This window comes from Opitutales bacterium, assembly GCA_013215165.1.
GTDB lineage: Bacteria > Verrucomicrobiota > Verrucomicrobiia > Opitutales > JABSRG01 > JABSRG01.
The window spans coordinates 1-50097 of the sequence record JABSRG010000020.1; the positions used below are offsets into that span (position 1 = coordinate 1).

Below are 50097 nucleotides of genomic sequence, written 5' to 3' on the forward strand. Positions count from 1 at the left end.
GGAAGGAAGCGCGATTTTCATTCTTTCCGAGGCACATTTGCCACGGCGCTCGTTGCAAACGGAACTTATCAGCGGGTTACGCAGGAGCTAATGCGACACAGCGAACCAAAGCTCACTGCCAATATCTACACGGATTTCTGCGAGCTACCCGTCATCCAAGCTGTGAAGAGTCTACCGTGGGTCGAGGATGATACATGCTCACTAATAGACCCACACAAAACAGTCTCAAACGGGCAAATTCTGTCTCGAGCTGTCGGAAACGAAAATTCGGTGCCTAACCGGGAAGCCGCATTAACAGGGGGTTCAGAACCCGATTTGTCTCAAAACGACAGAAAAAATAATGGTGGGGGCGACAGGATTGCTTCGCCATCTTCGCTGCGCTACGTCGAACTGCGACAGGTCCTCATCCGTAGACCCCCAACATTTTCTCTCGATTCCCTCGAGAAAAAGTGGTCGGGGCGACAGGATTGCTTCGCCATCTCCGCTGCGCTACGTCGAACTGCGGCAGGTCCTCATCCGTAGACCCTCAACATTTTACTCTCGATTCCCTCGTGAAAATGGTCGGGGCGACAGGATTCGAACCTGCGACTTCTTGGTCCCAAACCAAGCGCACTACCAGGCTGTGCTACGCCCCGGAAAAGGGGAAAAGAACATCGGTCCAAAATCACTTTGTCAAACCGGAATGCTTGATGCCGCGAGAAAAAGCGTTTTGCTCGGCCAACATGGAGAATGACGCCCTGCCGCCCAAACCATCTATAGATCCAACACTCACATACACTTCGAGCACATCAAATGCGGGAAGTAGTGCTACCTGGATCGCGATCATCATTGGCCTAGTCGCTGTGGCTTTCGGAGTTATCGGGATATTTTTCGGGCTGTCCGCGCAGTCCAAGGTCTCCGAGGTGCAATCCTCGGTGAATGACATGAAAAATGACCTGCCCAATCAAATCGAATCAGGGATGGCGGGACTCGATAATGTATCTCAAGATATCGTTTCGATTAAGCAGGCGGTTGAAGCCCTGAAAAGCCGTTCGCGCATGGACCGAGATTCCCAAAATCGCAAACTCGATACTCTAGCCAAGGAACTCGAAGCTAACCGCCAACAAATTAATCAAAACATCGGAGCTATTGAGGAGCTGCCGAAACGGTTGATCAGTGCCCCCCGGCAGAACGCAACGGCCTCCCAATCATCAGGGGATTCAGCCGAAGTCATAGAGCCGACAGTGACGGCATCCGGAGAGACACTCCATACTATTGCTTCGGGGGATTTATTGGGACGGCTTGCCACGCGCTACGGCGTCAGTGTTCAGGCTATTCTCGATGCAAATCCAGGCCTTGACCCGCGTCGTCTAAGAGTAGGTCAACAAATTGTCATCCCCTCACAGTAGGTATTCCGCAAACTCCGGGCATGTCTTTGAAACCATGGAAATACTTAAGCGAGACTTCGATCGCCAAAACTCGAATATTCGATCTGGTCAGCCGCCGTTTTCGCCATCCAGTCTTAGGTAGAGAGGATGACTTCTATGCGTTGAAGACAGGATCTTGGGCAAACATTGCTGCACTTACGCCCAATGATGAACTTGTTTTGGTGAAGCAATTTCGTTTCGGCATTCAGGACTTTACCCTAGAGTTTCCTGGAGGAATCGTTGATCCAGGCGAAGACGCTGGTAAGGCGGCATCGAGAGAGTTGACAGAAGAAACTGGATTCACAGGAACCAATCTCCAATCGCTGGGTGAGGTCTATCCCAACCCGGCGATCATGAACAACCGCTGTTTTTTCTTTCGCGTCGACGAGGCTCAACTCACCGATGAGATCAATCTGGACCCGAACGAAGATATCGAAGTGGTCGTCGCCACCATCGATCAAGTTATTGAATGGGGAAAAGAAGGAAAATTTTCCCATGCCTTGGCGAATGTGTGCCTCTTGCGTTTACTGCTTTCGTTAGGACGAGCGGGATAAAGTATAGGAACTCTATCTTCCCCAAATTTCTGAAAAGGCTTACCGAATTTTCCATGTAATGGAAATTCACCCTACAGAAGGGCGCGGTTTGCTCCGTCAATTTATTCGCGCATGGCTGCCGCTGCTCCAAACAACGTAAAGATCCTGATCGTCGACGATGACGAGATCATCCTTTATGCCCTAAAAGAGACGCTGAGTGCTTCAGGATACACACTCTTTCTACACACGAATCCACTCGATGCATTAGAGCATCTGGAAACAAAGGATGACCAGTTCTCAGTGATTATTTCAGATCAGCGGATGACACATATGACGGGCCTGGAATTCCTTACTAAGGCCAAAAAGGTTCAGCCCGACGCATCGCGCATTCTGATTACGGGGGTCGTAACGATGAAAATTGTGATCGACGCCGTTAATCGTGGCGAGATCTTTCGTTTTCTCGCCAAACCTTGGATGCGTGAAGAACTGCTCGCAACGATTCAGAATGCTGTTCAGCGCTATCAACTCCTCGCGCTCAATCAATCGCTTCAGGACGACACTCTTCAGCTCAATGAGCAGTTATCTTCTGCCAATAGCGAACTGACTGACAAAATCCGCGAACTAACGGAACAAAAGCGCGCCCTGGATGCGGCGAACTCCGCTCTAGCCCGCAACTTCGACCGCTCAATAAATTTAGCCTACAAGATTCTCAGCACCTATCATCAGACATTAGGACAGGAGACGAAGGCAGTCGTAGACATCTGCGACCTCATAATCCAAACCGGATTTCTCGACATGCAGACCGCAGAAATCCTCCGCATCAGCGCCTGGCTCAACAACATCGGACTCATCGGCGTTTCTCGTGATACCGTGGATAAATACCGCAACATGCCCGAGACACTCACCCCTCGGGAGCGAGAAGAAATCAAACAACACCCTGTATATGGCCAGTCACTCGCATCGTTCGCGGGCGACCTGGATGGTGTCGGCGAAACCATCCGCTCGTCTCATGAGCGCTGGGATGGATCGGGATACCCAGATGCCTTAAGGGGCAATCGCATACCGGTCGCCGCGCGCTATCTCGCCGTAGCAATCTACTATGTGGAGTGCAAACTTCCTAAAGAACAGGCACTTGAGCAAATACTGAGGATGTCCGGCAAAGCCTTCGAGCCAGAAGCTGTCCGGCTCTTCATGAAAGCGACCCGCCTAGATAATCTCCCCAAAAAAGTCCGCGAAGTCCTGTTTTCTGAACTCAAACCGGGAATGCGTTTGGCGCGCGGCATTTATTCTGCAAATGGCCTCATGCTCGTCCCCGAGGGCGAGGCGCTCACCGAACGACAGCTCGAGAAGCTGAAAGACTACAACTTGATCGATACAATCAATCATAGACTTTTGGTTTTTCAGTAACATCGATTTCGAATCTGTCCAATGTTTCAAGACCGGCTCATATTCCCATCGCACACTTACTAATGGTGGGCTCCGAGCAGAAAATATAGAGTATCAAGCTCAGCAACCAACCTACATCACCGGCAGACCGTATCCAGCCCTTGGTCCCCGAAGTCGGCTGATGCCGCCATCCAAGCGCCCTAAAGAAATGAATGCAGCGAGGGACATGCAGCGGGATAAGTGTTATGCGTGCTAAACTTGGCTCGGTGACGAGCGACTTTCGGTCATGCGATACACACGGACTCCTATGCCTAATCCCCTCGACAGTATACCTCCGATTCCACTCAAAGCGACCGAGCTTTCTGACGGAGATTACAACGCGTTTCGCGAACTCATTTATAGGCATTCCCGCATCAACCTTGGGGAAAATAAAAAGGGACTCGTAAACTCAAGACTGGGAAAACGCCTCCGAGCGACAGGTTTATCGACATTCAAAGAATACCTCAACCACCTCAACTCTCGAGATGGTGAAGTCGAACTGACTCATTTTATTGATGCTATTTCTACGAACCACACCTTCTTCTTTCGAGAAACAGGTCATTATGAGTTTCTTACTCAGACGGTGCTTCCCAGGTTTCTCGAATCCTCGGGTGAGCCGGTTTGGAGCGACCGCAATTTACGTATTTGGAGTGCCGCCTGTTCCACGGGTGAGGAACCCTACTCTATCGCAATGACTGTTCATGAGCCCGTGTTCAAATTGAAGCATCGTGATTACACAATCCAGGCTACAGACATTTCAAACAGCGTTCTCAAATCCGCGAACAAGGGCGTCTTTAAGTACGATCGCTCTCAGGCGATAGACGAGCATTTATTGCGAAAATATTTTCAGAAGGGCGCTGGAAAAAACGAAGGAATGGTCCGCGCGAAAGATGAGATTCGTCGCAAAATCAATTTCCAGCAACTGAATCTGCTCTCAGGAAGCTACCCATTTCGTGAATCGTTCCATGTGATTTTCAACCGCAATGTCATGATCTATTTCGACCTACCCACCCAGCAAGAGCTCATTAATCAGATGCTCCCACTCATGGCACCCGGAGGCTACTTGTTTATCGGTCATTCAGAGTCACTCAATGGACTCGATCATCCCTTGAAACAGCTTCAGCCCTCCATCTATCAGAAGGTTTAGAGTCTATTATGTCTGAGAAGCCGATACGCGTCATGATTGTAGATGACTCTCCGACTGTCCGGAGAGCTCTCACAAATGTCTTTGGAAAAGATCGCGAAATCCAGGTTGTTGATACGGCTGTAGATCCCTATGACGCTGAGGAGAAGATAATGACTAGGGATCCAGAAGTGCTGACACTGGACCTGGAAATGCCTCGGATGGATGGACTCACCTTTCTTAAGATCATCATGAGAAAACGGCCCATGCCGGTAATCATCTTAAGCACGCTCACAAATTCTGGCTCAGCTATGGCTATGGAAGCGTTGAGGTCGGGAGCATTCGACGTGTTCGGAAAGCCTGAAACCGCGGCCGAATTGAAAGAAGCAGCCATCCAACTCTGCATGAAGGTAAAGGAGGCCGGCTGGGCTCGGCGCCATAAAACTTGGCAGCACCGAATCGAAACTAACAAAACTGCAACTCCTTTTCGCGTACAATCGAGCAATAAAACACGCAGCCGTTTGAGCTGGTCTAGGGAACCCCATTTGACGGAAAAACATCTCATACTCCTCGGAGCATCAACCGGTGGAACAGAAGCATTGAGCCGAATTTTACGTAAACTCCCCCCACACATGCCGCCGGTGCTGGTAAGCCAACACATTCCGGCACGATTTTCGTTAACGTTTGCTCAACGTTTGGATGGCGAATGTGCGCTGACAGCCAAAGAAGCAGAAGATGGCGAGTATGCGCGCCAAGGCTGCATTTACATCGCTCCGGGTGGCTACCATCTCACTGCAAAATTTGCCGGTGGTCGCTATCGACTGTCTCTTAATGAGGAGGATCCGGTGTGGCATCAACGGCCAGCTGTCGATGTGATGTTTGAATCACTGATCCACGCATCGGGCCCCCATATTGTCGCCGGATTGCTTACGGGCATGGGCAAGGATGGCGCCCATGGCTTGCTAAAGCTCAAAGAGGCCGGCTGTCGCACTTTTGCCGAAGATGAAAAAACCTGTGTCGTCTATGGCATGCCCCGCGTTGCTAAAGAAATCGGTGCTCCCGAAAAAATGATCCCAATTCAGGATATGGCTCAGGCTGTTTTGTCCGCTTTAGAAGAGTCATGGGGTCGTTGTGGAAGACGTATTACACAAGCGCCCATGGCACGACGCACTGATGAGCAAGCAATCCAGCCTACCCCTTCCTGATCCTTTTTTTCTGATTCTAGATCGTAAGGGTTTTTTACGAGCTCATTCTTTTCAAGAGAGTCATCCTTTCTATTCCCTCGCACAGAGCTGCATTGAACAAACAATCGAGCCTCTCTGCTCTACCATTTTCGGAGGCTTTAATAAACAAGCGCTGAAGCACATATTTGAATCTGGCGAAGGGGCAGGTCATAGCGACATCGAACTGCCCACTCCTGGATACAGCCTTTCGCTGACTTGGAGCCGTTTTGGCGCTGATGATGACTGTCATCTACAGCTCGCCCCGAGAGTTGATCCACAGTCTTGGCTCGAATCAGCTCCGCATGATGAACTTGAGAAGAGCCCTGCCGCCCTCGCTGCCTTGAGCCTAAGACTTCAACAGACAGAAAGCCGTCTAAGCACCTTCCTCAATTCATTCCCAGGTGTCATATTCACACAGCGAACCGACAAGACTTTCGCTTTTGCCTCGTCGCGCATCAGCTCATTTTCCGGCCTTAGCTTAAGTCGAATCCAGCGATCTACCCAGGCTTTCGCCGAGTTCCTGCATCCCGAGGATCGCAGTCGTGTATTAAAAAGCATTACTCAACAAAGTCCTGAGGGCCATCCCTACAGCTTAGAATATCGCATCATCAATCAAGAGGACCACAGCATTCGCTACGTTTACGATATTCGACTCCCCCTCCTAACAGCGTATGGGAATCACTTACAAGATGAAGGCATCTGGATCGACATCACTCGCCAAGCAATCGCCGAGGACCGCATCGCCCACTCTCTTTGGAAAGAGAATTTAGCGACGATTACAAGCGGACTGGTGCACGATTTTTCCAACATGATGGCCGGAATCTATTCGCTGTCAGAGCTCTATCATAGTGAGATGCAGCTCGATCATCCTCGATATGAAGGAATGAGTAAGGTGAAGTCCAATGCTATGAAGGCTCAACATCTGGTGCGTCGCATTGTTGATTTGAATCGCGAGGTCTCAGGTGAAATGGCCTACAACAACCTCGAGGTTCTCATCCGGGAGCACCTCGACATTATAAAAATCATCCTGCCAAAATCGGCCAAGGTCGCCCTAGAGTTTCCTGATGATGAATTGCTAGTTAGTATCGATGAAGTCGCTTTCCGACGAGCACTCACGCACCTCGTGACCAATGCGCGTGATGCCATGCAAACTGGAGGCACATTTGGGCTATATGTCGAAGCTGTCGATGATGGCTACGCGTTGCACGTCTGGGATGATGGGCCCGGTATCCCTGAAGATATCCGTGATCGCGTTTTCGACCCCTTTGTATCAACCAAAACTGAGCAGACGGCCTCAGGCTTTGGACTCTACACAGTAAGACAATTCGTCGAAACCAGTGGAGGTTCACTTAGACTTGGAAAGGGCCGCTTTCGTGGCGCTCATATCATCATTTCCCTACCTTCTGCTGATGCCAGCAGGGACGCTTCGACCTCCTTCGAACGAGAACACGATCATCAGGCGGATGGCGCAGCACCCGGCTCAGTCGCAAACGTGGCTCAGGAATCAAAAGCCAGGATACTTGCAATCTGCTCCGACCCCACACGGTTCGATCAGGCCAAAAGCTTTTTAGAATCGCCTCGTTGGGACTTGCTCCTAAGCGAGAATGCAACGGAAGCCGCTGGACGTCTTGCTGCTGCAGACGGACCTATAGGAGTCACTGTATGGGTTCTTGAGTCACAGGCTGAAATTGCAGCGCTTGATGCGATACCATTGAGTCCCTACGCAGATGAAACTCTCCTTGCCGGACTCATCCTAGACGAAACAGCAAGCATTCCTGGGAGCACTCCTGAGCCCTTCGATATACTTATGCCCACAAGAGTCGGGAAAGCAGTGATCCAACAAAGGATCGAACCGTGGTTGACAGGATAAAAACCAGCCTCAGTCCTCAACCAAGGTCTGGATTTGAGAACCAGTATACCAACCCGCCGTGGGGTTGCCCAAACCATCTGTATCGAAGAAATAAAAATAACGCTGCCCCTCTTCATTTGAAAGGTTGGAAGCACTTCGATCGATATAGAACCACTCGAATAGTTCGAGTGAGAACATGTAGGGATAAGATGCTTCACTCGTCCAAAACCAGCCGAGTCTAGGACTGAAGATCTGCATGTCTGCCTCATCGGTAGATGCGGTATAGAGCCAACCGAGCTCGTATGAATAGACCCAACGGTCATCATCGGGATCTAGGAAATAGAGCCCGAGCCAATTGCTAAAGTCCCACCCCTCTGGAGTCGATTCACTCGATCCAAACCAGCGCACCCCACTGGAAGTCACGGTGTAGTCAAAAGTCTGTGTGACTGGAAAATAACCTGAAACTGAAGGCGTGAAGGTGATTTCAATACTATAATTTCCCGTCGGCAAACGCGTCCCCTCTTCTGGATCGTAGGTAAATGTGCCTGGGAGGTTTGCTTTGGCGCGCAGAGGCCCCTGCCCGACTGTGCTGTTTTCCGGGACTTCAGCGCGCAAGGAAGCACCCTGTGGCTCCGGTGCAGGTGCATAAATCGTGGGTGTTTCATCACGGTTAGACGCCCACCCGCTGACTGGACCCACGGGCTCACTTAATTCCCTAGAACTCCCGCTAATCTCTGTTACCGCCCAGAAATAAAACTGAGGCGCACGGGTTTTGGTATCTAAAAGAAAGTTTGCGAAGCCCCAAAAAGGAAATCCGTCTTCGACAAAGGTAGCTTCGCGTCCCCCTAAAACGGATCCCGTATACCCAACGACTTCTGCGTCGGCGAATTCAGGAGTATAGCTCATGTATAAAATGGTCGCTGCCGAACGATCAGCAGTTCCGTTAGTCCGCGTAATGGACTGGGTGTCTGGGGTGTCGACGCGTACGATCACCTCGTTGGCCTCTGTACCCTGAGAGGCGTTGATTGCCGTTGGAGGTGGGATTTCGGATGACGACACCTTGGTCATACGAAAATCAAGAGGCTGTGAGGCGCCCTCGTAAGAGACCGTCCCATTTATTTCGCCGTTTGAAATCGTGCCTGAGACATCAACGGGTTTTCGAATGAATCTTGGTCAATTTGGAAGGCGCCGGTGGAAGTAACGATCGTAGTTATATTGCCTAGATCAGTCTCACTATCCTCGTAGAAAAAGTATACACGTTCGTCCGGCGTGACGATCGCTTCGGCCCGAGCCGCGGTATAAATACCTGCCCCACTGTAGCTGCCACTCACCAGCGAAAGTTCAGCAGTAAAGCCTTCTCCAAAGTCGAGGCTCAATGTTTCATTAGAAACTTGGCCCGTAGTAGACGTAAGCGATATCGAGCCATCAGACTGAACCGCTCCAGAGACCTCCGCCAGGCCCACACTATCGATAAGATAGAGTGTGCCGTCACTGGTTATCTGCCCAACCATAGGCTCTTGGAACTCCGATGTTCCCGTCGTGCCGACATAATAACCTGCGAATGAGCTCTGTGCCTACGCAGGAGAACCCAGGATAATTAAACTTATGAGAAGAAGGAGTTTGGAGTGGGAGGTCAAAAAAGGCTTAGCCATGAAATCGACCTGAGCAGAAATCTTACAAGATGTGCATAAAAATACTTGTACCTCTATTTTTTCTATTCGATCGAGAATCCCATGCTCGAAAATAAAACAAAGGAATTGCTCCTCGCAGGTCCACGTTTTCGTTATCGGGTATCGATTCAAGACTATTTAATCGAAGATAAATGATGAGGAAAATTCCGCTTTTTTCTGTTGATGAAATTCAAGAGCTGATCCCCAAGTTTGCGGACTCCGGCATCTCAATTGAAATAGAAGCCGTCTCGATGGGACCCACTTCGCAGATTGCAACTTCGCTCTATTACATCCTAGTGCCAGAGGAGGATTTTGTGGACTGCCTCATCTCGATCATGACTCATTTCGCTATCGAGCCAGTATCAAATGAAGGGCACCATGGGGAATGCCCTGCTTGTTTTGCCGAAGTCAATGGTGCATTGGAATGCCCAGACTGCGGACTTTCATTTGCCGGAGGGCCATCTGAAAGCACACGAGCACACCCGTTCTACCAATTCCTCGAAACGAATAATCTACTCCCATTTTAATCGTGTAGAATACCCTGAATTTCCTAACTCGATAGAGTTCCTTTGGCAATACCTTGCCAGATCTCATTCAATTTATAGCTGGTAGGTATGAATCCCCAGGAAGCTTCTGACATCATTTGTGATAACATCCAGCCGACGTCGATCGAACGTATCCCGTTCACTGCTGCGAGTGGACGCATACTGCGAGAGGAAATCCTGGCCGACCGCCCCTTACCTCCTTTTGACAGAGCCATGATGGATGGGATTGCGGTCGATAGTACTACGATCAAGAAGAATGCAGCCTGGGAAATTAAAGCAGAGGCATTGGCCGGACAGCCGCAAATCGAGCTCGCTGGTCGAGAGATGGCGATACGCATTAATACCGGTGCTGTTTTGCCGGTCGGCTGCGACCAGATTATTCCGATAGAGGAGCTCTCTGTTGAGGGCGACATCGCTAAATTAACTGGCCAGGCAGAACAAGAACCTGAGGCCTTTATTCACAGATCTGCTTCTGATTTTTCGCAAGGGTCTATACTCCTAGAAGCTGGTTGCCAGATTGGGGGCAAAGAAATGGGGGTCATTACGTCTTGTGGGAAGAGCTTTGTGGAGGTCGCTGCATCGCCTAGCATTGCCCTGATCTCTACGGGCAACGAGTTGGTTGAGGTCGATACCACCCCCAAACCTCACCAGATACGGCGATCCAACACACATGCACTGGAAGCAATTTGCTCCCGCTTGGGCATCCACGCAGTTTCCTATCATTTACCTGATGATGTCGATGCGATCGATGCAGCTCTTCCAAGCATTCTCGAACAGTATGACTGGATTATCATCAGCGGAGGCATTTCAAAAGGAACAGCAGACTATATCCCGGACTATCTCCACTCGGTGGGTGCCGAGCGACATTTCCAGTGGGTCAAACAACGCCCGGGAAAACCGCTAGCCTTCTTTACCTTGCCCAATAAGAAGCCAATTTTCGCCCTGCCGGGCAATCCGATGTCTACACTTGTGTGTTTCCATCGTTACATTGTTCGAGCGCTCTATGGGGCTCTCGGACATAAAGAGAGGCCAGCTTGCTACGTTCGGTTGGCCGAAAATTTCACCTTTAAAAAGCCTCTTGCGCTCTTTCTTCCAGTCTCGATTCAATGTGACTCTAATGGGGTTCAGCTAGCCTATCCCAGGCCCACGGCAAACTCTGGAGACTTCGCCTCGATTATGGACACCGATGGTTTCATCGAACTCCCTGCCGATAAAAATGTCTTTGCCGAAGGCGAAGGATTCTTATTCACTCCCTGGCTCTAATGCGCATCAGCGGTGGAACAGCACGCGGTATTCCGCTCAAAGCCCCCAAGGGTGATGACACTAGACCGGCTACCGATCAAATGCGAGAACGAGTGTTTTCAAGTCTGGGCGCATCCATCGAAAATGCAGTTTGTCTTGATGTGTTCGCCGGAACGGGCGCCTATGGAATCGAGGCGCTGAGCCGGGGTGCAGTCCATGTCGATTTCGTCGAAAACAACCGAACATGCGCACGCATCCTAAAGGATAACCTCAATTCGCTGAACAAAGCCATGGGGTCTCTAACGAGTTCATCCCAAACTCATATATTAGACGTTCGCAGGTTTACGCCCCAAGCTAGGCGATATTACGATTTTATCTTTTGTGATCCGCCTTATCCACTCATTGAAAAGTTCGCTCCGGAGCTCTTAGAACGATTTGCGCAGTGGTCGAACTCAGGACTACTCCTTTTCGAAATGCCTGCAGATCTTTCTATAAGCTCAGATCACTGGACTCCATTAAAAAGGCTGGGGAAAACCAGAGGCCAGGCACCAAGCGTTACTATTTTTCAACAGATTAGAGGCCTAATGTCCTAGATTCATATGAACCTTTAAAAATATTCTAATAGAGCTTGCTATGTTCAAGGATGAATGCAGAGTGTGTGCATGGAGTTTGACGAAGAAGAGCAGAGGATAGAAGAGCCCATGGCGCTATACCGGCCTGATCGAAGAAAAAAAGCAGGCATAAGACAGACTATTCGGCACATCGATGCTGGGCTTCCTATGGGAGAGTTTGATGTTCTACAACAGCAGCTATGCCTAACAGCAGAGCAGCTCGCAAAGCATCTTTGCATTACTAAGAGCACGCTCCTTCGTCGCAAAAAAGCAGGCGTGCTCGACCGGTTGGAGTCAGATCGGTTGCTACGCTTCGCTCGACTTTTCGGTCTGGCTGTAGACGTATTGGACAGCGCTGAAGCAGCCCAGAAATGGTTGAAGACACCCGCACGCGCCCTAGAGTTTGCGAGCCCCTTGGAATTTGCTGAGACCGAAGTGGGCGCGAGAGAGGTAGAAAACCTTCTCGGCCGAATCGAATACGGTGTCTATAGCTGATGATCGAGGCGTTTCGGATCGTCCCTGAGCGCAGAAAACAGACTGCATTCAATGGCGAGGGCGCACGCCTCTTTGGTGGCCGTTGGAATACGCCTGGGCACTCTGTGGTCTATGCTTCTTGTAGTCGGGCACTCGCTGCACTTGAAGTTTTGGTTCATTTGGATGCTCAAACTGTGCCGTTCACCTACCTACTTTTCTCAGTCAAAATTCCAGATGTATCATACATTGAAAATCGTTACATGGGTATCAAATCTCCTTCTCTTCCCTTGTCGATTCAGCCTGCCACACAGCAATTCGGGGATGAGTGGCTAGAGTCCAAGAAGTCAGCGGTATTGGCAGTGCCGAGTTCTATCATTTCGGCTGAACCCAATTTTTTATTCAACCCGCAACATCCTGATTTTCAACGCTTAGAAATCGGCGAGCCCGAGAGATTCACCTTCGATCCCAGATTACTGAAGGTGGGGTAGAAGACACGCTCTCGCCAAGGTGCCAAAAGGTGGCAGTCTGCTCTTTAACGCTATCATCGATAGTCTTAAAATTTCGACACACCCCCTCTTGTTAGCCTTTTTGAGATTGTAACCGCCTGACGCCAATCTAGCTTTCTACAGCTTTCAACGCCCAACCAATTCGTAACCTCTTGTCCGCAGCATTTCAGAAAGCCCTACAGCACGTCGCCATCGTCATGGACGGCAATGGGCGCTGGGCTCAACAACGAGAGATGGATCGTACAGAGGGGCACCGGCATGGCGCGCGGAGCGTCGAGGCTAGCTTACGAGCTGCAAGACGACACGGGATAAAATATCTGACACTTTTCGCCTTTAGTTCGGAAAACTGGAACCGCCCACGTGAGGAGGTGAATTTCCTCATGAACATGCTACTGGCCTACCTGCGCGAACAGGTAGAACTTTTGCTCGAAAACGAAATCCGCTTCGAAACCATCGGGGACCTTTCAGTATTGCCAGACGAACTCCAAGCTGAAATCAGCCGTGCGAAGTTGCTCACTGCGCACTACGAAGATCACCAGATTAACTTGGCAATCAACTATGGTTCTCGCAACGAGTTGCTGGAAGCAGCTAAACGGTTCGCCCGTGACGTCGCATCGGGTCGCGCAGATCCGGATGCATTGGATTGGCCTCAATTCACCTCGTATTTCTATACTGCCGGAATCCCCGACCCAGACCTAATCATTCGAACTTCCGGCGAATGGCGTCTAAGTAATTTCCTGTTAGCGCAGAGTGCCTATTCCGAGTTTTACTTCAGCAATGTGTTATGGCCTGACTTTGACGAGGCCGATTTTGACGCAGCTATTGCTCACTTTGCACAGAGAGAACGAAGGTTTGGGAAGACCAGCGAGCAGGTCAGCCCGCAACAACCTCTGACAGCCCCCCCAGTATGACTCATCGGATTTTTTCGACAGTCGTCATTTGGCTCTCTATCGTATTGGTTGTAGCCCTATTTGGTGCGCAGGGCGCTGTTTGGATCGCTGCGCTCACAACAGCACTCACTCAGTGGGAGCTCTATAAAATATTCGACCGCATGGGTTGGCATTCCTACCCGCGCGCTGGTGTCGTCACCGGCTTGTTTATTGTATTGGGAGCCTATTACCTACCCGGGGTAGAATCGGGCACCGAAGTGTTTGGCGTGGCATTTGTCGTTTTGTGTTTGGCCATTCAAGCGCGTAGTATGGTGAAGGGGCAGCTGGGCTCCTTCATGCCTACCTTATTCGGCCTCGTTTACGTGCCCTATATGATGCAATATTTCGTAGGTACGATTCAATTGGCAGTGAGTGAAGGCTATGGAGAAGGGACTGGCATTTTTTTATGCGTATGGATCGTAGCTGCCGCTAAATTCACTGACGTCGGCGGGCTTTTGATCGGGAAGCAATTCGGCAAGCACAAGTTGGCTCCCCATATCAGCCCAGGAAAAACCTGGGAGGGGGTAATCGGCGGTGTGTTCGTCTCGGCAATCGTGGTTATTTTGCTCGTCGCCCTAAATGGCTTACTCGATTCTGCGGGGCGTGTTCATGTAAATCTTCCCGAAGGATTTAGTTGGTGGATCGCTGCGCTGATGACTGCCCCTGTGGCTATTGTTTCTGTGGCATCAGATTTGATTGAATCTGGTTTCAAACGAGCGGCGCGTATCAAAGATTCTGGGAGTATCGTGCCAGGCATAGGAGGCGTATTCGATCTCACCGATTCGGTGATTCTTTGCGCTCCTCTTGGATTTATACTGCTCAAGTATGTGGCCTTCGCTTGATAGACGTCGCGAGTCTTTTCTAAATTTCAATGCTTCACTTTGACGTCAGCGAACTTCCAGATTTTCCGAGAAAGATAGTCATTCTCGGCGCTACGGGATCGATCGGCTCACAGGCCCTCGAGATCGTCCGCAAATATCCAGATCTTCTTCAAGTAGTCGGAATCTCAGGTTACCACCAAGTCGACGAACTCGCGGTTATTCAAAACGAGTTTTCCGTTCCCCATGTTGGCTTAGCGGCTTCAGAGGAATCGACATCTTTTACCGGCCATTTTGGCGGAGCGAAGATGCACACAGGCAAGGAAGGATTGGTCGAACTCGCTTCTCTTGAACAAGCGGATCTTGTGCTCGTCGCACTCGTCGGTACCGCTGGATTGGAGCCGACCTTAGCGGCAATCGAGGCGAAAAAAACGATAGCGCTGGCCAATAAAGAAGTGCTTGTGATGGCTGGAAAGTTCGTCACTCAAGCTGCACGTGAAAACGGTTGCCTCATTCTCCCCGTGGACAGCGAACATAATGCGCTCTTTCAATGCGCCCAAGCGGCTCATGATGCGACAAGCGAAATCGAAAAGCTCATCCTGACCGGCTCTGGCGGAAGCTTCCGCGAAAGGCCTCTTGATCAGTTTGCAAGTATCACCGTCGAGGAGGCACTGAACCATCCCAATTGGGATATGGGGCAAAAAGTGACCATCGATTCTGCGACCATGGCCAACAAGGGCCTGGAGTTGATCGAGGCAAAATGGCTATTCAATCTGAGACCCGATCAACTAGAGGTAACTATCCACCGCCAAAGTATCGTCCACTCCATGGTTCAATTTTGTGATGGGTCGATATTGGGCCAGTTATCTCCGCCTTCAATGACTTTTCCTATCCAACATTGCCTACTCTATCCTGAACGCCGCGCCCCGGTTCAGCCAACGCTTTCCTTCCAAGAGTCATTGAATTTGGACTTTTCCCCAGTCGACTTCGAACGATACCCCTGCCTAAAATTGGCCTACGCTGCCATGGACCACGGCGGTGTTGCTGAGACAGTATTTAATGCCGCCAATGAGGTCGCTGTAGCAGCATTTGTCGCTGGGGAGTTGCCATTCCTCCGAATCAATCAAGTTATTGAGCAAACCCTCGCGGCCATACCGATCACGGATCCAAGCAGTCTAGACGCTGTCCTTGATGCTGACCAACAAGCCAGACGGCGTGCCCAAGAATTACTTACACCGACACTATGCTAGATTCTCTCCTCTCTCTTGTATCCAATGTTTGGTTTATTTTCATCGGGCTCATTGCCTTGGGATCTTGCATATTTGTCCATGAACTTGGGCACTTTTTAGCGGCCAGGAAGCGCGGACTAAAGGTCGAGCGCTTTTCAATTGGGTTCGGGCCTCGCATTCGGGGATGGACCAAGGATGGCGTGGATTACCGACTTTCTGCGATTCCTTTTGGAGGTTATGTCGCTCTTCCTCAACTGGCGGATATGGGTTCCTTGGAGGGAGGTGGGGAAGATGGTGGCGAACAACAGCTTCCTCCGATTAGCTATGCTGACAAGATGATCGTTTCGGTCATGGGCGCGGTGTTCAACGTGATCTTTGCAGCAGCCTTATCGCTCATCTTGTGGACAGCTGGGCAAGAGGTCCCCGTATCTTCTCAGAGCACACTGGTAGGTTATGTTTCCGAGACTCTAATTACCGATGAGGGTGATGAAGTCGCAGCTCCCGCTTTTGTCGCAGGAGTTCAACCGGGTGATATCATTACTCATGTGGATGGTGCGCCCATAGACAATTGGGGCGACCTTTCCTCGCGAATAGTTACGGGCGTTCTGAGAACTGAGTATGGCAACCCCCTGACAAAATTTACTATCGATCGCGACGGCGAAACTATAAACATTGATGTTATCCCGATCCTCGCATCGCGAGAGAGCGTCCGGCAAGTGGGCGTGTCTTCTGCCTCAGCCTTGCAGGTGGGGACTGTGGCTCCAGAGAAAGAATCTATACTGTCTACTGGGGATCCCATTTTGGAGTTTAATGGGGAAAAGGTATTCACCTGGATGAGCATCCTAGAGTTCCTCAAATCCAATCCTGAAGGCGGATTACCGTTCACGATAGCTACCCAATCCGGCATTCAAGAGGTCATAGTCGAAGCGAACCTCATCGAGTTGGAAAACGACCTGTTCACTTTCGAATTACCAAAGACTACTCTCTTCTCTCAAACCGTAAGAGTCTATCCAGATCCCATCACTCAGTTCGCAAATAAGATGGAGATGATGTATCTCACACTCCGCGGACTGCTCAGCAAAAATTCAGATGTCAAAGTACGAAATTTGTCGGGTCCAGTGGGAATCGTAGATAATTTTCAAATGTTCGCACGAATCGGTGTCATTGAGCTGCTCTGGCTGTTAGTGTTCGTAAATATAAACCTAGCGATCATGAACCTTCTCCCCATTCCTGTCTTAGACGGTGGCCACATGATGTTTGCCACCATCGCCAAGATTACTGGCCGTCCCATACCAAGGCAGTTTTTGGAAGGCACTCAGGCGGCCTTTGCCATCTTATTATTCTCATTTATGATCTACGTTACGTTTTTTGACGTAGGCAGAATTTTTGATCGAGTCGGAAACTGATTTTCGTGATGGAGCCCTACTGTCACTCTCGCTTTCAAACAAAACGCTGGAAAACACGTGCCGTCAATGTCGGCGGCGTGTGCATTGGCGGCGATAATCCAATACGGGTCCAGTCGATGACCACCACCGACACCTGTGACGTGGATGCGACTATACGCCAGACGATAGAACTCGCTGAGGCTGGCTGTGAAATCGTCCGCATCACCGCTCCGACCTTAGCGGCGGGAAGAGCACTGGGGGAAATTAGAAAGGGACTCATCCAGGCCAAGGTGGCGATTCCCCTCGTGGCAGATATCCACTTCTTACCGAAAGTGGCTATGGAGGCCGTCAATCACGTTGATAAGGTCCGCATCAACCCGGGCAATTATGCCGACCGGAAGACGTTTAAAATACGTGAGTATTCAGACGATCAATACGACGAAGAAATGGAGCGCCTTCATGAGGCTTTTTCACCCATCGTCTTGCGGACTAAGGAGCTGGGTAAGGCCATGCGCATCGGAACCAACCACGGGTCGCTTTCCGATCGTATCATGAATCGTTATGGCGATTCACCCTTGGGCATGGTCGAGTCGGCGCTGGAGTTTATTCGCATCGCGAAATCGCACGGCTTTCACGATATCATTTTATCCATGAAGGCCTCAAATCCCAAGGTAATGATTGAGGCCTATCGGCTGGCCGTTTCGAAAATGAAGTCGGAGGGCATGGCTTATCCTCTTCATCTTGGTGTAACCGAAGCCGGTGACGGTGAAGACGCGCGCATCAAAAGCACCATCGGTATCGGTACCTTACTCTACGATGGACTGGGCGATACCATACGCGTGTCATTGACGGAGGATCCCGTCTACGAAGTCCCAGTAGCTCGGGCTCTGGCTGAGCACGCCACTATACTGCGCAATCGGCAATTTGAGGAAGATCTCTCCACGCACGATTCGATCAATCCTTTCGAATTCAATCGACGGATCTCTAGAGCTACCAAACTTGGCACAAGCCTCAGGCCTTTAGCCGCAGGTGCCAACGCAACCGTTCCAGTCTGGGTCCGCCCAGATCCAAATCTCGCCGGGCAGGAACTGATCAACGCAGTTTGCCACTATCAGATTCGATATAAGGACAACCCGGTCGAGGGCCTGATCCTGAAGACCCCCGATCCAGAGACCTTGATTCAGAATTTGAAAATAGCAGAAGCTCTCCAGAGCACTGTTGCCTGTTTTGTTTTGGAAGTCAGCGAGAATCTAGATCCTCAGGTAATATTAGAACATGCTCAAACGGCGAGAGGCCTGATCTTCTCTAGAACATTTACCCATGCAGACGAGATTGCCCCGTGGCATGAGCTAACTTCCCTGCTAAATGCTACCCTCGCAATCAATTCTACTGCAGAAAACTGGCAGAGTCTTTTGGCGAAACTCCCCACCTCTCACGTCATCGCTGGAGCCCTGATCGAGCCAAACGCTATGCACGCGCTGGGACAATATCGCCAAATTGTAGAAACTTTGAGAGGGCGAGAGATTCCTCTTTGGATCAGGCTGAATGCGGACAGCCATATTTATACGCCAGAAGGATTCAGCGACCGCCTCATGGAGTCGGCTTTGTTGGCGGGCCCCCTACTGTGTGACGGCTTGGGTGATATATTAAGCGTGGAAACCGTAACGAATTTACCGCAAGCGGTTATGCTGGGATACAACATATTGCAGGGCGCGCGTGTGCGGATATCAAAGACAGAATATGTTGCTTGCCCAAGCTGCGGCAGGACTTTGTTTGACCTGCAAACGACCACGGCCCGTGTGAAGGAAAAAACCTCTCACCTCAAAGGCGTTACAATCGCTGTCATGGGCTGTATTGTAAATGGTCCCGGAGAGATGGCAGATGCGGATTTCGGCTATGTCGGCGGTGCTCCAGGTAAAATCAATTTATATGTAGGAAAGAAGTGCGTAAAAAATGGGATTCCTTCGGAATTTGCGGTCGATGAGCTCGTGTCGCTCATTAAAGAACATGGCAAATGGGTGGAGCAGGAACCCGTTTTGGCGTAGTTCAGGAATTTTCTGTTAATTCCGAATCGCCCAGCGAAACTTCGTGAGTCGACTGTTCATTAATCAGCTAAAGCTAAACCCCCACCCCAAGTCTAAATGCGCATTCTGTTAACTACCTCAGTTTTCGTTTCTATCCTCCTCTCGTCTGCTCATTCTGAAGAGCCAGGCGTAACACAGATCATTCACATGCCTAGCTTCGATAAATTCTAAAGCTACATATATTCGCGCATGGCAAATGCAGTGAATCCGAAAAGCCTTGCACGTAGGTGGTTAGCATTCAATTTGTTATGACGTGCACGACCCAACTGGATCAGGCGCACCTAAGACTATGCTTGAAGATATCGAAACCGTTCTTGTCAGCGAAAACTCGCTTCAACGACGGGTTGTGGAAATCGGCAAGCAGATAGACCAGATCTATCAAGGCGATGAGATTGTAGTCATTTCGATCGTTAATGGTGCAGTGATCTTTACGGCGGATTTGATGCGAGCAATCAAGTTGCCTGTGATGCTAGATTGCTTGCACGTGTCATCATACAAGGCTGGACCACAGTCATTTACCGAACAGGACATCGCTGAGCAAATACACCTCAATTTAAGAGGTCGCTCCGTCCTTCTGATAGACGACATCCTCGATACAGGCCTCACACTCCAAAAGGTTCACCGTGCTCTGCGGAGTCTTGGCCCGCGTGACATTCGGACTTGTGTTCTGCTACGTAAACAGGGTCGCCAAGCTACACCATTCTTGGCTGATATAGTAGGCTTTGATGTTCCTGATGAGGCGGTTGTCGGGTATGGTATCGATTATTCAGAGAAATACCGCAACATGCCTTTCATAGGCATTCTACGCCCCGAGTGCATGAACACGCCTATCTGGGTTTGAATTAGGAACGATTGGAAAGGCGCTCGTTAAGAGCTGCTAGCTCAGCGTCACTCATTCGGGAACAGATCAGTTCCAGCCTAGGATGATCGACATCGAGTATGTCGGATATTACGATGAGGTTATTCTCCTTCTGTATCTGAGACCGTAGTCCAGAGCCTTCATACCCACGGATATATTCCCCTCCTCGTCCATCCTCACCAATTTCCGTGACGGCAAGGATCTTAATCATGCTATCGTGCTTTCCTCGCCTCGTGGAGATAGCGAGCACATCACCTGGCACGACTTCCTTTCCCAGTACGTCTTTCATTGTATTTGGACATAAAAATGCGTGGGCCTGGAGGGCCCACGCGCACAGAAACTAAACAGGCTATACGTTAAGCCGGAACTCCAGCTGGCTCTCCACCGAAGTCGCCGTCTTTGAGTTTTTTGGGCTCTTTGGCTGCCTTTGAAGACTCGTCTTCCTCTTCGTCGCTTTTCACTTCAGGTTTCTTAACAGGAACGACTGGGCTCTGAATGGAGCCAGTATCCAAGATCTCCTTAACATGGATGCCCTCCAGGGTCTCAAACTCGAGTAGTGCCTCAGCCAACGCATCGAGAGCAGCACGATGTTCCGTAAGGATTTCAAGCGCACGTTGATGCTGCCCTTCCACAAGATCAAAGATCTTAGAATCAATTTTCTGGGCGGTATCTTCGGAGTAGTTCTGATCACGAGATATCTCCTTACCTAAAAAGACATGATCTTGGTTATCTCCATAAGCGACTGGGCCGAGATCAGTCATGCCCCAATCACATACCATGCTACGGGCGATCTTGGTAACCATTTTAATATCTCCAGAGGCACCCGTGGTGATATCGCCCATGACGAGCTCTTCTGCGGCGCGCCCGCCCATGCCCGTGCACATCTGATTCATCAGGCGGCGTTTGGCTTGATTGAGGATATCTTTTTTCGGGATAAACATGGTACTCCCTAGAGACTGTCCACGCGGGATGATGGTTACCTTGTGAACGGGAAGGAAACCGTCATCAATGACTGCCTGCACAATAGCGTGGCCGGCTTCGTGCCATGCAGTAATCCGCCGATCCTCATCGTCCATGAGCTTCCGGCGTTCACGTCCGAAAGCAATCTTCTCACGGGCCTCATCGATGTCTTGATGGCTAACTTCTTTTTTATTGGTCCGCGCAGCGACAAGGGCTGCTTCATTCAGAAGATTTGCTAGATCCGCCCCCGAAAATCCGGGAGTATTGCGGGCGACAATGTCGAGATCGACATGCTTGGATAATGCTATCTTCTTTGCGTGGACCTTCAGAATCTCTTCCCGACCCTTGCGGTCTGGAAGATCAATCACGACTTGACGGTCAAAACGTCCGGGACGGAGTAATGCGTTATCCAAGACATCTGGGCGATTGGTTGCGGCAATAATGATGACACCTTCGTGTCCATCAAAACCATCCATTTCAACGAGCAGAGAGTTGAGAGTCTGCTCACGCTCATCATTTCCGCCTCCGAGTCCAGCTCCGCGCTGACGACCCACGGCGTCTATCTCATCAATAAAAATCAAACATGGTGCATTCTTTCGCCCTTGTTCAAACATGTCGCGCACGCGGGCGGCGCCGACACCGACAAACATCTCCACAAAATCAGATCCACTGATGCTAAAAAACGGCACCTCAGCCTCGCCAGCGACAGCTCGAGCAAGGAGTGTTTTACCCGTTCCCGGAGGACCCACCATCAAAACGCCCTTAGGAATACGTCCACCAATGCGCTGAAATTTTTTGGGATCTTTGAGGAAGTCGACGATCTCAGATACTTCCTCTTTGGCCTCCTCGCAACCTGCGACCTGGGCAAAAGTGACGCGTTCGCGGTCGCGTGTCAGCATCTTCGCCTTACTCTTTCCAAAACTCATCGCACCACGGCCCGCATTGCGTAGCTGGCGGATAAAAAGGAAATAAAGCAGCGCAATGATGATCACGAATGGCAGGAGTCCAAAAAGGAGATCCATTAAATAATTGCCTCCAGCCTTTTCCTTCAACACACGCTGGAGAATGAGATGCTGTTCATCAATAACGCGCCCCGAGGCGCGAAAAGGTATCGGCTCGGCAACGCCTGTCGAAGTGACTCCTTCTGAATTGAATTCTTCGCCAGGGCGATACATGCCCTCAATTGTGTAGTATTGGTATCCGCCTTGAGGGTCCTGAGTCATCGTGCCTTCGATGACCTGGTTGTTTTCAATGGCTTGCACCACCTGTGGTATCTTCCAGGTGGTAAACTCGGTTTCAGTTGTTCCATTAATCTGCCACACACCGATGATGGCAGCGAAAATGATTAACCAAATTATGATGACTTTGGGCTGAAAGCGATCGGGAGGCTGTGGGGCACGTTGGCCGCCTTGCTTATTTGAAGGGTCTGATTCTGACATTTTTCGTAAAAGATAATGGGAAATTAGCGGTGTCTGTAAGTCAACCGAAGAGCATGATTGTGGTGGGACAAGACTTTCCATGCTTCAGCAGGGGGAAATCCTGGTCGCCAAACCATACGATCTGTCCCATCTACGACAATCGGCATCTCATCTCGTTCCCGAAGTGGAATCTTCTTATCTATAAACACATCCTTGAGTTTTCTTTTACCCGGTGCGCCCATAGCGTGAAATGTATCTCCCGGCCGACGAGGTCTAAGAGAAAACGAGGGCACGCATTCAGAATCGATTCCGATGATTGCCTCTATCATCGGATTGATGGGCTTGCTTCGAATTTCCTCCTGAAACCCAGACCCTTTGCCCAAAAGCTCGACTTCAAAGTACCCAACCCAAGGACAGTGGGTCTCCGCTCCGACTGGCAGGCTAGAGTGATAGTCGCAGATATACTCTTTGTCCTTCGCCAGGAGCTGAATCTCGCCATCCTCTGCAGCGATTCGCCATGTCGATGATAATTGTTGATCTAAGCTGTCACTATCGTAATCAGCGACGATTTTTGCTAAGAGCCTACGCTCTGGATAAGCCCCGGTATGATGCTGTATCCACCTACCGACATACGCTTTTTTCAAGGCTTTTGGGAAGGGATGCAATGTCGCCAAAGAGACACTTTTTTCTTTGAAATTTTCCCCGATTGCCCAGTCAAAGACCTCTCCGACATCTTCCATCAGCTCTCGAAATCCTCCGACGGCAGATGAGAGGTTTCGACCTTCGCGCTCTGCCAATTCGCTGAGCTGGGGGATGACCTTTGCTCGAATAAAATTACGTGCATAGGCTGCGTCTGCATTACTTTGGTCTTCTCTCCAATCGAGCCCGATTTGCTGAAGAAAAGCCTCAAGGTCAGCTTTTGTCTTCCCCAATAAAGGTCGCAGCCGCTTGGTGCCTAATTCATCGCAGGATAGCGGTCGGGGCGCAGCCAATCCCTCTACCGAAGACTGTCGTAGCAGGCGCAACAAGACGGTCTCCAGGACATCTCCGGCATGGTGCCCAGTGATCACTCCTTCCAAACGCTCCTGACGGACGATCTCAGCGACAAAAGCCTGTCTCTGCTCTCTAAGCTGCGCCTCGGAAGCACTTGAATCCACGCTGCCCTGACCGACCAAGCACGCTACACCTAGTGTAGCAGACAAGGCCTGAACCCAACGTGCATCATCCTCAGACGCCACGCCTCGTAATCCATGGTCAAAGTGTATGACGACCAATCGCTCAGCACCCAGATAAGCCAATGCCCATAACACGGCGCACACGGAGTCGCATCCCCCGCTGCAACTCACTCCCCAGCGACCTATACTCCTTGCTATCTCGCTCGATACTGCCGCTGGAATATCCCAGGTATGACGAATTTCTTTGAAGGTATCCGGTTGGGTGTGCCAATCCATTGTAACCATTCCGAATTTCGACAGATCCGAAACCCGCTCTAGGTGGCGAGAACCAGTTTGTCTGATCCGAACAAGGGTTGGATCGCTGCGGGAATTGAGATACTGCCGTCCGGTTGATAGTTGTTTTCCAAGAGCGCTCCAAGCACGCGAGGAATGGCCAGAGCAGAGCCATTGAGCGTGTGAACGAATGCTGGTTTACCGTCCTCACCCCGGAATCGGATATTGGCCCGCCGCGCCTGAAAATCGGAAAAACTGCTACAACTCGAGACCTCAAGCCATCGTTTTTGACCGGCAGCGTAGACTTCGAGATCGTATTGTCTATGATTCGCGAAGCCGATATCTCCTGCTGCCATAAGCAGAGTGCGAAAGGGTAACTGTAGTTTGCGCAGCACGCTTTCCCCGTGTGCCCGCAGATCTTCGAGCATCGCGAGGCTTTCATTCGGCTTCACCCATGCGACCACCTCAACTTTGTCGAACTGGTGAAGACGATTAAGGCCGCGCACATGCGCCCCCCAACTCCCAGCCTCTCTTCGGAAACATGGCGTGTGGCCACAGCGCTTCAGGGGCAGAATCTTTGGGTCGATTATCTCGTCTCGAAAATAATTGGTAATGGGAAGCTCGGCAGTCGGTATGAGATAAAGCTCTTCGCTCCTATCCCAATACATTTGCCCCTCTTTGTCAGGAAGTTGTCCCGTAGCTGTCGCACTCGCAGCATTTACCAAAAGGGGTGCCAAGACCTCTTCAAAACCAGCCGCCTGAGCCTCATTGAGGAAAAATTGGAGTAAGCTTCGTACCAGCCTCGCCATTGGGCCCACGTAAAATGGGAAGCCCGCACCGGTAACTTTTGACCCGCGATCAAAGTCGACTGCGGTTGAGAAACCGGGGATATCAAAATGAGGAATTGCATGTGGGTAGGCACCGGTTTCTGCCTCAACCAAAACCTCTTCAGCATCTTCCTCTGTTTTGCCATCGGGAATATCATGAGCAGGAACATTGGGAACTACCATCAAGGCCGCTCTGAAAGCCTCATCTGCTGCCTTGGCATCAGCGTCGAGCGCTTTAGCTCGCGCGGCTAACTCCTTGGTCTCCCCCACTTTTGACATGAACGCTTCTGAACCCTTTTTCAAAGACGCCATATCCTTACTCGCAGCCTTTTGCGCTGCTCGGGCTTGCTCTGCTTCTGTGATCAGCTCGCGGCGACGGGAATCCAAGGACAGCACGGCATCTATATCGCAGGCAAACTTCTTGCGCGCGATCGCTGCTTTTACTGCTTCGGGATTTTCCCTGAGGAGCTTGATATCGATCATAGCAGCCGGAAACTGTTGCCAAGGCCGTGGACCGTCAAGCTCGCGGTCAGACCTATGTATCAACGCTTGCTTACGCTGCACTCACACAGGCCTGACACGCTCGACTTCTCCAGAGTGAATTCTATGCACTTTGCCACGCTCGTCTTCAAGCAACAAGACCCCTGTTGGCTCGATACCATAAACGACGCCGTTGACGGGAGCATCGCCCCGTTGAATGACAATTTTTTGCCCTGAAAGTGCATCATAGGCCGGCCACAATGCGACCAATTGACGAGCGGTCTCAGGAGCATTTAAGGATTCGAATGCTTCGATCACCGCCCCGATCACCACCGCTGCGATCTCGGAGGCGTAGAGCTTCTTTCCGGTGTAATGCGAAAGAGATGTTACCGAAAATCCAGAAGAGCTCGGCTTATCATTTATATTTAGGCCCACTCCGAAAACGAGATCGCGGACTTCATCGTAGTCCACTCTCGCCTCTGTGAGCATGCCACCCACTTTCTGTCCATCAATCCACAGGTCATTCGGCCATTTTATTTGGATCGGTATCTCCGTCAGGCGTTGCAATGCGCGCGCAATGTGAATGCCCACCCAGACTGTCCAGCGCTGAAGATCTGCCGGAACCATCTTGGGACGAAATAATGCGGACAAATAAAGGTTCTCGTCAGATTCGCTGACCCAGACGCGTCCATGGCGCCCTCGCCCGTTAGTTTGCTGCCCAGCCACAATAAAATGGGGCGTCGGCCGGCGATCCGCCAACCAACGCTCAGCCTCAGAGTTGGTACTGTCGACGACATTGTGAACCGATAGAGACACATCCGTATGTCCTGCGTCTCCTAATCGATTGAGCACCCATTCTCTGTGCACGCGATGAGGGAAGCGCGTGATTCGATACCCCTTGCGTCTGACAGCTTCAAACTCAAAGCCTTCTTCGCGCAATTGTTCGAACACCTTCCAGACCGAAACGCGTGAAACTCCGAGAATAGACGCTAAGTGTGCCCCGGAGACGAACGCCTCAGGTCCCCTAAGTAGCTCTTTTAAAATGGTGAAACACGCGTTCTCAGTGCCCATCAAATCTCACTTTCACGGGCAAAATCCCATAGGCTGCCTGAAGGAGACACAGTCTATCGGAAGCAAATAATGGACTTCTATTCATTTATACAGGAGGTTTTGAGTAGAACAGCAAGGATTTGACCATAACCGATGACAATCATAACGCTACTTGCTGGAAGGCCCTACAATGAGCTGGGTCAAACCGATTTTATTTCCATGTCACATTCATTGCCCAGTATTTATGGTGAAACGCTTCAGAGCCTCACTGCATCTCTGAAAGAAGCGGGGCAACCTGCCTTTCGCGCAGGCCAAATCATGCAATGGCTCTACCGAAAGCGCGTCGATTCATGGGAAGCGATGGCAAACATTCCTAAGAAGTTACGCCTTTGGCTTTCTGAGCAATATGACCTCATGCCGTCGAACATTCTGCTCAAAAAGGATGCATCAGATGTCACAAATAAGCTCCTTATCCAATACCCGGATCGCTCTCTGGTTGAAACCGTGGTCATCCGCGCACCCATGACTGGAGTTGGCCAAGAAAATTCCAGGAAAACGGTCTGTGTTTCCAGCCAGGTAGGATGTGCCTATGGCTGTAGGTTTTGTGCGAGTGGGATTGCTGGATTCAAACGCGACTTATCGACCGCAGAAATCGTTTCCCAGCTCATTCACGCGACGCGATCCATCGAGTCGGAAGATCAAGATTCTGATCGCGGAGATCAAGCTGCGTTCGACAACATAGTCATGATGGGGATGGGCGAACCTCTTTCGAACTATGAAAACGTGATACCCGCGCTCAAAATTCTCAATGCGGAGTGGGGACTCAATTTTGGTGCCCGCCGCATCACGCTGTCCACTTCCGGACTTGTCCCAGAGATTCGCCGCCTCGCAGATGAACCGATCAGCCTGCGCCTTGCGGTCTCTCTTCATGGTGCCACCAATGACGTGCGCCGACAAATCATGTCAATCAATCGAAAATACCCGCTCGAAGAACTATTGCCAGCAATCGACTATTTTCGCTCTAAGAATGGGCGGATGGTGACGCTCGAGTATATTTTGATCGACGAGGTAAACGATTCTCTCGAACAAGCTCAGGCTCTGGCAAAAATAGCCGAAGACCTCCATGCTCATGTGAACTGTATCCCATACAATAACGTCGATGGACTCAAATGGCGACGCCCGTCAATGAATCGGCAAAACACGTTTGTCCAAATACTCAAAAAGGAACGCGTCAGCGTCACCATACGGAGGGAAAAAGGACATGACATCGATGCAGCCTGCGGGCAACTTCGCCTGAAGAAAGAAGCTGAACAGGGCGAATATGTCCATGTGAGGTAGACCTACTCGTCCTCAGTAAACGCACAAATTGTATTTACCGGGATGTTTGCGCCTTCGAGACGTTTACTTCCTTGGAGTTCGGGCAAGTCGATGATTGCCGCTACTTCTACCTCATTGACGCCGATTTCATGATATAAGTTGACTGATGCCATGAGCGTGCCACCCGTCGCAATCAAATCGTCGATCAATAGCAATCGATCATGCGTTTCCGCAGAATTCAAATGCACCTCTACGGATTCGGAGCCGTATTCCAATGTATAGGATCTTTCCAAGGTTTCCGGGGGCAGTTTCCCTTTTTTACGGACGAGAGACAAAGGAAGCTGACACGCATGAGCCACAGCTCCTGCGACAATGAAACCACGTGCATCGATTCCGGCCACCCGGGTGATTCTACGGTCGTGAACCAGGTCCGAGAACCAACCCACCAATAACTGAAAGGATTCTACATGAGAGAAAAGCGGGGTAACGTCGCGGTAGTTTACATTCGCAATGGGCCAATCCCTTACGGTACGGACTTTCGATTTGATCAAATCGGTCACATTATCAGGTGAGATACTCATAATCAGTCGGGTTCTAAATGTAATACATTTTGTCGTCCTCGGGCTTCATGACATCCCTCAGAGTAACGGACTTCAGCTTTCCGTGAATTTGTTGAACCAGCCCGTTCCATACCACTGATATATGTCGACCATGTTCGCCGTCCGGTTTCATCGAATTATCTAGGATATCACTATCCGTCGCTCGAATGATGTCATAGACCGTGACCAAGTCAGGGGACTGGGTTAAAAAATAGCCACCTTGTTTGCCGCGCCGACTCCCAACCAAGCCCGAGTTACGCAGCTCATTGAGGATCTGAACTAAGTAATTACTCGGGACAGACTCGGTTCGAGATAGAAAATCGATCTGTGCCAACTTATCTTGCCCATAGATTTTACCCAGCTGAGCCAAGACTCGCAAAGCATATTCAGTTCTTAAAGATAGCCGCACAATTTGCGAAAATGGTCGAGTGTGAGGCTCAAGAAAAGGCCAAAACTATCTTCACACGGACATGTCAGATCGAGCATCATATATGTGTGCTAGAAGCGCTTCGGTCTCCTGAAGATTTACGCACGCATCCGTGACAGATACACCGTATTTAAGGGAATCGAGCGGACCCGCTAACTTTTGTTTTCCCTCGTTAATATTACTCTCGATCATCACCCCGAAAATCGATCGGTTGCCGTTGGTTTTTTGCTGTATCACATCCTCGAGCACGGTACGTTGGCACGTATGATCGTAGCGCGAATTTGCGTGGGAACAATCCACCATGAGCTGCGGCTTAAACCCAAGACTCTCCAAGCGCGCCTCCACAGTCTCAACATGCTGCATGCTGTAGTTTGGCTCATAGCCTGAAGCACCCTTAGCTCCACGGAGTATGATGTGGGTTTTATCGTTTCCACGCGTCCGCACAATCGAAGCCTCTCCGGCATCGTTTATACTGAGGAAGGCATGAGGTGAGCCTGAAGAGATCATCGCATTCATCGGGGAGTCGAGCGACCCGTCTGTGCCATTCTTCAATCCGACAGGGGCAGAGAGCCCACTCGCCATCTGGCGATGCGTCTGAGATTCGGTGGTCCGCGCTCCAATAGAGACCCATGAGACCAGTTCACCAATGTAGGCTGCAATGACCGGATCTAGGAGTTCGGTGCCGGCGGGCACCCCCATTTCGTTTATCTCGATGAGAAGAGAACGGCACAGTTTCAGACCGTTATTCATATCGTATGAACCGTCGAGATGAGGATCGTTGATCAGACCTTTCCAACCAATCGACGTGCGTGGTTTTTCAAAATAGACACGCATGATGATTTCGATGCGATCGCCGAAGCGCTTTCGAAAGCCCTGTATAGCCTGAGCGTATTCGAGAGCCGCCTTTGGGTCGTGGATAGAACAAGGCCCTACTACTACTACAAAGCGATCATCGTCTCCGTCGAGAATCCGAAAAAGCGCCTCGCGCCCCTTGGCTATAGTCCTCTCAGCATCATCAGTCGAAGGAATCGATTTTCTGATTTCAGAAATCGAAACCAGATTTTCGTAACTCTCGATATTGAGGTTGTTTATTGATGTTTTAGATGGGTTCATGATGGCAAAAAAAAGCCCGCAATCCTGAAGTCTGGATGGCGGGCCGTGTTAAAAGTGTAATCTGCGCAACAGTCAGTTTTTACAAGGCAAGCCATCCCTGCTACCAAAGTAGAAGTAAAAATAAAAATAGGCTGCTTTGTGAGGAGTCATGTATTGGTTAAGGCTAGAGACGTCTGAATCTTTAAGTAATTGAGTCAACCATCTTTTCTTAACGCTTACCAAGTCGTGAGCAACAGATCTCTGACCTCGGTCGCGAGAAGCGAGGCAAATACCGGAGTTTGCACGAACTCAGATTGACTCACACCCCGACGTGCTAGGACATCGACAGAAATCTCAAGTTCTTGTTCTTGGATCCAGGCGCGTCCGTCGACATTGGAGACTAAGTCGACTACCGCGATCAGATTGCCGCGGTAAACAGCCGCCAAACCAGAGTCGTCGGCCCGCGATGCAATGCGCTGCCGATCATAATCCATTAGCCTCAGGCTCAATATCGCATCGGCCTCTACTGCCGACCCAACAACTTGGAACTTCCCCGTTTGGGCTAGCTCACTTCTAAGAGCCTGAACGACGGGAACGCGCAACTCTGGGTAGTAGGTTTCATTATCAGGCAACTCTACAAAAATGCGGTTTACTTGCCCAATCACCGCTGAATGGGGTATCCCCATCTGGTATTGAGAACATCCAGAGAGGAATCCAAGGAATCCAATTAAGAACAAGGGACGAAGCAGCATCTTATTCCACACTTCCGGGGAGTCCGTCCCCGCCTCTAATATTTTGCCAAACTGAATCCATCCCCATATCAAACCTAGGTGGCCGTGCGCCTGCCTCGATAGACTCGATTCTTTCGCGTGCTAGATTTGCAGCATGGGTATTCGGACCGACGGTGATCGCCTCGTTATAAAATGCTAAAGCAGCGGTCGTATTCTTTCTAAACCGGAAATAGAAATCGCCCGTGTTATATTTCGAAGCAGCAAAGATTTCGCGCATGTAGGACAAGCCAGCCTCTGCCTCAGGCACAAGACTGCTTGCAGGAAACAAAATTAAGAAGTCTTCGTAATAACTAATAGCCTCGCGAGTCGCACCCTGGTCATATGCCGTGCCATCCACGAGTGACGCGTAGGTTCTTGCCAGCTCCAGGTACGCATCAGCCGCGAGGGTCGAGTCTGGGTATATGTTGATAAGACGATCCAATGCGTCGATTGCGAATTCGGGCTCATCACGCTCAACTGATATTTTGGCGATGTTCATCAACGCCAAAGGCGCATACTCTGTAAAAGGTCCGTTTCTCAGCACACCTTCAAAATAATCTCGCGCTTTCCGCGTGCTCTTAAATGTAGGAATAATACCAAATATGCGCCCCCGAGCCCCATCCATGAGTGACGTCGCTATTTCAAATTGGGTAGCTACGATGTCGTTGAAACCCTCATAATCTGGGTAGCGAATCAACGTGATCCGAGTCATCTCAAAAGCTTCATGCCATTTACTCCGGGACATATGGATCCGAGCGATTTGCATCAAAGCATCGGGCGCAGGAATGGTGCGCTGATAATCGTCAGCAATTTTTTCAAAGAGGCCTTTAGCACGGCCCTCCTTTCCTACCTCCAGAGCAGCTAATCCATCTTCATAGAGACGCGCCGCTTCCTGCTCTTCCTCAAGAGTCGCTGGGCGTAAATTTAGGATCTCTTCTTCCCGTGATGTGAACCAACCAAACGGATCATACCAGGCAGCGCAGAGGCCATCGGCAAGAGACAGTGCAAAAAAGAAAAGGGTAAATGAGCGAAATTTGCTGATCATGGTAAATGTCAGTGCCATCGAATGAGGGTTGCAGACCACGTCAGCCCAGCGCCGAAGGCAACCAATAAAATTAAGTCTCCCGTTTCGATCTCTCCCTTGCTGATCACCTCTTCGAGTGCAATCGGCACCGAAGCAGCAGAGGTATTACCGTATCGCTCGAGGTTTACAAAGAATTTTTCAGGAGGTATTTCCAGATACTTAGCCATACTGTCGATCATGCGGAGGTTCGCCTGATGCGGGATAATCCAGCGGATATCTTCGGGGCGAATATTATTCCGCTCCATAACATCTCGACACAGACGGTTCACTACCTTGACCACCACCTTAAACAAATCCCGACCACGCATCTTGAGGAAATGACCGCGTGCATCAATCGTCTGCTGGCGCGCTGGCATAGCTGAACCTCCGGCCGGTTGGCAAAGTAATGATGGGTCTGATCCATCACTGCGCGAGAGACAGTCTAAAATACCGATATCTCGGCCGTCTACGCGAGAGAGCACCGCCGCACCGGCACCATCTCCGAAAAGTACGCAGGTTGCGCGGTCCTCCCAATCCAAAATTCCCGATACCTTGTCTGCTCCAATGACAAGGGCATGGTCTATTCTTCCCGTGCGCAAAAGTCCTTCTGCAACCTGCACTGCGTAGGTGAAACCACTGCAAGCTGCCTCAAGATCGAAAGCCATGATCTGCCCGATTCCCAGTCGGTCCTGTAATAAGCAAGCCGTCGCCGGAAAGGGCATATCCGGCGTCATAGTCGCCACCACAATCAAACCGATGTCCTCCTTCTCTACCCCGGACCGCTCAATAGCCTGAAGCGCGGCTTGCTCGGCCATATCGAGCGTCGTTTGACCATCCGCCGCTATCCGCCGCTCTCGAATACCCGTTCGACTGCGTATCCATTCATCGTTGGTATCAACAATCTGTGATAGGTCATCATTCGTCAGGCGTTTCTCCGGGACATAGGCCCCCACCCCGCTCAAAACCACGGCCGTTTCTACTGTCATGAAAGTTCAAGAATTTTATTCGCTTGCTCGATGTCATCGTGGGTGTGCCCAATCATATCGCGTCGGGCGAGATCCACTCCAATTCGTATCGCACTTGCAATCGCAAATCGATTAGAAGACCCATGGGATTTGAGGACGTTTCCTTTGAGTCCAAGAAACGGGGCCCCACCATATTGTTCCGGGCTCAAGCGTTTTTTAAGGTCCACGAATACGCCCTTCATCATGAGCGCCCCGAGTTTGCGCATCCAGCTACTAGAAGCGACCTCCGCTTTAATCTCTTCTATGAGAAATTTGTAGAGCGATTCGGATGTTTTGAGGAGGATGTTACCCACAAAACCATCGGCCACAACCACATCGACCTCGCCGCCATACACCTGAAAACCCTCGATTAATCCACGGTAATTAATTACACCATCCAGTTGTTTTAACAGGGCATGCGTTGCGATCGTGCGCTCATTCCCCTTGCCCTCTTCTGTTCCGATGGTCAGCAAACCGACTCGTGGGTTTTCAACCTCCAAGCCCCATTCGGCATAATTTGATCCCAAGATTGCGTTGTGGACAAGGTGTTCTGGGTCTGGATCTGGATTTGCTCCTGAATCCAACAATACATAATGTCCTCCTTTGCATGGAATAACCGTAGCAATGGCAGGGCGCTCCACTCCAGCCAAAGGCCGGAGTTTTATGGTGCCTCCCGCCATGAGCGCTCCGGTGTTTCCACAGCTTAATACCGCGCGAGCGTTGCCACTTTTCACCAGATCGATCGCCTGCATCATCGACGAATCCCGCTTCTTTTTGACGGCATCGACTGCTTTGTCGTTCATATCTACGACCTGGCTTGTCTTGAGAACGGAGAGACGGCCATCATATGCCTTCCCTTCCCCCGCTAAGAATCTGTCAAGAACGTCATCGGCACCCACGGCCACAATACCCTCCAAAGAAGGATCATTTTTCAATGCCAGGCAGATGCCGCGAAGAATTTCTTCAGGGCCTTTGTCCCCACCCATAATGTCGACAGCGATAGTGCCGCTGCACGTATTTTGAGCACCCATGCTTCTAGGTGCGCTCGAACTATCAACTGAGGTGACCACAGCGAAGAACTCTCGTGATCAGAGCTCTAAGTCAACAGTCTTAGATTTCGACATCGACGACCTGGCGGCCACGATACATCCCATTAGCCGGATTAACACGGTGTGGGATAAAGATAGAACCATCACTGGGGTCACGTGCGAGAATAGGAGCTTTAAATCGGTTGGCTCCACGACGGAGGCGGCTGCGACGTTTAGACTGTTTACGTTTGGGTTGTGCCATGGGAAATTCCTTTATTTATAGAAACGAAAAATACTGCCCTAGGGAAAGATTCGGTCAAGTGTTTAATTAGCGCGTTTTGGTTTGCGGGCGCAATTAAAGTAACGAGGTTTATTCGAACTATGGATCTACAACAAGGGCAGTTGGGAAAGCTCCTCGTATCTTCGATTCCACTCTTGGTTTGCCTCTGAGAGAATTGATACAACAACACTGTTTCTCGTCACTAAGCGAAAAGTGCCTCGCTTTCACCGATGATGCACATCACACAAGCGACAAAACTAACGCTCGAGTCTATCTAGAGCCCAGGCACTGGGTGACCGGAACCATGCTAATTTGGTTTTTAGAGCAAATCTCTAAACGGAGATTCTGATAATGCTGCCTATTGCCCAATCTCCGCTGAGGAGTCCTGTTCGAGAAAGGCCTCTATGTTTTCGGCCCCGATTTCAAGGGCTATCACCACATCAGTGAAATTTCCATCACCCCCACCATACATGTCCTCGAACCCGACTAGAAGAGCATCATCGCCGACAACGCCGTGTACCACCATGTGGTTCTTTTGATCGGGATTTAGTGATGGGTCCGATGTAAAAACCGGTGCATCCGGATTATTAACCCCGTCAGACACTAGAAAAAGATTAAGAGGTGTTCCTGATTGGAGATTCCCCAAATCCACGAAGTCTCCCGGTTTTAAAGGGGCTTCCTCAATACTTTCTAAGAAAGCATTCCGCTGGCTTGCGTTGGGAAAAACGAGTTGCGGGTCCCCGTTTCCTATACCTTGGCCTGTCAGATTTATGCCTAAAGAGTTTCGGTATAGCCCAGCCTCTCCAACGAAATAGACCCTTACGTTACCATCTTCAGATAGAATTAACTCGTCTGGAGAAATCGTGAGATTGTAGTCCGAAAGTGCTTCTTGGCTTTCTGTGCGCACGTACTCAAAAATCAATGGAAGTAGATCTGTTTCGAAGGCTTCGGCGCTAGCGTCATTTATTGAAGCAGTTACTTCTCCTGCAATCTCAAGACCATAAGGACGCGCATTGGACTGATACGGGATAAAGCGGCCATCTTCCGTCCATGTGCCCTTCCTATCGATCATGATTTTGTCCTCATCAGGTGATGCTAGTTTCGCCAAAGAGTTTTCTAGACTATCAATCTCAGATCTCAGTGCCTCATTTTGTAGTTTAAAGGATTCAATTTGACGCTTTAAGGCACTAACAGCTTCTAAGTCCTCTGGTAAGGCTGTGAGAAAGACTGAGTCTGCAGATACGGATGATCCCGTGCTATCGCGTGATGTCCCGGAATAGTTTAGGAAATAAATGGCTGCCGAGGTGACAAGGATGGCAGATACTATGAAGGGCAAAAGTATTTTTATTTTCATTGTCTGGCCATTAAGAATTCCTCCAGTTGGTAAAAGTTGCACAATGGCATCCGTGTCGTTGGGCTTATCTTTAGTTGCCAACTGTTGATATCACACCAATTGAGATAACACCGCAAATGCCTTATCTTAACGAGATCTTTCGTTCGAGCGCCGCTCCCCCAATTAAACGTGCAATTTTCACGCGGCTCAGGCTTAGCTAGGAGTCAAAACATATTTCAGCGTCTCAACAACCTGTTGTGGGCTTTCGGCCCAAGCTAATGCCAGGGAGTCCACCTCTTTCAGCGGATGAATGATATCAGCGCTGTGTAAAGTGATGTAAGGCGTGTTTAACGCCGCGCAGTAGCCTGCATCAAAAGCAGCGTTCCATTGCTTATATTTATCACCAAATCGCACGACGACGAGGTCTGCTTGATCGATTAATGTGCGTGTTCTTATCGCATTTACTTTGGCAGATTTGTGATCGCGCCAGTAACCCTCGGATTCCGGACCGAGGTGGTCCCCGGCCGCGTCACTTGCTGCGTGGTCGGTGACAGGTGCTGTGAATTGGAGTTTCAAACCAGCAGCTTCGCATCCATCGATGATCTGTTGACGCCAATCGGTGTGGATTTCTCCTGAGAGATAAATGTTCATTGCGTTTTCTTTGATATATCACAGGCGACAAATGAGTAACTCGCGCTCGAAAATCATCTCTTTAGGCAAGCGATCGAAGAGGTGCAAAAAGAGTTCTTCATGCGACATGGTCTGCATCTTGAGGCGGTGGTGATCGAAATCCATGAGTACATCCCATTCTGCTTCCGAGTAATCCAAACCGCGCCAATCAATATCAGTGTAACGAGGAATCCAGCCCAGAGCGCTTTCTTGGGCTCCGGCACGCCCGTTGGAACGCTCGACGCACCACTTTAAAACGCGCATGTTATCTCCAAAACCAGGCCACATGAATTTACCATGTTCATCTTTACGGAACCAGTTCACATGGAAGACGCGCGGGGGTGTTTGCACCAGTTTCCCAAACTTAATGTAGTGGCGAAAATAATCACCCATGTGATAGCCGATAAAGGGCAGCATCGCCATGGGGTCACGGCGTAATTCGCCCTGTGTGCCCTCTGCTGCAGCGGTGCGCTCCGACCCCATGGTCGCTCCGAGGTATACCCCGTGCGTGTAATTAAATGCCTGGTAAACCAGCGGTACATCACTCATGCGCCGCCCTCCATAAATGAAGGCCTTTACCGGGACTCCGGCAGGATTTTCCCAATCAGGATCAATCACGGGGCAATTCGCCGCGGGTGCAGTAAATCGGCTATTGGGGTGCGCCGCCACTGAATCTGAGTCAGGAGTCCAATCATTACCTAGCCAATCAGTCAAATGGGCGGGAGTCTCCTTTGTCATACCCTCCCACCAAATATCACCATCATCCGTCAGTGCTACATTGGTGAAGATCGTATCCTGGCGACAGCTATCCATCGCGTTGGGGTTGGTATCGTAGGATGTCCCAGGAGCTACACCGAAGAATCCAGCTTCGGGGTTGATGGCACGGAGCTCCCCATTCTCGTCAGGTTTAATCCAAGCAATATCATCACCCACACAGGTCACCTTCCAGCCATCCATCTCTTTAGGGGGAATCAGCATAGCGAAATTCGTCTTTCCACAGGCGCTCGGGAAAGCCGCAGTGACGTAGGTTTTATTTCCAGCCGGATCTTCTACACCCAAAATCAGCATGTGTTCAGCGAGCCAGCCTTGGTCACGTGCCATCACTGAAGCAACGCGCAACGCGAGGCACTTCTTTCCCAAAAGCGCATTGCCCCCATAACCGCTACCGAAGGACACAATGGATCGCTCCTCAGGGAAGTGAACGATATGCGTATCCTCTGGATTGCATGGCCACACAGGTCCCTCTTCACCTGGCGCGAGCGGGTGCCCTACACTATGTAGACACGGGACAAAAAAGCCCTTGGGGTCCAGCGCATCCAAAACGGGCTGACCAATCCGCGCCATGATCCGCATATTCACCACCACATAGGGTGAATCTGAAATCTCCACGCCGATTTGTGCCAGCGGCGATCCTATCGGCCCCATACAAAACGGGATGACGTACATCGTCCGACCACGCATGCAGCCTTTAAATAGTTTTTTGAGGTAGCGTCGCATTTTCGTTGGCTCTTCCCAATTGTTTGTTGGGCCGGCGCCATCGCGATCCTGGCTACAGATAAATGTGCGTTTCTCAACACGCGCGACATCCCTGGGATCCGACCGGAAGAGATAGCTATTGGGACGCTTTGATTCGTTGAGCTTTATACACATCCCCCGATCGATCATCATTGCGAACAATTCGTTGGCCTCCTCTTGGCTGCCATCACACCAGAAGACTTGGTCTGGCTCGCACATCGCGACCATCTTTTCCACCCATTTGACGAGGGCTGCATTATCAGTTTGAGCTTTCTTGGTTACGACCGGATCTGTCATGGTTGGGATAATACTTTTGGATTTGATGAATTGGGATAACAAACACTGAGTGGGGCGAGTTTTTCCCGCACCATTTTGTTCATACAATTGTAACAACGGGTCTAACCTCAACCACTTGACCCCGGCAAGCCTCCTGCTTTGCTCAGCAGAATAAGTTCTCTCTTTAAAATTCTTTCTATGAACACTGTGACCAAATTCGGCATCGATCCATCTTCACCTCGTGGATACGCCGCGCTTCCCGAAATAAAAGACTACACCAACCTCAAGCTCGAGGCTCTAGGTCTGCGAGAAAGTAGGGCCGAAGATACTGGCTTCACACGGATGACACGTCCACTTCTCCAAAGTTTTCGAGAGCACAAACATCTCCTTTCAAATCACCTCAACCCCGTAGACCAACGCATCCAAACATTCATTGATGGGTATTTCGCAGATGTGGGTGAAGGGCTTGATCTCAACCTCCCCCATCAAACCGTCATTTTGGATCAACACGGTGTGGCGCGTGTACTGTCTCTTCCGGAGGACGGGGATCTGTTTGAATCGCCTATCATATCTAGTTACCGCATTCACCAAGGTGTATTACACAATCCAGTAAATGACCGGCGCACTACAAAAGGTGTTTTCCATGTGTCTGAAGGCGGCCTACCCATACCTGACGACAAACTTGCAGTTCCCAAAAATGCCGCTGCTCACATCCTAGCGCGCGCACTCAAGCCACCGCGGGAAATCGCAACTCTGCCCTATCAATCAGGAAAAGAAGATGCGCCGCCGGTTTGGGTTTCATTATTACTCCGCCCTATTGTGTGCCCCGAGGTGCCTGGATTTTGCTCCCAAAAACGTATGGAGGTGCGCTTCTTCGCTCCGGGCAACCTCGTTTCGAATCTCGATTTCGTCGAGTCAATCTTTGGTAACGGAGGCGACCCCAATAATGCCATCAACGATTCTGGGCTAGACCCGGAGACTTGGACCGGCACGACCGGATGCGTCATCCTCGCTCCACATTTGGTGGGGATGAAGAAAAAAGAGATTGGCCTACCCCACATCGACAATGCAACCGACCTGCAAAAAAAACATGGCATGTGCTGGGAGTCGGAGGATGAGCTTTATAACAACGGAGGCGCTTTTAAAATGACCTTCCGGACAGCGGAGGGTGTCGTGGTCACCGTAATCGCAGATAATTACTTCGGCTACTGCAAGAAAGAGGTCAAAACTCAGATCAGCTTTTCAGCAAACTTGACTGGTCTAGCCGAAGAGGAGCACGCAGGTGGAGCGCTTATTTACTCAGCCTATGACCTGGGCGAAAGCTTTGAATTTGGAGATTATTTTGATGCCGCAACGCATTCTTTCGAAGAAGTTGCTGCACAATATACCGATTTCATTGACCTCAAGCCCGAAGGCTACGGAGTCGATCGACGGTATTCCGACATCTTGTATGTGCCCGAAGACGTTCAAATCTCACTGATTGAGCAGAGCGTTACCTGGCAGAAAGATGGTATCAGCCAGGCGCTGCGGCTAGTGCCAAACACGACTTACGTTCTGCCATCTGGATACAAAGTTGAGATGATCAAACCTGCCGAAGGTCGCCGATGGCGCCTGCGAGGCACCGTTTCAGAAGGATTGTTTTGCCACAAACCATGCACCGTCTCGGGTGGTGGCAAATCCGAGATCTCAAAATCGATCTCAGACGCCATTCTTTCAGGGCCAGTCTATGTAAAAGACTACCATGCAGATTTTGCGATGCTGGCCGAGATCTTCGGACGCGACTATAGCGATCATTGCCGGGATTCAGCTTTGAATCATAAAGGCAAGCGCCCCTTCCTTGGCAATGCGCGTTCGCTGGGATCGGTGATCAAGCTCCTCACACCTTCACCAGAATTTACAGACAACTACAATACTTGGATTGAAAGCATTCCGCAGCACATCAAAGACCTCGCTTTCGTCATCAAACGTATTTATCGCGAAGACTGGGGCGAAAATTGGGCTGAACGTTTCAGTGTGGATGCCATCGATGGGCGCATGGGTAACGAACTGCGTTACAAAGGTAACAAAATGCTGACGCAGTATCTCCGTGTCGGATACAGGGCTGATGGCACATGGCGGACATTCAGCCTGCGTAAGGATTTTCTCCCCGCGACGAAGATATCCCAAGAGGACGACATCAGTGCATCCATCGTGGTTCCCTCTCGGTATATTCCTGGCTATTCACACCCCGAAAATCATCCGAGTGTTAAAGTCATTACAAATTGCGAACACCGTTTCTTCCAGCGCCCCGACGAAGCGATTCACCGCGGGTATGACAAGCAAACCGAGGCTGATATGGCAGCCGATGGAAATTTCCTTTCCAACTATCAGCCGCTCATCAAAGAAGACGCCATTAAACAAATCGAAGATCCGATACGCTTCGAGCAATACACACCGGCTATGCAGGACAGTATCCGGGCCTTTGCGGACAATCCTGACCCACCCGATTATTTCTGCTCACCGGCCAACCCGCGTATCGTTGACGGAGTCCCCACGAAGAATCCGCGCTACCTGCAGGTGCGCCCGGATATTTTAGACGATCGGACTCACTATCTCTCGACGCAGAGTACCCGACTCTATCGAAAGCTGAAGTCTACCGACCCTGTCATCAATCCCGTGAGTGCTGTGCTTACCGGAAGACGTAATAACCCTCCTGAGCCCGAAGCAGGTATCCGCTCTTTGGCGGTTTATAACCCGATCCATTACATGGAGCTTCCCGAGCTTTTTATGGAATTTATCGCCTCGATAACGGGCAAATCTCCTTCAACGACCGGCGCCGGTTCGGAAGGAGCGCTCACCAAGGCACCCTTCAATGCTATGTGGCCGATTCATGACCTGAATTATTCGCTCTTGTCGTTTGTCACGACCCGCTATGACGGCTTCCTATCCTCTGCCGGCTATGTAGGCCCTAAGTATCGCGTAGATCATGATGTTAGCTTACTCGTTCCCGAACTTTGGAGCCGAATGCGCGCCCACGAACGCAATGCAAAATATCTCAAACAAAATGGGTTTTTAGAAAAACTAAACGACTTTGAGCACAATGGAAAGACGGTCCTGGCCAGCCGTTTGGGCTACCGGATCACACCGAAATTTGTCCGTATGTTCTTTGGCCGAATTTTTAATAATCCAGCGGCGGTTTTCCCGGTAGATGTTCTGCGTCCTGAGCAACAGGATATAGAGGTGTTTGTCGATGGAGTGGACAATATCGCCGAAGCTCACAAGTGGGTGGCACAGCGCTACCTAGATGATGGATCTGTAAAAGCTGCCTGCACCCCGCTGAAAGCTTTACTCAACATTATGGCTACCGGCTCCTATGAAGGAAAGACGCTGACAGATCCCGAGATTCGTGATCTGTTTAAACCGGAAAATATCCTCAGTAGTGCGGAGTATAAGCAAGTATTGGAGAACCAACAAAATCGCGACCGAAAGGCAACTGCTCAGCGCCGGGCATACCTCGAAGCCTATCTAGATGCGAATGAAGTCTCTCCAAACATCCAGCGAACTGATATCGAGGCGCGTCTAGTCCGCCTCAAAGAGCATCAAAGCTATGTTGAAAGCGCTGACTTTCTTTCAGACATACATGGGACCATTGGGTGTGATTTTCAGGGTTAATGCCCTTCGATTTAGCTTTTCCATCAATCGGTGACGCGAGCTATCCGTATCATCGGATCCGGTCTTGCCGGTATTCATTTAGCGTGGGCGCTTCATATGCGAGGCGTTCATTTCGAGCTGATAGGTCAAGACCGGGCCTATCCAGCGTGGCAGGCATCAGCAGGCATTATTAATCCAGTCACTGGTAAGCGCGTGGTGAAGTCATGGAATATCGACGCGCTCTTGCCCTTTGCTCAGAAGAGATATGCCGAGGTCGGCCAAAAAATAGGTGTTCCATCACACTATCATAACATTCCATTAAAACGCTTTTTCCGCCCGAATAGTGACGAAATCGAACGCCTCAACGACCGTCTGAGCGATCCGGATTATACTGCCTATTTGTCTTCAAAAAACTGCGATGAACTTGGTTTCAAGATCAACCAGGCTGCATGGGTTGATGTCTCAACATTTGTCGAAGAATCGCGCGCCTACTTTTTGGCAAAAGGGCTGTTTTTTGATGATTTCATGGAATATTTCAGCATTGAGAGATGGCAGGCGAAATCGGAGCGACTCGCCATCTTTTGCGAGGGGGCTCAAGGGACTGAGAATCCTTGGTTCCATTGGCTAGACTACCGTATCTCTCGCGGCGACGTCGTGGATTTTAAGACAAAAGCCAAGTTGCCTAGCTTGTTGATTAATAAGGAAAAATGGATGTTACCTCTGGGCCCAAATGTAGGACGCATGGGTTCGACATACACCTGGGATAATCTGCTTGCTCCGCCAGACTCGAGACGACCCGACGAACTCTTCCAAAGTTTAAACAGCTCAATACCAGCTCTGAACGAGGCTGAAGTCACCACCCACAGAGTGGGCATTCGGCCAGGTACAAACGATTCGCGCCCCTACGTGGGCGAACACCCGAGACAACCTGGTATTTTTATCCTTAATGGCTTCGGTTCAAAAGGGGCATCCCAGAGTCCCTGGTGTGCTGAGGCATTAGTGAACCACATGTTAGACTGGGCGGCGATACCACAGGATATCGATGTGCAGCGCCGTGTAAAATTTGCCAGAGGCCGTCTTTAGATCAATAGACCCATTATCTCGCTGATCAGCCTTTGGCAGCATCCATGCCCCAGGTGTCCAGAAAGCTTTCGACCGTTGCCTTGAGGCCTGTCCCCACCTGTGCTTCCGAGCTTTCAGCTGCGCAGGCAATGTATTGGATTTGCTCCACAGCAAGCGCCGATTTTTCTCTCAGCAAAAGCCATTGTCGCAACGTCTCCAGGGCTTCACCCCAATCTTGAAGACTGAATATCCCCTCCTCTGCGTTTTGTTTGATCAATGCCAATCCATCTTTCAATCGGCCATCGTCCCGATGCAATCTAAGCATCGTTTCAAAAATCCCAGAGAGAGCTTTAGGCGTCTTAATTCGGGCGACAAGTAAATCCAGCTTTGCCGCGGTGAGACGGGCTCGACCGCCGTCAGCCTCCATGCGCGAAAGAACTGTATGCCAGCGCTCAGGATTAATGCCCGTTTGGGCTGCAAATGCTTGTTCAAATTGAGCGACTAGGCTCATGCAATCTCCCATTTGTATGAATAATCGGATAGCATTTCGCAGCCATCTTGTGTCACACGCACGACGTCCTCAATACGGCAACCGCCTAAGCCTGGATAATATAGACCTGGCTCAATGGTAACCACCATACCTGCCTTGAGCGGACCGCCACCTGGAGAGACGCGCGGCCCCTCATGCACTTCGAGACCCAAGCCATGCCCTGTTCCGTGAAAGAACCCTTGATAGGTCCCACCGACCTGCTTCGTTTCATAGCCTTTCTCGTCAAACACGCGCACAACTTCCTGGTGTATCGAATGGCCGTGGACACGCGCACGCACGGTAGCCAACGCGGCTTTCTGTGCTTTACGAACCGTTTTCACTAAACGTTTCTGTTCCTTGCTAGCCTTTCCTTTTAAATAAGTCCGCGTCATATCACCATGGTAACATGTCGCGGACACACGCGGGAAAATGTCCACAATTATGAGCTCATTGGCAAAAAGCGGCCCAGAGCCGCGCTCATGGGGATCACACGCCTGGTCACCCCCAGCAACGATGGTATTCGAAGCTACGCCACCGTGGTCCAAGATCGCTTTGGCTATGGCTGTCTGGACTCGCTCAGAAGTCAGCACGTCACCTTCATAGACAAGGCGCCCCTTTTTGTCTGCTCGTGCACGTTTGAGCATCGACTCAAACAGTTTAAACCCAACCGAGCTCAAAGCATTACCAGCTTTAATGGCAGCGGCCTGTTCATCGTTTTTGAGCAAGCGGTCTGGAAAAAAGGGAGCATCGTCAACTTCGATATGAATCCCCTGCTTCTCGATGCCCCGTGCCATTCCCAAAGGAAAATCTTGGGGCACACGATAAGTGCTGATGTTTTCCTTATTTGCGAGATATACAGCACAGTCAGCAGGTGTCGGTTTTTTGATACCCAAAGCGCTTTCGGTTTCTTTCCGAAGCTCCATCAAGTTCAGTATATCTGTGAACCCTGATTGTTTCTTAGCTCGCCCGATCTCCAATGGACTCAAGACCCCAATGCGCCTACGCCCGACTCCTATGGCTAAAAACGGATCAGGTGCGTGAAATTCACCAAAATAGAGGATGTCCGCATTGGTTTCCGGATTGGCATAAAGAAGGATAGCTGTTCTGCTTTTAGGCATTTCGGACATGGTCTTCACTAAATCCAAGGGCTCAAACAATGCACCCCTATTTTATCCTGATCAACAAGGTCGTTCTGTGTTTTTCGATTTTGGCACTCGGTGCATGTCGCGAATCAGAAACTAGGGAACCCGCCACTGTCGATACATGGATTCAGACGGCGGTGGGCGATCAGCCAATTCTAATTCAGGCCGCATTCACAGAATCTGAACGACAAAAAGGGCTCATGTATCGCCGGGAAATGGACAAGGATGCCGGCATGCTTTTTGTCTTTGAAACTCCCCAAGCGCGCGGGTTCTGGATGAAAAACACTTATATTCCGCTCGACATCGCCTACATGACGTCGGACGGGGTCATTCGAGAGATTTACCCCATGTATCCTCTAAACGAGAACTCGGTTCGTTCAGTCCGCGCAGATATATCTATCGCCCTCGAAATGAATCAGGGCTGGTTTGCCGAAAACGGGGTTGAGCTTGGCGACGCCCTCATGCTCGAACCTGTGATTGACCTCATAGAGCGGAGGGGGTTATCCCCTTCTGGTTTTTCCATTAACCCATAAAAAGCAACCGTTCCAACCCACTCCAGTCAAACTACATGCGTCGCAAAGGCATCATCCTCGCCGGTGGCTCCGGCACCCGTCTGTTCCCTCTCACTGTCTCAGTTTCAAAACAACTGCTGCCGATCTATGATAAGCCGATGATTTATTATCCTCTGTCCGTCCTGATGTTGGCGGACATACGGGAAGTCCTCATCATTACGACCCCACACGACGGTCCGTTATTCAAAAAGCTCCTGGGTGACGGATCCCAATTCGGCATTCAGATTTCCTACGCAGAACAGCCCAAGCCAGAAGGCTTGGCCCAAGCATTTTTAATCGCTGAAACCTTTCTCGACGGAGCTCCTTCCTGCCTGGTTTTAGGTGACAACCTCTTTTACGGCCACGATTTCAGCAGCTTTCTTATCGAAGCACAGAAGCGCTCGGTCGGTGCCACCATTGCCGGATATCGTGTGGCAGATCCCAAAGCCTATGGGGTCGTAGAATTCGATGCATCCGGTAAAGCAATTTCAATCGAAGAGAAACCAACAGCGCCAAAGTCTGACTATGCAGTTCCCGGTATTTATTTCTTTGATGGTCGGGCCACGGAATTTGTTAAAGACCATACACCCTCGCCAAGGGGTGAATTAGAAATTACCACTCTCATCGATGACTACCTCAATGACGACTCCCTGTTTGTTGAAAAACTGGGTCGAGGCACTGCCTGGCTCGATACGGGAACGCATGACTCCCTGCTCGATGCAGAAGTATTTGTCCGCGTCCTCGAAAAACGTCAGGGCCTCAAGATCGCCTGTCTTGAGGAAATCGCGATGGAGAAAAAATGGCTGCGAGCGGAAGAGGTTTTGGAACAAATCAAAGATGCCAAATCCTCTTATTACACTTATGTATGTGATTTGGCAGTCAAGGGCATCGAATAATCAGGCCGCGTGGACAGACTACGGACCGACCTGAAAAAGAGTAACCTGTCTGCTTACGCCGCCACCAGGGCACCTCAGCGTTCGTAAAAGAATATGGACCAATCAATTTCGGCTATCGTCGGGACAGGATGTACTGGGCACCATCTTCCGGTAACCGGAGCGCGCCTGTGTCGTGCCCCGCAACTCAAGAATTTTGCAGCTTTGCGATGTCTTCCGTGAATTCAATCAGACCCATTGCCTCTGCGCCTTCTCCTATGGGAAAGCGTTCTGTGCCAGCATAAATCACATATCTACGCGTTGCGCTGATATCATCGCATGCTCTGTGAAATCCACTTTTCACCTTCGGCGCGGCAGATCGCTTGATCTCAATAGCCCAGATCTCGGTCTTTGATTTTTCTATAATCAGGTCGATCTCGCTCTGGTTGGTTGTCCGGTAATAGCTCGCCGTCCACTTATCCGATAAATGGTTCAAGATGGTCTCAATGACAAAAGACTCCCAAGAAGCACCAATAACCGGGTGTCCCAACAAATCCTCAAAAGCTGAGATTTTGAGCAAATGATGCAGCAACCCGGTATCTCGCACATAAATTTTAGGCGATTTCACCAAGCGTTTTTTAGTGTTCCCCGCCCAAGGTCGTAACTGCCGAATCATATATAAATCGGTCAATATATCGAGGTAATTACGGATAGTAGTATGACTGACCTCTAGGCTTTTACCCAAGGCCGAAAAATTAATTTGCTGGCCATGAAAATGCGCTAGCATTGTCCAGAAGCGTCGCATACGCGCCGCTGGTATCTGCAAACCAGCTTTGGGAATGTCGCGCTCAACATAAGAGGCAATAAAGTCCGAACGCCACCTCCAACTTTCATTATCGTTGCTGGCAAGATAGCTTTGAGCAAACCCGCCGCGAAACCATAATTTATCAAAATTAAAGCCCAAAGGATCAAGCGGCTGAATTTCCTGCACCATGAAAGGCGTCAGCTCTAAATACCGAATACGCCCTGCCAGCGTCTGCGAAGATTGCTGCAAAAGATCACGCGATGCCGAACCAAGCAAAAGAAATTGGGCTATTTTCTCACCGCCACGGATACGCCTATCTATTAGAGCCCGCAAAACTGGAAATAAGTTCGGACGCAGCTGTATTTCATCAATGATCACAAGCTCACCATCAAAGCGCTTCAAATAACCTTCTGCGTCACTCAATTTCGCAAGATCTGACTCAAGTTCTAGATCCAGGTAAGAAACCGGTTTATCGACAAGGTCTGGGGCCGCCGCATGAGCCAATGTGGTTTTACCTACCTGCCGCGGCCCAAGCAGTGCAACTGCGGGCATTGTAGCTAGTGCTGCGAGCAAATCGTCATTCAAGAGACGTGGAATCATGACGCAATGACAATCAAAATAGCTTCAAAATACAATAAAAATTAAACAAAAATATGATATTTGAAATCCATAATTTCAAATATCATGATATAAACCTTTATCGAGTTTCACCTCGATCTGGTTTCTGCCAATTCCACATGTAAGCTATGAAATCCATTTCTACAGCTCAACGGAGGTGAACGAACTTTTTTAGGCAATCTGAGCGCAATAGAGGAATAAGATTTCCCTCTTCCTGGCCACAGCTGTTCCACAAATTCCAACAACAGATAAAGCAGATATCCTGAAATAGATTATCGATAAATATTTGATGATTAAATACTTATCTCTGCACTTGGCGCTATCTATGGTTCAGCAAACGTTCGAATTCCTATAGGATAGCTATGTTTCCTAATCAGCCATTGCTCTACCTGCGATATATCCAGCCGTCCAAGCCGCTTGGAGGTTAAATCCACCTGTTACGCCATCGATATCCAATACTTCACCGCCAAAAAACAGGCCTGCCTGAATACGGCTTTCCATACGTTTGAAATTTACTTCTTTCAGGCTGACTCCGCCACAAGTAACAAATTCTTCCTTATTCATGCTCTTTCCGCGGACAGAAAATCTACACTCTTGTAGTTCGCGAATAAGGCGTTGCGTCGCGAGTCCCGGCACTTGGCCCCATTGCACTTCTGGACTGATACCCGCAGCCTGACAAAGGCTCTCCCAAAGTCGACGCGGTAGACAAAACAAGGGGTATCCAATCACTCGCTGGCGAGCTCGATCCTTCCGAGCTGCGTTCAATGCCTCATCTATGCCACTTTGCGATATTTCAGGTAGCCAATTTATGGATACATCGAAGTGGTATTTTAGTTCTTGAAGCCGGCGCGCCGCCACTGCCGAGGTTTTTAGGATGGCGGGTCCGCTGAGTCCCCAATGCGTGATCAGAACCGGACCTGTATTCGTGTATTTTTCGCCACATATACTCACCGTAGCCGGAGCGACAGCAATGCCCTGTAAATCCTGCAAGCGCGCGTCTTTAATGTTGAAAGTGAATAACGACGGGGCAAGCGAAGCCACCGTGTGACCGAGAGCCTCGATAGATTCAGACAGAGCACCCGCTTTCAAGCTACCCGTTGCCAGCATAAGTCGTCTCGTGCGAAAGTCTCCACGTGAGCTATCGACCAGGAACACGCCCGTAGTGTCGTTAAAATCGATCCCTTTGACGCCACACTTATTCTCTAAGGTGACATCCAGGCGGCGTGCTTCGTTGAGGAGGCAATCGATGATAGTTTGGGAATCGTCGGTTGTAGGAAACATGCGCCCATCCCTCTCTTGCTTTATTTTCACTCCTCGACTCTCAAACCAATCGACTGTGTCACGGGGTTGCCACGAATGGAAGGGGCCGCGCAGCTCACGGCTGCCTCGTGGATAGTGTTTAACGAGTTCGGAAGGCTCAAAACAAGCATGAGTTACATAGCACCGCCCACCTCCAGATATGCCAACTTTGGTAAGAAAGCGTGGTGCCTTCTCGAGCACAGTCACATTCAGACTGGGGTGGTTAGCCTTACAGTTGATCGCAGCGAACATCCCGGCTGCTCCGCCCCCTACAATAAGCGCGTCAAACACCTCTTCAGGCATCTTTTTTCGGAGCCGGAGGCACTGGATCGTCCCCGTAGCCGCCCAACGGATGACAACGAGAAACACGTTTCAAGGCGAGCCACCCACCCTTTAGCACACCAAAGCGCTCAATCGCTTCGCGAGCGTACTGCGAGCAAGTAGGGTTAAAACGACATGTGGGCTGCCCACCGGTCAACAAGAGCTTCAGTGGGGAAAGAAAAATCTGATAAATGCGGATTAAGAAAAGCGCTAGTGCCCTGAGTGGATTCATGATACCGCCTCCAACGCATAGCCTTCTTTTCCGTCCTTCACGCGCCAGCCCTTTTCAAGAAGAAGATCGCGCAACTCGTCTGAACGAGCCCAGTTTTTCGCCGAACGCGCATCCCATCGCTCATCAGCAATAGCTCGGATCGCATCAGGAATCTCGATCATAGGTTCGGAATAATCGACTAATTCAAGGCCTAACACGTCGAGTATTTTCGCTAACGCAGCAGCTTCCAATCTCAATACTTCGGACGGTTCATTTTCCTTGAGCAGGTCCTCCAACTCGCCAAGTGCAGTATGTAATGACCCGAGCGCTTTGGATGTGTTCAGGTCATCACATAAGGCGCCAAGAACCGGTTCAAATCGTCCCCAAGACGCCTGCTTGAATTTCTTTGGGAGGCCACCGAGGCCTTTTGCCACCTTACTCAAGCGCTTCATGGCCGATTGCGCAGCGTTGAGGGAATCACGCGTAAAATTAAGCGGCTGACGATAATGACCAGAAATAAGGACATAGCGCAATTCCATGGGGTGATAGCCCCACGCCATAATATCGTCGATGGTGTAGAGGTTGCCTAGACTTTTGCTCATTTTGCTACCCTCGACCCGCAGATGAGCAATGTGAAACCAATGACGCACAAACTGCTTACCCGTAGCTCCTTCGCATTGAGCGATCTCGTTTTCGTGATGGGGAAACATCAAATCCACCCCTCCAGAGTGAAAATCAAAAGAATCGCCCAGATACTTTGTGCTCATAGCGCTGCACTCAGTATGCCACCCAGGACGACCGTCTCCCCACGGACTCGACCAGCGGTTGGGTCCATCTTCCTCTTTCCAAGCCTTCCAAAGAGCAAAATCGTTCCAGCTTTCCTTATCGTATTCATCCGAATCGTTAAGCCGCTGGTCTGCGTTTTGGACAATGCCCTCACGTTTTAGCTTGGAGAGCTTTCCATAATCTTCGAAAGCCGAGATTCGGAAGTATACCGAGCCGTTATCAACCTGATAAGCTAAGCCCTTTTCAAGCAGCGTCGAGATCAGCTCGATTTGCTCTTCCATGTGCCCCACCGCTGACGGTGACACATGGGGCCTGAGAAGGTTTAAACGCTCGCAGTCCACTTCATAGAGCTTACGCCATTTCTCAGTAAAATCGAAAAGCGCAATCCCCTCTGCCTGCGCGCCTCGAATCGTTTTGTCATCAACGTCTGTGTAGTTGCGCACGTGCTTTGTGCGGAGGCCAGTGGCCTCGACGACACGGCGGAGTAGGTCCTGTAGCGTGAAAGATCGGAAATTTCCAATATGCGCTGGGCCATAGACCGTAGGACCACAGCAATAGATACCCAACGTCTTGCCGTCGGCCGCATAGACCGATTCCGTTTCGCGAGTTAAGGTATTGTATAGTTTGGGTTCCATAGACACCGCAAATATAGAAGAAAGTTCTCGGGAAAAATCCAACATATTGATCCGATCCGAAACGGGTTGTAATTGAAATAGCGGGGAGATTTCCCCAACTGCCTTTGTTGTTGTTGAGCCGCTCTGTCGGCTCGCGGGTTGCGTATCGATTGGAACGACCGCCCAAGCA

At 50.2% G+C, this 50097-nt stretch carries 47 protein-coding genes and 1 tRNA gene; 23 read left to right on the forward strand and 25 right to left on the reverse strand.

What is annotated here, in order from left to right:
* Nucleotides 1-522, forward strand: a 522-nt coding sequence (locus tag HRU10_05855) for a tyrosine-type recombinase/integrase (protein ID NRA26759.1), incomplete at its 5' end; no start/stop codon positions are given.
* A 36-nt stretch (nt 523-558) separates the two neighbouring features.
* On the opposite strand, the gene HRU10_05860 is transcribed toward HRU10_05855, so the two are convergent.
* Nucleotides 559-635: transfer RNA gene (locus HRU10_05860), tRNA-Pro, on the reverse strand.
* Nucleotides 636-1037: 402 nt separating this feature from the next.
* On the opposite strand from HRU10_05860, the gene HRU10_05865 reads away from it, so the two are divergent.
* From HRU10_05865 to HRU10_05890, 6 genes are all read left to right on the forward strand, one after another.
* Complete coding sequence (locus HRU10_05865) at nt 1038-1388, forward strand: LysM peptidoglycan-binding domain-containing protein (GenBank protein NRA26760.1); 351 nt, start codon at nt 1038-1040, stop codon at nt 1386-1388.
* A gap of 20 nt (nt 1389-1408) precedes the next feature.
* Nucleotides 1409-1960 (forward strand): NUDIX hydrolase, encoded by a 552-nt coding sequence (locus HRU10_05870; protein ID NRA26761.1) that lies wholly within the window; start codon nt 1409-1411, stop codon nt 1958-1960.
* A gap of 111 nt (nt 1961-2071) precedes the next feature.
* Nucleotides 2072-3346 carry a response regulator gene (locus tag HRU10_05875; protein NRA26762.1) on the forward strand — a complete coding sequence of 425 codons (1275 nt, stop codon included), beginning with the start codon at nt 2072-2074 and terminating at the stop codon, nt 3344-3346.
* Between the two features lie 286 nt (nt 3347-3632).
* Nucleotides 3633-4511 carry a protein-glutamate O-methyltransferase CheR gene (locus HRU10_05880; GenBank protein ID NRA26763.1) on the forward strand — a complete coding sequence of 293 codons (879 nt, stop codon included), beginning with the start codon at nt 3633-3635 and terminating at the stop codon, nt 4509-4511.
* Nucleotides 4512-4519: 8 nt separating this feature from the next.
* Complete coding sequence (locus HRU10_05885; protein ID NRA26764.1) at nt 4520-5692, forward strand: chemotaxis response regulator protein-glutamate methylesterase; 1173 nt, start codon at nt 4520-4522, stop codon at nt 5690-5692.
* Nucleotides 5661-7580, forward strand: coding sequence for a PAS domain-containing sensor histidine kinase (locus tag HRU10_05890; protein ID NRA26765.1), 1920 nt, complete (start codon nt 5661-5663; stop codon nt 7578-7580). Before HRU10_05885 ends, HRU10_05890 begins: the two co-directional genes overlap by 32 nt.
* A gap of 9 nt (nt 7581-7589) precedes the next feature.
* On the opposite strand, the gene HRU10_05895 is transcribed toward HRU10_05890, so the two are convergent.
* Nucleotides 7590-8627 (reverse strand): hypothetical protein, encoded by a 1038-nt coding sequence (locus HRU10_05895; protein NRA26766.1) that lies wholly within the window; start codon nt 8625-8627, stop codon nt 7590-7592.
* Between the two features lie 47 nt (nt 8628-8674).
* Entirely contained in the window at nt 8675-9070 is a 396-nt protein-coding gene (locus HRU10_05900) for a hypothetical protein (protein NRA26767.1), read from the reverse strand.
* Nucleotides 9071-9381: 311 nt separating this feature from the next.
* Here HRU10_05900 and HRU10_05905 point away from each other — a divergent pair, with 311 nt between their 5' ends.
* From HRU10_05905 to hpt, 11 genes are all read left to right on the forward strand, one after another.
* Entirely contained in the window at nt 9382-9756 is a 375-nt protein-coding gene (locus HRU10_05905) for a hypothetical protein (GenBank protein NRA26768.1), read from the forward strand.
* An 87-nt stretch (nt 9757-9843) separates the two neighbouring features.
* Nucleotides 9844-11037 carry a molybdopterin molybdotransferase MoeA gene (locus tag HRU10_05910; protein ID NRA26769.1) on the forward strand — a complete coding sequence of 398 codons (1194 nt, stop codon included), beginning with the start codon at nt 9844-9846 and terminating at the stop codon, nt 11035-11037.
* Nucleotides 11037-11609 (forward strand): RsmD family RNA methyltransferase, encoded by a 573-nt coding sequence (locus HRU10_05915; protein ID NRA26770.1) that lies wholly within the window; start codon nt 11037-11039, stop codon nt 11607-11609. Before HRU10_05910 ends, HRU10_05915 begins: the two co-directional genes overlap by 1 nt.
* Nucleotides 11610-11678: 69 nt before the next feature.
* The gene (locus HRU10_05920) at nt 11679-12122 is read left to right on the forward strand and encodes a DUF2384 domain-containing protein (GenBank protein ID NRA26771.1); all 444 of its coding nucleotides are present in this window, start codon (nt 11679-11681) and stop codon (nt 12120-12122) included.
* Nucleotides 12122-12589 (forward strand): RES family NAD+ phosphorylase, encoded by a 468-nt coding sequence (locus tag HRU10_05925; GenBank protein NRA26772.1) that lies wholly within the window; start codon nt 12122-12124, stop codon nt 12587-12589. Before HRU10_05920 ends, HRU10_05925 begins: the two co-directional genes overlap by 1 nt.
* A gap of 170 nt (nt 12590-12759) precedes the next feature.
* Nucleotides 12760-13518, forward strand: coding sequence for a di-trans,poly-cis-decaprenylcistransferase (uppS, locus tag HRU10_05930; protein NRA26773.1), 759 nt, complete (start codon nt 12760-12762; stop codon nt 13516-13518).
* Nucleotides 13515-14378, forward strand: a complete 864-nt coding sequence (locus tag HRU10_05935) for a phosphatidate cytidylyltransferase (GenBank protein ID NRA26774.1) — start codon at nt 13515-13517, stop codon at nt 14376-14378. Before uppS ends, HRU10_05935 begins: the two co-directional genes overlap by 4 nt.
* Before the next feature lie 29 nt (nt 14379-14407).
* Entirely contained in the window at nt 14408-15604 is a 1197-nt protein-coding gene (locus HRU10_05940; GenBank protein NRA26775.1) for a 1-deoxy-D-xylulose-5-phosphate reductoisomerase, read from the forward strand.
* The gene (rseP, locus tag HRU10_05945; protein ID NRA26776.1) at nt 15598-16989 is read left to right on the forward strand and encodes an RIP metalloprotease RseP; all 1392 of its coding nucleotides are present in this window, start codon (nt 15598-15600) and stop codon (nt 16987-16989) included. Before HRU10_05940 ends, rseP begins: the two co-directional genes overlap by 7 nt.
* Before the next feature lie 8 nt (nt 16990-16997).
* Complete coding sequence (gene ispG, locus HRU10_05950) at nt 16998-19013, forward strand: (E)-4-hydroxy-3-methylbut-2-enyl-diphosphate synthase (GenBank protein ID NRA26777.1); 2016 nt, start codon at nt 16998-17000, stop codon at nt 19011-19013.
* Between the two features lie 328 nt (nt 19014-19341).
* Nucleotides 19342-19893, forward strand: a complete 552-nt coding sequence (gene hpt, locus HRU10_05955; protein ID NRA26778.1) for a hypoxanthine phosphoribosyltransferase — start codon at nt 19342-19344, stop codon at nt 19891-19893.
* A gap of 1 nt (nt 19894) precedes the next feature.
* Here hpt and HRU10_05960 read toward each other — a convergent pair whose 3' ends face one another.
* The 5 genes from HRU10_05960 to HRU10_05980 form a co-directional block, all read right to left on the reverse strand.
* On the reverse strand, nt 19895-20200 hold the full coding sequence (locus HRU10_05960) for a hypothetical protein (protein ID NRA26779.1): 306 nt from the start codon (nt 20198-20200) through the stop codon (nt 19895-19897).
* A 67-nt stretch (nt 20201-20267) separates the two neighbouring features.
* Nucleotides 20268-22310, reverse strand: a complete 2043-nt coding sequence (locus tag HRU10_05965; protein NRA26780.1) for an ATP-dependent zinc metalloprotease FtsH — start codon at nt 22308-22310, stop codon at nt 20268-20270.
* A 23-nt stretch (nt 22311-22333) separates the two neighbouring features.
* Nucleotides 22334-23740: a tRNA lysidine(34) synthetase TilS gene (tilS, locus tag HRU10_05970; GenBank protein NRA26781.1), complete on the reverse strand. Its 1407-nt coding sequence runs from the start codon at nt 23738-23740 to the stop codon at nt 22334-22336.
* Nucleotides 23741-23778: 38 nt separating this feature from the next.
* On the reverse strand, nt 23779-25047 hold the full coding sequence (gene serS, locus HRU10_05975) for a serine--tRNA ligase (protein NRA26782.1): 1269 nt from the start codon (nt 25045-25047) through the stop codon (nt 23779-23781).
* Nucleotides 25048-25128: 81 nt separating this feature from the next.
* Complete coding sequence (locus HRU10_05980; GenBank protein ID NRA26783.1) at nt 25129-26115, reverse strand: biotin--[acetyl-CoA-carboxylase] ligase; 987 nt, start codon at nt 26113-26115, stop codon at nt 25129-25131.
* A 192-nt stretch (nt 26116-26307) separates the two neighbouring features.
* Here HRU10_05980 and rlmN point away from each other — a divergent pair, with 192 nt between their 5' ends.
* Entirely contained in the window at nt 26308-27432 is a 1125-nt protein-coding gene (gene rlmN, locus HRU10_05985) for a 23S rRNA (adenine(2503)-C(2))-methyltransferase RlmN (GenBank protein NRA26784.1), read from the forward strand.
* 2 nt (nt 27433-27434) lie between these two features.
* On the opposite strand, the gene HRU10_05990 is transcribed toward rlmN, so the two are convergent.
* The 11 genes from HRU10_05990 to HRU10_06040 all read right to left on the reverse strand — a co-directional run bounded on the left by HRU10_05990 (nt 27435) and on the right by HRU10_06040 (nt 37488).
* Entirely contained in the window at nt 27435-27992 is a 558-nt protein-coding gene (locus HRU10_05990; GenBank protein NRA26785.1) for an adenine phosphoribosyltransferase, read from the reverse strand.
* A 13-nt stretch (nt 27993-28005) separates the two neighbouring features.
* Nucleotides 28006-28419 (reverse strand): Rrf2 family transcriptional regulator, encoded by a 414-nt coding sequence (locus tag HRU10_05995; protein ID NRA26786.1) that lies wholly within the window; start codon nt 28417-28419, stop codon nt 28006-28008.
* Between the two features lie 51 nt (nt 28420-28470).
* Entirely contained in the window at nt 28471-29550 is a 1080-nt protein-coding gene (locus HRU10_06000; protein ID NRA26787.1) for a 3-deoxy-7-phosphoheptulonate synthase, read from the reverse strand.
* Nucleotides 29551-29765: 215 nt separating this feature from the next.
* Nucleotides 29766-30215, reverse strand: coding sequence for a hypothetical protein (locus HRU10_06005; protein ID NRA26788.1), 450 nt, complete (start codon nt 30213-30215; stop codon nt 29766-29768).
* Between the two features lie 67 nt (nt 30216-30282).
* Nucleotides 30283-31362 (reverse strand): outer membrane protein assembly factor BamD, encoded by a 1080-nt coding sequence (gene bamD / locus HRU10_06010; GenBank protein NRA26789.1) that lies wholly within the window; start codon nt 31360-31362, stop codon nt 30283-30285.
* Nucleotides 31353-32348, reverse strand: coding sequence for a ketoacyl-ACP synthase III (locus HRU10_06015; GenBank protein NRA26790.1), 996 nt, complete (start codon nt 32346-32348; stop codon nt 31353-31355). The genes bamD and HRU10_06015 overlap by 10 nt, the downstream gene beginning before the upstream one ends.
* Nucleotides 32345-33397: a phosphate acyltransferase PlsX gene (gene plsX, locus HRU10_06020; GenBank protein NRA26791.1), complete on the reverse strand. Its 1053-nt coding sequence runs from the start codon at nt 33395-33397 to the stop codon at nt 32345-32347. The genes HRU10_06015 and plsX overlap by 4 nt, the downstream gene beginning before the upstream one ends.
* 79 nt (nt 33398-33476) lie before the next feature.
* Nucleotides 33477-33656 (reverse strand): 50S ribosomal protein L32, encoded by a 180-nt coding sequence (gene rpmF, locus HRU10_06025; GenBank protein NRA26792.1) that lies wholly within the window; start codon nt 33654-33656, stop codon nt 33477-33479.
* 376 nt (nt 33657-34032) lie between these two features.
* The gene (locus HRU10_06030) at nt 34033-35028 is read right to left on the reverse strand and encodes a DUF4114 domain-containing protein (protein ID NRA26793.1); all 996 of its coding nucleotides are present in this window, start codon (nt 35026-35028) and stop codon (nt 34033-34035) included.
* Nucleotides 35029-35220: 192 nt separating this feature from the next.
* Nucleotides 35221-35658: a YtoQ family protein gene (locus tag HRU10_06035; protein ID NRA26794.1), complete on the reverse strand. Its 438-nt coding sequence runs from the start codon at nt 35656-35658 to the stop codon at nt 35221-35223.
* Between the two features lie 18 nt (nt 35659-35676).
* Entirely contained in the window at nt 35677-37488 is a 1812-nt protein-coding gene (locus tag HRU10_06040) for a phosphoenolpyruvate carboxykinase (GTP) (protein NRA26795.1), read from the reverse strand.
* 177 nt (nt 37489-37665) lie between these two features.
* Here HRU10_06040 and HRU10_06045 point away from each other — a divergent pair, with 177 nt between their 5' ends.
* Complete coding sequence (locus HRU10_06045) at nt 37666-41118, forward strand: hypothetical protein (GenBank protein ID NRA26796.1); 3453 nt, start codon at nt 37666-37668, stop codon at nt 41116-41118.
* Between the two features lie 30 nt (nt 41119-41148).
* Nucleotides 41149-42180 carry an FAD-binding oxidoreductase gene (locus HRU10_06050; protein NRA26797.1) on the forward strand — a complete coding sequence of 344 codons (1032 nt, stop codon included), beginning with the start codon at nt 41149-41151 and terminating at the stop codon, nt 42178-42180.
* A 25-nt stretch (nt 42181-42205) separates the two neighbouring features.
* Here HRU10_06050 and HRU10_06055 read toward each other — a convergent pair whose 3' ends face one another.
* The gene (locus tag HRU10_06055; GenBank protein ID NRA26798.1) at nt 42206-42670 is read right to left on the reverse strand and encodes a hypothetical protein; all 465 of its coding nucleotides are present in this window, start codon (nt 42668-42670) and stop codon (nt 42206-42208) included.
* Nucleotides 42667-43806, reverse strand: a complete 1140-nt coding sequence (locus tag HRU10_06060) for an aminopeptidase P family protein (protein NRA26799.1) — start codon at nt 43804-43806, stop codon at nt 42667-42669. Before HRU10_06060 ends, HRU10_06055 begins: the two co-directional genes overlap by 4 nt.
* A gap of 38 nt (nt 43807-43844) precedes the next feature.
* On the opposite strand from HRU10_06060, the gene HRU10_06065 reads away from it, so the two are divergent.
* A complete protein-coding gene (locus HRU10_06065) occupies nt 43845-44363 on the forward strand; it encodes a DUF192 domain-containing protein (protein NRA26800.1) in 519 nt (172 codons plus the stop codon).
* Between the two features lie 35 nt (nt 44364-44398).
* Nucleotides 44399-45277: a glucose-1-phosphate thymidylyltransferase RfbA gene (gene rfbA, locus HRU10_06070; GenBank protein NRA26801.1), complete on the forward strand. Its 879-nt coding sequence runs from the start codon at nt 44399-44401 to the stop codon at nt 45275-45277.
* A 184-nt stretch (nt 45278-45461) separates the two neighbouring features.
* Here the strand turns inward: rfbA and HRU10_06075 are convergent, their stop codons facing one another.
* The 4 genes from HRU10_06075 to HRU10_06090 form a co-directional block, all read right to left on the reverse strand.
* Complete coding sequence (locus tag HRU10_06075) at nt 45462-46658, reverse strand: ATP-binding protein (protein ID NRA26802.1); 1197 nt, start codon at nt 46656-46658, stop codon at nt 45462-45464.
* Between the two features lie 387 nt (nt 46659-47045).
* Complete coding sequence (locus tag HRU10_06080) at nt 47046-48278, reverse strand: NAD(P)/FAD-dependent oxidoreductase (GenBank protein ID NRA26803.1); 1233 nt, start codon at nt 48276-48278, stop codon at nt 47046-47048.
* Nucleotides 48271-48528: a membrane protein insertion efficiency factor YidD gene (gene yidD, locus HRU10_06085; GenBank protein ID NRA26804.1), complete on the reverse strand. Its 258-nt coding sequence runs from the start codon at nt 48526-48528 to the stop codon at nt 48271-48273. The genes HRU10_06080 and yidD overlap by 8 nt, the downstream gene beginning before the upstream one ends.
* The gene (locus tag HRU10_06090; GenBank protein ID NRA26805.1) at nt 48525-49928 is read right to left on the reverse strand and encodes a cysteine--tRNA ligase; all 1404 of its coding nucleotides are present in this window, start codon (nt 49926-49928) and stop codon (nt 48525-48527) included. Before HRU10_06090 ends, yidD begins: the two co-directional genes overlap by 4 nt.
* Nucleotides 49929-50097: the final 169 nt, after the last annotated feature.

Excerpts from the sequence above, each read along its gene's own strand:
- HRU10_05875 (NRA26762.1), top strand. The coding sequence starts at position 2,072 with ATGGCTGCCGCTGCTCCAAACAACGTAAAGATCCTGATCGTCGACGAT.
- HRU10_06015 (NRA26790.1), bottom strand. The coding sequence starts at position 32,348 with ATGACAGTAGAAACGGCCGTGGTTTTGAGCGGGGTGGGGGCCTATGTC.
- HRU10_05905 (NRA26768.1), top strand. The coding sequence starts at position 9,382 with ATGATGAGGAAAATTCCGCTTTTTTCTGTTGATGAAATTCAAGAGCTG.
- serS (NRA26782.1), bottom strand. The coding sequence starts at position 25,047 with ATGATCGATATCAAGCTCCTCAGGGAAAATCCCGAAGCAGTAAAAGCA.
- HRU10_05990 (NRA26785.1), bottom strand. The coding sequence starts at position 27,992 with ATGAGTATCTCACCTGATAATGTGACCGATTTGATCAAATCGAAAGTC.
- HRU10_05895 (NRA26766.1), bottom strand. The coding sequence starts at position 8,627 with ATGACCAAGGTGTCGTCATCCGAAATCCCACCTCCAACGGCAATCAAC.
- rpmF (NRA26792.1), bottom strand. The coding sequence starts at position 33,656 with ATGGCACAACCCAAACGTAAACAGTCTAAACGTCGCAGCCGCCTCCGT.
- HRU10_05910 (NRA26769.1), top strand. The coding sequence starts at position 9,844 with ATGAATCCCCAGGAAGCTTCTGACATCATTTGTGATAACATCCAGCCG.
- HRU10_05960 (NRA26779.1), bottom strand. The coding sequence starts at position 20,200 with ATGAAAGACGTACTGGGAAAGGAAGTCGTGCCAGGTGATGTGCTCGCT.
- HRU10_06040 (NRA26795.1), bottom strand. The coding sequence starts at position 37,488 with ATGACAGATCCGGTCGTAACCAAGAAAGCTCAAACTGATAATGCAGCC.
- ispG (NRA26777.1), top strand. The coding sequence starts at position 16,998 with ATGGAGCCCTACTGTCACTCTCGCTTTCAAACAAAACGCTGGAAAACA.
- hpt (NRA26778.1), top strand. The coding sequence starts at position 19,342 with ATGCTTGAAGATATCGAAACCGTTCTTGTCAGCGAAAACTCGCTTCAA.
- HRU10_06090 (NRA26805.1), bottom strand. The coding sequence starts at position 49,928 with ATGGAACCCAAACTATACAATACCTTAACTCGCGAAACGGAATCGGTC.
- plsX (NRA26791.1), bottom strand. The coding sequence starts at position 33,397 with ATGGGTGCTCAAAATACGTGCAGCGGCACTATCGCTGTCGACATTATG.
- HRU10_05965 (NRA26780.1), bottom strand. The coding sequence starts at position 22,310 with ATGTCAGAATCAGACCCTTCAAATAAGCAAGGCGGCCAACGTGCCCCA.
- bamD (NRA26789.1), bottom strand. The coding sequence starts at position 31,362 with ATGGCACTGACATTTACCATGATCAGCAAATTTCGCTCATTTACCCTT.
- HRU10_05870 (NRA26761.1), top strand. The coding sequence starts at position 1,409 with ATGTCTTTGAAACCATGGAAATACTTAAGCGAGACTTCGATCGCCAAA.
- HRU10_06005 (NRA26788.1), bottom strand. The coding sequence starts at position 30,215 with ATGGGGATACCCCATTCAGCGGTGATTGGGCAAGTAAACCGCATTTTT.
- HRU10_05920 (NRA26771.1), top strand. The coding sequence starts at position 11,679 with ATGGAGTTTGACGAAGAAGAGCAGAGGATAGAAGAGCCCATGGCGCTA.
- HRU10_06055 (NRA26798.1), bottom strand. The coding sequence starts at position 42,670 with ATGAGCCTAGTCGCTCAATTTGAACAAGCATTTGCAGCCCAAACGGGC.
- HRU10_05900 (NRA26767.1), bottom strand. The coding sequence starts at position 9,070 with ATGGTTGGGCAGATAACCAGTGACGGCACACTCTATCTTATCGATAGT.
- HRU10_05865 (NRA26760.1), top strand. The coding sequence starts at position 1,038 with ATGGACCGAGATTCCCAAAATCGCAAACTCGATACTCTAGCCAAGGAA.
- tilS (NRA26781.1), bottom strand. The coding sequence starts at position 23,740 with ATGGATTGGCACACCCAACCGGATACCTTCAAAGAAATTCGTCATACC.
- HRU10_05890 (NRA26765.1), top strand. The coding sequence starts at position 5,661 with ATGAGCAAGCAATCCAGCCTACCCCTTCCTGATCCTTTTTTTCTGATT.
- yidD (NRA26804.1), bottom strand. The coding sequence starts at position 48,528 with ATGAATCCACTCAGGGCACTAGCGCTTTTCTTAATCCGCATTTATCAG.
- HRU10_06030 (NRA26793.1), bottom strand. The coding sequence starts at position 35,028 with ATGAAAATAAAAATACTTTTGCCCTTCATAGTATCTGCCATCCTTGTC.
- HRU10_05935 (NRA26774.1), top strand. The coding sequence starts at position 13,515 with ATGACTCATCGGATTTTTTCGACAGTCGTCATTTGGCTCTCTATCGTA.
- HRU10_05880 (NRA26763.1), top strand. The coding sequence starts at position 3,633 with ATGCCTAATCCCCTCGACAGTATACCTCCGATTCCACTCAAAGCGACC.
- rfbA (NRA26801.1), top strand. The coding sequence starts at position 44,399 with ATGCGTCGCAAAGGCATCATCCTCGCCGGTGGCTCCGGCACCCGTCTG.
- HRU10_06065 (NRA26800.1), top strand. The coding sequence starts at position 43,845 with ATGCACCCCTATTTTATCCTGATCAACAAGGTCGTTCTGTGTTTTTCG.
- HRU10_06045 (NRA26796.1), top strand. The coding sequence starts at position 37,666 with ATGAACACTGTGACCAAATTCGGCATCGATCCATCTTCACCTCGTGGA.
- HRU10_05925 (NRA26772.1), top strand. The coding sequence starts at position 12,122 with ATGATCGAGGCGTTTCGGATCGTCCCTGAGCGCAGAAAACAGACTGCA.
- HRU10_05915 (NRA26770.1), top strand. The coding sequence starts at position 11,037 with ATGCGCATCAGCGGTGGAACAGCACGCGGTATTCCGCTCAAAGCCCCC.
- rseP (NRA26776.1), top strand. The coding sequence starts at position 15,598 with ATGCTAGATTCTCTCCTCTCTCTTGTATCCAATGTTTGGTTTATTTTC.
- HRU10_05940 (NRA26775.1), top strand. The coding sequence starts at position 14,408 with ATGCTTCACTTTGACGTCAGCGAACTTCCAGATTTTCCGAGAAAGATA.
- HRU10_06000 (NRA26787.1), bottom strand. The coding sequence starts at position 29,550 with ATGAACCCATCTAAAACATCAATAAACAACCTCAATATCGAGAGTTAC.
- HRU10_06075 (NRA26802.1), bottom strand. The coding sequence starts at position 46,658 with ATGATTCCACGTCTCTTGAATGACGATTTGCTCGCAGCACTAGCTACA.
- HRU10_06035 (NRA26794.1), bottom strand. The coding sequence starts at position 35,658 with ATGAACATTTATCTCTCAGGAGAAATCCACACCGATTGGCGTCAACAG.
- HRU10_05885 (NRA26764.1), top strand. The coding sequence starts at position 4,520 with ATGTCTGAGAAGCCGATACGCGTCATGATTGTAGATGACTCTCCGACT.
- HRU10_06080 (NRA26803.1), bottom strand. The coding sequence starts at position 48,278 with ATGCCTGAAGAGGTGTTTGACGCGCTTATTGTAGGGGGCGGAGCAGCC.
- HRU10_06060 (NRA26799.1), bottom strand. The coding sequence starts at position 43,806 with ATGCCTAAAAGCAGAACAGCTATCCTTCTTTATGCCAATCCGGAAACC.
- HRU10_05980 (NRA26783.1), bottom strand. The coding sequence starts at position 26,115 with ATGGGCACTGAGAACGCGTGTTTCACCATTTTAAAAGAGCTACTTAGG.